General features: G+C 39.2%; 43 protein-coding genes, 20 tRNA genes, 1 pseudogene, 1 riboswitch and 1 other annotated feature (2 of these 66 cut by a window edge). Of the genes and pseudogenes, 57 read left to right on the forward strand and 7 right to left on the reverse strand.

The window, feature by feature from the left end; translation table 11 throughout:
- The 25 genes from IGI47_RS02460 to IGI47_RS02580 all read left to right on the forward strand — a co-directional run.
- Positions 1 to 55: transfer RNA gene (locus tag IGI47_RS02460), tRNA-Leu, on the forward strand; it begins 31 nt to the left of the window's first position.
- 10 nt (positions 56 to 65) lie between these two features.
- Positions 66 to 139 (forward strand) — tRNA-Arg (locus tag IGI47_RS02465).
- Between the two features lie 9 nt (positions 140 to 148).
- A tRNA-Pro gene (locus tag IGI47_RS02470) sits at positions 149 to 222 on the forward strand.
- A 19-nt stretch (positions 223 to 241) separates the two neighbouring features.
- Positions 242 to 314, forward strand: a tRNA-Ala gene (locus IGI47_RS02475).
- 27 nt (positions 315 to 341) lie between these two features.
- Positions 342 to 415, forward strand: a tRNA-Met gene (locus IGI47_RS02480).
- 13 nt (positions 416 to 428) lie between these two features.
- Positions 429 to 502: transfer RNA gene (locus tag IGI47_RS02485), tRNA-Ile, on the forward strand.
- A 24-nt stretch (positions 503 to 526) separates the two neighbouring features.
- A tRNA-Ser gene (locus tag IGI47_RS02490) sits at positions 527 to 616 on the forward strand.
- Positions 617 to 627: 11 nt separating this feature from the next.
- Positions 628 to 701: transfer RNA gene (locus tag IGI47_RS02495), tRNA-Met, on the forward strand.
- A gap of 43 nt (positions 702 to 744) precedes the next feature.
- Positions 745 to 821, forward strand: a tRNA-Asp gene (locus IGI47_RS02500).
- 1 nt (position 822) lies between these two features.
- Positions 823 to 893: transfer RNA gene (locus IGI47_RS02505), tRNA-Gly, on the forward strand.
- Positions 894 to 906: 13 nt separating this feature from the next.
- Positions 907 to 980, forward strand: a tRNA-Ile gene (locus IGI47_RS02510).
- Between the two features lie 24 nt (positions 981 to 1,004).
- Positions 1,005 to 1,092: transfer RNA gene (locus IGI47_RS02515), tRNA-Ser, on the forward strand.
- 17 nt (positions 1,093 to 1,109) lie between these two features.
- Positions 1,110 to 1,181 (forward strand) — tRNA-Glu (locus IGI47_RS02520).
- A 17-nt stretch (positions 1,182 to 1,198) separates the two neighbouring features.
- A tRNA-Ser gene (locus IGI47_RS02525) sits at positions 1,199 to 1,288 on the forward strand.
- 11 nt (positions 1,289 to 1,299) lie between these two features.
- Positions 1,300 to 1,373 (forward strand) — tRNA-Met (locus IGI47_RS02530).
- 18 nt (positions 1,374 to 1,391) lie between these two features.
- Positions 1,392 to 1,464 (forward strand) — tRNA-Asp (locus IGI47_RS02535).
- A gap of 3 nt (positions 1,465 to 1,467) precedes the next feature.
- Positions 1,468 to 1,540, forward strand: a tRNA-Phe gene (locus IGI47_RS02540).
- A 4-nt stretch (positions 1,541 to 1,544) separates the two neighbouring features.
- Positions 1,545 to 1,615: transfer RNA gene (locus IGI47_RS02545), tRNA-Gly, on the forward strand.
- A gap of 14 nt (positions 1,616 to 1,629) precedes the next feature.
- A tRNA-Ile gene (locus IGI47_RS02550) sits at positions 1,630 to 1,703 on the forward strand.
- 13 nt (positions 1,704 to 1,716) lie between these two features.
- Positions 1,717 to 1,788: transfer RNA gene (locus IGI47_RS02555), tRNA-Glu, on the forward strand.
- A gap of 718 nt (positions 1,789 to 2,506) precedes the next feature.
- Positions 2,507 to 2,586, forward strand: a riboswitch (SMK box riboswitch).
- Positions 2,584 to 3,777 (forward strand): methionine adenosyltransferase, encoded by a 1,194-nt coding sequence (metK, locus tag IGI47_RS02560; protein ID WP_005877990.1) that lies wholly within the window; start codon positions 2,584 to 2,586, stop codon positions 3,775 to 3,777. It overlaps the preceding riboswitch by 3 nt.
- Positions 3,778 to 3,944: 167 nt before the next feature.
- Positions 3,945 to 5,420 (forward strand): MDR family MFS transporter, encoded by a 1,476-nt coding sequence (locus IGI47_RS02565; protein ID WP_438783225.1) that lies wholly within the window; start codon positions 3,945 to 3,947, stop codon positions 5,418 to 5,420.
- 114 nt (positions 5,421 to 5,534) lie between these two features.
- The gene (locus IGI47_RS02570; RefSeq protein ID WP_438783226.1) at positions 5,535 to 6,329 is read left to right on the forward strand and encodes an alpha/beta hydrolase; all 795 of its coding nucleotides are present in this window, start codon (positions 5,535 to 5,537) and stop codon (positions 6,327 to 6,329) included.
- Positions 6,330 to 6,585: 256 nt separating this feature from the next.
- On the forward strand, positions 6,586 to 7,128 hold the full coding sequence (locus IGI47_RS02575; protein ID WP_311930905.1) for an acyl-CoA thioesterase: 543 nt from the start codon (positions 6,586 to 6,588) through the stop codon (positions 7,126 to 7,128).
- Between the two features lie 59 nt (positions 7,129 to 7,187).
- Positions 7,188 to 8,267, forward strand: a complete 1,080-nt coding sequence (locus tag IGI47_RS02580) for an FUSC family protein (protein ID WP_438783228.1) — start codon at positions 7,188 to 7,190, stop codon at positions 8,265 to 8,267.
- A gap of 107 nt (positions 8,268 to 8,374) precedes the next feature.
- Here the strand turns inward: IGI47_RS02580 and IGI47_RS02585 are convergent, their stop codons facing one another.
- On the reverse strand, positions 8,375 to 9,034 hold the full coding sequence (locus tag IGI47_RS02585) for a TetR family transcriptional regulator (RefSeq protein WP_438783229.1): 660 nt from the start codon (positions 9,032 to 9,034) through the stop codon (positions 8,375 to 8,377).
- A 116-nt stretch (positions 9,035 to 9,150) separates the two neighbouring features.
- On the opposite strand from IGI47_RS02585, the gene IGI47_RS02590 reads away from it, so the two are divergent.
- Positions 9,151 to 10,863 (forward strand): ABC transporter ATP-binding protein, encoded by a 1,713-nt coding sequence (locus IGI47_RS02590; RefSeq protein WP_005877999.1) that lies wholly within the window; start codon positions 9,151 to 9,153, stop codon positions 10,861 to 10,863.
- Between the two features lie 2 nt (positions 10,864 to 10,865).
- Positions 10,866 to 12,635: an ABC transporter ATP-binding protein gene (locus tag IGI47_RS02595; protein WP_311930901.1), complete on the forward strand. Its 1,770-nt coding sequence runs from the start codon at positions 10,866 to 10,868 to the stop codon at positions 12,633 to 12,635.
- A 401-nt stretch (positions 12,636 to 13,036) separates the two neighbouring features.
- On the opposite strand, the gene IGI47_RS02600 is transcribed toward IGI47_RS02595, so the two are convergent.
- From IGI47_RS02600 to IGI47_RS02610, 3 genes are all read right to left on the reverse strand, one after another.
- On the reverse strand, positions 13,037 to 13,606 hold the full coding sequence (locus IGI47_RS02600; RefSeq protein WP_438783231.1) for a class I SAM-dependent methyltransferase: 570 nt from the start codon (positions 13,604 to 13,606) through the stop codon (positions 13,037 to 13,039).
- Positions 13,606 to 14,562 (reverse strand): TIGR01212 family radical SAM protein, encoded by a 957-nt coding sequence (locus IGI47_RS02605; RefSeq protein WP_438783232.1) that lies wholly within the window; start codon positions 14,560 to 14,562, stop codon positions 13,606 to 13,608. The genes IGI47_RS02600 and IGI47_RS02605 overlap by 1 nt, the downstream gene beginning before the upstream one ends.
- A gap of 82 nt (positions 14,563 to 14,644) precedes the next feature.
- Positions 14,645 to 15,292: a phosphatase PAP2 family protein gene (locus tag IGI47_RS02610; RefSeq protein WP_311930899.1), complete on the reverse strand. Its 648-nt coding sequence runs from the start codon at positions 15,290 to 15,292 to the stop codon at positions 14,645 to 14,647.
- A gap of 377 nt (positions 15,293 to 15,669) precedes the next feature.
- On the opposite strand from IGI47_RS02610, the gene IGI47_RS02615 reads away from it, so the two are divergent.
- The 9 genes from IGI47_RS02615 (at position 15,670) to celB (ending at position 30,739) form a co-directional block, all read left to right on the forward strand.
- Complete coding sequence (locus IGI47_RS02615; protein ID WP_311930898.1) at positions 15,670 to 17,646, forward strand: muramidase family protein; 1,977 nt, start codon at positions 15,670 to 15,672, stop codon at positions 17,644 to 17,646.
- A gap of 70 nt (positions 17,647 to 17,716) precedes the next feature.
- Positions 17,717 to 17,924, forward strand: a binding site (T-box leader).
- Positions 17,925 to 18,051: 127 nt separating this feature from the next.
- The gene (gene leuS, locus IGI47_RS02620; protein ID WP_311930896.1) at positions 18,052 to 20,466 is read left to right on the forward strand and encodes a leucine--tRNA ligase; all 2,415 of its coding nucleotides are present in this window, start codon (positions 18,052 to 18,054) and stop codon (positions 20,464 to 20,466) included.
- A gap of 394 nt (positions 20,467 to 20,860) precedes the next feature.
- Positions 20,861 to 22,153: a hypothetical protein gene (locus IGI47_RS02625; RefSeq protein WP_438783233.1), complete on the forward strand. Its 1,293-nt coding sequence runs from the start codon at positions 20,861 to 20,863 to the stop codon at positions 22,151 to 22,153.
- A gap of 42 nt (positions 22,154 to 22,195) precedes the next feature.
- Complete coding sequence (locus IGI47_RS02630; RefSeq protein WP_438783234.1) at positions 22,196 to 26,035, forward strand: hypothetical protein; 3,840 nt, start codon at positions 22,196 to 22,198, stop codon at positions 26,033 to 26,035.
- Between the two features lie 176 nt (positions 26,036 to 26,211).
- On the forward strand, positions 26,212 to 26,526 hold the full coding sequence (locus IGI47_RS02635; RefSeq protein WP_005877971.1) for a PTS cellobiose transporter subunit IIB: 315 nt from the start codon (positions 26,212 to 26,214) through the stop codon (positions 26,524 to 26,526).
- A 16-nt stretch (positions 26,527 to 26,542) separates the two neighbouring features.
- Positions 26,543 to 28,522 carry a BglG family transcription antiterminator gene (locus IGI47_RS02640; RefSeq protein WP_438783236.1) on the forward strand — a complete coding sequence of 660 codons (1,980 nt, stop codon included), beginning with the start codon at positions 26,543 to 26,545 and terminating at the stop codon, positions 28,520 to 28,522.
- A 12-nt stretch (positions 28,523 to 28,534) separates the two neighbouring features.
- The gene (locus tag IGI47_RS02645) at positions 28,535 to 28,861 is read left to right on the forward strand and encodes a PTS cellobiose transporter subunit IIA (protein ID WP_311930894.1); all 327 of its coding nucleotides are present in this window, start codon (positions 28,535 to 28,537) and stop codon (positions 28,859 to 28,861) included.
- A gap of 13 nt (positions 28,862 to 28,874) precedes the next feature.
- Complete coding sequence (locus tag IGI47_RS02650; protein WP_311930893.1) at positions 28,875 to 29,393, forward strand: hypothetical protein; 519 nt, start codon at positions 28,875 to 28,877, stop codon at positions 29,391 to 29,393.
- Positions 29,393 to 30,739: a PTS cellobiose transporter subunit IIC gene (celB, locus tag IGI47_RS02655; RefSeq protein WP_053108618.1), complete on the forward strand. Its 1,347-nt coding sequence runs from the start codon at positions 29,393 to 29,395 to the stop codon at positions 30,737 to 30,739. Before IGI47_RS02650 ends, celB begins: the two co-directional genes overlap by 1 nt.
- Positions 30,740 to 31,069: 330 nt before the next feature.
- Here celB and IGI47_RS02660 read toward each other — a convergent pair whose 3' ends face one another.
- Positions 31,070 to 32,572 carry a UDP-N-acetylmuramoyl-L-alanyl-D-glutamate--L-lysine ligase gene (locus tag IGI47_RS02660; protein ID WP_311930892.1) on the reverse strand — a complete coding sequence of 501 codons (1,503 nt, stop codon included), beginning with the start codon at positions 32,570 to 32,572 and terminating at the stop codon, positions 31,070 to 31,072.
- A gap of 446 nt (positions 32,573 to 33,018) precedes the next feature.
- Between IGI47_RS02660 and IGI47_RS02665 the strand changes: the two genes are divergently transcribed.
- From IGI47_RS02665 to IGI47_RS02760, 20 genes and pseudogenes are all read left to right on the forward strand, one after another.
- Complete coding sequence (locus IGI47_RS02665) at positions 33,019 to 34,665, forward strand: putative polysaccharide biosynthesis protein (RefSeq protein WP_311930891.1); 1,647 nt, start codon at positions 33,019 to 33,021, stop codon at positions 34,663 to 34,665.
- A 75-nt stretch (positions 34,666 to 34,740) separates the two neighbouring features.
- Positions 34,741 to 35,466: a pseudouridine synthase gene (locus IGI47_RS02670; RefSeq protein WP_311930890.1), complete on the forward strand. Its 726-nt coding sequence runs from the start codon at positions 34,741 to 34,743 to the stop codon at positions 35,464 to 35,466.
- A 262-nt stretch (positions 35,467 to 35,728) separates the two neighbouring features.
- A complete protein-coding gene (locus IGI47_RS02675) occupies positions 35,729 to 36,676 on the forward strand; it encodes an ABC transporter permease (RefSeq protein WP_005877947.1) in 948 nt (315 codons plus the stop codon).
- An 11-nt stretch (positions 36,677 to 36,687) separates the two neighbouring features.
- Positions 36,688 to 37,608 (forward strand): carbohydrate ABC transporter permease, encoded by a 921-nt coding sequence (locus IGI47_RS02680; RefSeq protein WP_438783238.1) that lies wholly within the window; start codon positions 36,688 to 36,690, stop codon positions 37,606 to 37,608.
- 38 nt (positions 37,609 to 37,646) lie between these two features.
- Positions 37,647 to 39,101: an ABC transporter substrate-binding protein gene (locus IGI47_RS02685; RefSeq protein WP_438783239.1), complete on the forward strand. Its 1,455-nt coding sequence runs from the start codon at positions 37,647 to 37,649 to the stop codon at positions 39,099 to 39,101.
- Between the two features lie 216 nt (positions 39,102 to 39,317).
- Positions 39,318 to 39,932 (forward strand): YesL family protein, encoded by a 615-nt coding sequence (locus IGI47_RS02690; RefSeq protein ID WP_311930887.1) that lies wholly within the window; start codon positions 39,318 to 39,320, stop codon positions 39,930 to 39,932.
- Positions 39,925 to 41,682 carry a sensor histidine kinase gene (locus tag IGI47_RS02695; protein ID WP_311930886.1) on the forward strand — a complete coding sequence of 586 codons (1,758 nt, stop codon included), beginning with the start codon at positions 39,925 to 39,927 and terminating at the stop codon, positions 41,680 to 41,682. The genes IGI47_RS02690 and IGI47_RS02695 overlap by 8 nt, the downstream gene beginning before the upstream one ends.
- Entirely contained in the window at positions 41,657 to 43,096 is a 1,440-nt protein-coding gene (locus tag IGI47_RS02700) for a response regulator transcription factor (RefSeq protein WP_438783241.1), read from the forward strand. Before IGI47_RS02695 ends, IGI47_RS02700 begins: the two co-directional genes overlap by 26 nt.
- A 307-nt stretch (positions 43,097 to 43,403) precedes the next feature.
- Positions 43,404 to 44,039, forward strand: coding sequence for a DUF998 domain-containing protein (locus IGI47_RS02705; protein WP_311930884.1), 636 nt, complete (start codon positions 43,404 to 43,406; stop codon positions 44,037 to 44,039).
- 72 nt (positions 44,040 to 44,111) lie between these two features.
- Positions 44,112 to 44,852: pseudogene (gene truA / locus IGI47_RS02710) on the forward strand (tRNA pseudouridine(38-40) synthase TruA).
- Positions 44,853 to 45,370: 518 nt separating this feature from the next.
- Entirely contained in the window at positions 45,371 to 46,177 is an 807-nt protein-coding gene (locus IGI47_RS02715) for a gluconate 5-dehydrogenase (protein WP_438783242.1), read from the forward strand.
- Positions 46,178 to 46,316: 139 nt separating this feature from the next.
- Positions 46,317 to 47,699: a PTS galactitol transporter subunit IIC gene (locus tag IGI47_RS02720; protein WP_438783244.1), complete on the forward strand. Its 1,383-nt coding sequence runs from the start codon at positions 46,317 to 46,319 to the stop codon at positions 47,697 to 47,699.
- Positions 47,700 to 47,718: 19 nt separating this feature from the next.
- Positions 47,719 to 48,366: a bifunctional 4-hydroxy-2-oxoglutarate aldolase/2-dehydro-3-deoxy-phosphogluconate aldolase gene (locus IGI47_RS02725; protein ID WP_438783245.1), complete on the forward strand. Its 648-nt coding sequence runs from the start codon at positions 47,719 to 47,721 to the stop codon at positions 48,364 to 48,366.
- A gap of 30 nt (positions 48,367 to 48,396) precedes the next feature.
- Positions 48,397 to 49,389: a PfkB family carbohydrate kinase gene (locus IGI47_RS02730; RefSeq protein WP_438783246.1), complete on the forward strand. Its 993-nt coding sequence runs from the start codon at positions 48,397 to 48,399 to the stop codon at positions 49,387 to 49,389.
- Between the two features lie 210 nt (positions 49,390 to 49,599).
- Positions 49,600 to 50,394, forward strand: a complete 795-nt coding sequence (gene msrA, locus IGI47_RS02735; RefSeq protein WP_311930880.1) for a peptide-methionine (S)-S-oxide reductase MsrA — start codon at positions 49,600 to 49,602, stop codon at positions 50,392 to 50,394.
- A 406-nt stretch (positions 50,395 to 50,800) separates the two neighbouring features.
- Positions 50,801 to 51,790 (forward strand): aldo/keto reductase, encoded by a 990-nt coding sequence (locus tag IGI47_RS02740; protein WP_438783248.1) that lies wholly within the window; start codon positions 50,801 to 50,803, stop codon positions 51,788 to 51,790.
- Positions 51,791 to 52,356: 566 nt separating this feature from the next.
- On the forward strand, positions 52,357 to 52,677 hold the full coding sequence (locus IGI47_RS02745; protein WP_005877911.1) for a PTS sugar transporter subunit IIB: 321 nt from the start codon (positions 52,357 to 52,359) through the stop codon (positions 52,675 to 52,677).
- 20 nt (positions 52,678 to 52,697) lie between these two features.
- Positions 52,698 to 53,015 (forward strand): PTS lactose/cellobiose transporter subunit IIA, encoded by a 318-nt coding sequence (locus IGI47_RS02750; protein WP_311930878.1) that lies wholly within the window; start codon positions 52,698 to 52,700, stop codon positions 53,013 to 53,015.
- A gap of 34 nt (positions 53,016 to 53,049) precedes the next feature.
- Positions 53,050 to 54,303 (forward strand): PTS sugar transporter subunit IIC, encoded by a 1,254-nt coding sequence (locus IGI47_RS02755; RefSeq protein ID WP_438783249.1) that lies wholly within the window; start codon positions 53,050 to 53,052, stop codon positions 54,301 to 54,303.
- Positions 54,304 to 54,471: 168 nt separating this feature from the next.
- Positions 54,472 to 54,939: a GNAT family N-acetyltransferase gene (locus IGI47_RS02760; protein ID WP_311930877.1), complete on the forward strand. Its 468-nt coding sequence runs from the start codon at positions 54,472 to 54,474 to the stop codon at positions 54,937 to 54,939.
- 322 nt (positions 54,940 to 55,261) lie between these two features.
- Here IGI47_RS02760 and IGI47_RS02765 read toward each other — a convergent pair whose 3' ends face one another.
- Both IGI47_RS02765 and IGI47_RS02770 read right to left on the reverse strand, forming a co-directional pair.
- A complete protein-coding gene (locus tag IGI47_RS02765; RefSeq protein WP_005877900.1) occupies positions 55,262 to 55,576 on the reverse strand; it encodes a YrhK family protein in 315 nt (104 codons plus the stop codon).
- A 26-nt stretch (positions 55,577 to 55,602) separates the two neighbouring features.
- Positions 55,603 to 56,736 carry an alcohol dehydrogenase catalytic domain-containing protein gene (locus IGI47_RS02770; protein ID WP_438783250.1) on the reverse strand — a complete coding sequence of 378 codons (1,134 nt, stop codon included), beginning with the start codon at positions 56,734 to 56,736 and terminating at the stop codon, positions 55,603 to 55,605.
- A 249-nt stretch (positions 56,737 to 56,985) separates the two neighbouring features.
- On the opposite strand from IGI47_RS02770, the gene IGI47_RS02775 reads away from it, so the two are divergent.
- Positions 56,986 to 57,671: the 5' portion of a hypothetical protein gene (locus tag IGI47_RS02775; protein ID WP_438783251.1), read on the forward strand. The gene runs 166 nt beyond the window's last position; only the first 686 of its 852 coding nucleotides appear in the window; it begins with the start codon at positions 56,986 to 56,988; its stop codon lies off the right edge, out of view.

Raw genomic sequence — 57,671 nt, forward strand, 5'->3', positions numbered from 1 at the left:
ACTTAAAATCCTGCGGTGAGTGATCACCGTACCGGTTCGATTCCGGTCCTCGGCATTACAAATATGCGCCCATAGCTCAACTGGATAGAGTGTTTGACTACGGATCAAAAGGTTAGGGGTTCGACTCCTCTTGGGCGCGTTAGAACAACGGGAAGTAGCTCAGCTTGGTAGAGCACTTGGTTTGGGACCAAGGGGTCGCAGGTTCGAATCCTGTCTTCCCGATAATGAAATAAATCAACACGGGGCCTTAGCTCAGCTGGGAGAGCGCCTGCTTTGCACGCAGGAGGTCAGCGGTTCGATCCCGCTAGGCTCCATTTCATTTAAATAATGAATATCTTTTTCGCGGTGTAGCTCAGCTGGCTAGAGCGTCCGGTTCATACCCGGGAGGTCGGGGGTTCGATCCCCTCCGCCGCGATTTTTAAGAGCCTGGACCTTTAGCTCAGTTGGTTAGAGCAGACGGCTCATAACCGTCCGGTCGTAGGTTCGAGTCCTACAAGGTCCATAGTGGCGTTGTAAGTTTCATATTGGAGGATTACCCAAGTCCGGCTGAAGGGAACGGTCTTGAAAACCGTCAGGCGGGTAAAACCGTGCAAGGGTTCGAATCCCTTATCCTCCTTTTACTATTATCGCGGGATGGAGCAGTCTGGTAGCTCGTCGGGCTCATAACCCGAAGGTCGTAGGTTCAAATCCTGCTCCCGCAATTGACTTTATAAAATAAAGTCACAATTAAAAAACTAAAATCATGGTTTGGTAGTTCAGTTGGTTAGAATGCCTGCCTGTCACGCAGGAGGTCGCGGGTTCGAGTCCCGTCCAGACCGCCATGCGGGTGTAGTTTAGTGGTAAAACCACAGCCTTCCAAGCTGTTGTCGCGAGTTCGATTCTCGTCACCCGCTTTTAGTTTTTTATGGGCCTATAGCTCAGCTGGTTAGAGCGCACGCCTGATAAGCGTGAGGTCGATGGTTCGAGTCCATTTAGGCCCATTAGTACAAAATCTTATTGGTTTTGGGGAAGTACTCAAGTGGCTGAAGAGGCGCCCCTGCTAAGGGTGTAGGTCGGGAAACCGGCGCGAGGGTTCAAATCCCTCCTTCTCCGTTTCAATATTTTTACCTGGCCCGTTGGTCAAGCGGTTAAGACACCGCCCTTTCACGGCGGTAACACGGGTTCGAATCCCGTACGGGTCATGATACAGTTTCATATTGGAGGATTACCCAAGTCCGGCTGAAGGGAACGGTCTTGAAAACCGTCAGGCGGGTAAAACCGTGCAAGGGTTCGAATCCCTTATCCTCCTTTTACTATTATCGCGGGATGGAGCAGTCTGGTAGCTCGTCGGGCTCATAACCCGAAGGTCGTAGGTTCAAATCCTGCTCCCGCAATTAAAAACTAAAAACACTGGTTCCGTGGTGTAGGGGTTAACATGCCTGCCTGTCACGCAGGAGATCGCGGGTTCGATTCCCGTCGGAACCGTTTGGCTCGGTAGCTCAGTTGGTAGAGCAATGGATTGAAGCTCCATGTGTCGGCAGTTCGATTCTGTCCCGCGCCATACTGCGGGTGTAGTTTAGTGGTAAAACCACAGCCTTCCAAGCTGTTGTCGCGAGTTCGATTCTCGTCACCCGCTTTTAGTTTTTTTATGGGCCTATAGCTCAGCTGGTTAGAGCGCACGCCTGATAAGCGTGAGGTCGATGGTTCGAGTCCATTTAGGCCCATTAGTTTCATCCTGGCCCGTTGGTCAAGCGGTTAAGACACCGCCCTTTCACGGCGGTAACACGGGTTCGAATCCCGTACGGGTCATTTAAAGATACTTTTTCAAGTATCTTTTTCTTTTTGTCCGAATGAATGATTTCAAAAGGCTTAGCAGAGTTATCTTACTGGATAGTTGTGCTAAGTCTTTTTAGGTCGTGTTGATTTGTTCTGATTGTTTGGAAGGATAAAGTGAGACGAGCAGAGTATAAAAGAAGACGCTAAATAAATTAGTGTTGTTTTGAATTAAGTCGTAAAAGGGAGAAGTTTCGTATTGAGGTCGAGAGGTTGGGACAGAAGTGTTTAACTCCGAGAAATAAGAAGGAGTTGCTTCTGCTCCCACCGTTTATCCGTTTTTAAAGAATGAGACAAAAGTGTTTCTTACTTCTGTCCCAGCCTCGTTTTTGAAATTTCCGAGAGACCTGATTTTTGGACGCCGTTTATTCGAGAGTCTGTAGCAAAACTGAATTTTAGATTTATTCCACACTCGTTGGCATTTCTACTTTTAAGAGTAACAACATCAAATATTATAGAATCTAAAAGAAAATCAGGTGTTTTTCTATCTGGACTGTTTAGTGAGGAGCGGGCGTTTTTATAAAAAAACTATTCCTATCATAACAGTGATTTACAGCTGTGGATTGAAGCACGCTGTAAATTCCAATAGTATCAAAGTTAGCATGTAAGAAGCGTTTTATATGAAATGAAAATCATTTTTTTATTTAAAAGCGACAAAAAAACGAGCAGAAATCTATTTTATCTGCTATACTGGGTTCGTTGCAAGTTCCCGAGAGGATCCGTACGATACGGAGATGCCTTGTAACCGAATTTAACTAGGGGGAATCACTTATGGGAGAAAGACATTTATTTACCTCAGAATCTGTTTCTGAAGGACATCCAGATAAAATTGCTGACCAAATCAGCGATGCCATCTTGGATGCAATCTTGGCACAAGACCCAACAGCAAGAGTTGCATGTGAAACATCTGTAACGACTGGTCTTGTATTAGTATTTGGAGAAATTTCTACAACAGCTTATGTAGATATCCAAAAGGTTGTTCGCCAAACGATCAAGGAAATTGGTTATACACGTGCCAAATTCGGATTTGATGGAGATACGGTAGCTGTATTAGCTGCAATCGATGAACAATCTCCTGATATTGCTCAAGGTGTGGATGAAGCACTAGAAATCCGAGATGAAGATAAAAAAGACGTATTAGATGAAATCGGTGCAGGTGACCAAGGGTTGATGTTTGGTTTCGCGGTTGATGAAACACCAGAATTGATGCCTTTACCAATCGCATTGAGTCACCGTTTAGTCCGTCGCTTAGCAGATTTGCGTAAATCAAATGAATTGACTTATTTACGCCCAGATGCAAAATCACAAGTAACAGTAGAATATGATGATAATGGACAACCAGAACGTGTTGATACGATCGTTATTTCTACTCAACATGATGACGCAATCGATAATGAAACAATTCATCGTGATGTCATCGAAAAAGTAATAAAAGAAGTTATTCCAGCTGAATTACTAGATGATAAAACAAAATACTATATCAATCCTACTGGCCGTTTCGTGATTGGCGGACCTCAAGGTGATGCTGGTCTAACAGGCAGAAAAATCATCGTTGATACTTATGGCGGCTATGCACGTCATGGTGGTGGTGCCTTTTCTGGTAAAGATGCAACAAAAGTTGACCGTTCAGCAAGTTATGCCGCACGCTATATTGCTAAAAATATCGTAGCAGCTGGTCTTGCACATAAAGTAGAAGTTCAACTCGCTTATGCGATCGGTGTTGCACAACCTGTCTCTATTTCAATCAATACTTTTGGTACTTCTACAGTTCCAGAAGAAGACTTGATTGCAGCGGTTAGAGAAAACTTTGATCTACGACCAGCAGGTATCATCGAAATGCTTGACTTACGTCGCCCAATCTACCGCCAAACAGCAGCTTATGGTCACTTTGGCCGTACAGATGTTGATCTGCCTTGGGAACATACTGACAAAGTAGATGCATTAAAAGCAAGTTTAGGTAAGTAGAGTTTTGTTGCTGGAATGATTGCCTTTAGGGCGATTGTTCCAGTTTTTTTATGGTAAAAATCAACTGTAAACTAGCGATTACTTTTAGCTGGTATTTTCTGATAAATTATTTAGCTTATTTTTTTTGGCTCAAAATGATTCTTGTAAAAATAAAAAGGAGGAATAAGATGAAAAGAGAAACAAATGTCAAACTCGTAACGATCAGTGTGTTTATCGCGACTTTTATGACAGCAATCGAGGGAACGATCGTTACAACGGCGATGCCTACGATTGTGGGTTCACTTCATGGAATGGAAATCATGAACTGGGTATTTTCTATTTATTTACTGACAAATGCGATGCTGACACCTATCTATGGAAAGTTAGCTGACAAAATTGGACGTAAACCGATTTTTATTTTTGGTACGCTATTATTTATTATCGGTTCACTATTTTGCGGTCTTTCTCAAACAATGATTGGTTTGATTGTAGCTCGAGCTGTTCAGGGAATGGGGGCAGGAGCGATGATGCCTGTTGCATTAACGATCATCGGTGATCTGTATTCAATCGAAAAAAGAGCAAAGGTATTAGGACTCAACAGTTCAGCTTGGGGGATCGCTAGTGTGTTTGGACCGTTAGCGGGTGGATTTATTGTTGAAACGATCAGCTGGCACTGGATCTTTTTTATCAATGTTCCGATTGGGCTCTTATTGATGATCTTGATTTGGTTGTACTTGAATGAACCGAAAGTACAACATGAATCAAAACCAATGGATCTTTTTGGTAGTTTTAGTTTGATGGCGATGCTAGTTGCCTTGTTATTAGGATTTCAATTGTTGGGAGATCAAGGGTTTACGCCTGTAGTAATCAGTCTGCTTGTAGGGAGTGTGGCTTTACTAGGACTGTTCATCTTTGCAGAAAAAAGAGCAAAAGACCCTGTTATCATGTTGCATCTGTTTTCTAACCCGCTATTTGTAGTCGTGAATTTAGCTGCTGCTTTAGCCAGTGGATTTTTGATGGGAATCGATGTATATATCCCAATGTGGATGCAAGGGGTATTAGGATTGAATGCCGCAGTGGGCGGATTAGTATTGGCTCCACTTTCACTTGTTTGGATGGTTGGTTCTTTCTTAGTAAGTAAATGGATGACACAAATGGCAACAAATTGGGTCTTACGGATCGGCTTGTTTATTGCGGCTGTCGGGGGCGCATGGCTTTGGTTGATGCCATTTCACAGTAATTTTCTATGGTTTTTTGCTATTTCAACAGTTATTGGTGTGGGGTTAGGGATAACGATGACGACCTCAACAGTTAGTGCGCAAAATAGTGTACCACGAGAACAGTTAGGTGTTGCTACATCATTTAATACATTGGTTCGAACAATTGGTCAAACAGTAATGGTGGCGATATTCGGGTTATTGATCAACGGCATTACACAAAGCGAACTAGCAGCAAGGAATCTAACGGATGATCCAGATATCATGAACAAGCTTGTTAATCCGCAAACAGCGAAAGAAATCGAAGCGGGATTGCTTACACCATTACGTGGAATATTGTATGATGGGTTACATCAAGTTTATTTTGTAGGATTGCTCTTAGTAGTACTTGCTTTTGCCTTAACGTTTTTTGTTCGAGATAAAAGTGATAGAATAAGAGAGTATTGAAATGAGACAGTGAAAGAACTATTGGCGTAAGGTAATCATGTAATTATATTGAAGAGAGAAACACTCGCATAGGAAACAAGATTACATTCACAGCCTTAGAAAGGAAGTTTCAACATGGCGTTTATTCAAGCAAATATTTATTCGAATGTCTTAGAGATGGAGGTCAATCTAAATGTGATCCTTCCGCAAAAGACAAAAAAAGTGATCGGTACGAGTTCAGAACAGGAAACAATGGATGTGCCAGTTTTATACCTTCTTCATGGAATGGGAGGAAATCACAGTGTCTGGGAACGAAGAACGTCGATAGAAAGATATGTAGCAGACCATGGCTTAGCAGTCATCATGCCTTCTACTGATCTTGGCTGGTACACAGATACGGCTTATGACATGAATTATTGGACATTTATAGCAGAAGAACTTCCTGAAATCTGTCATGAGTTATTTCCACAGTTGACGACAAAAAGAGAAAAAACGTATGCTGCTGGGTTATCAATGGGTGGTTACGGTGCATTGAAACTTGGCTTAGCAAAACCGGAAAATTTTGCTGCAATCATTTCTCTATCTGGAGCAATCTCTGTTGGAAACCGTATGGATGATCTTTTAATGGTCCGTAAAGCAAAATTCTGGGAAGGCATTTTTGGTCCATTAGAACAAATCAAAGGTTCTGTTAATGATCCTCAGTATCTGTTGGAACAATTAGTAAAAAGTGGAAAAAACGCACCTCGTATGTATCTAGCTTGCGGCGAGTCTGATTTTCTGTATGATGTCAATCAGGAAATGGTGGATTCAATGAAACAAAATGGCATTGGTGTCACTTTTGAACATGGACCAGGAGACCACAATTGGATTTTCTGGGATCACTGGATCCAACGGGCCCTTGACTGGCTTTTTGAAGAAGATAAAAATTAATTGAAACGGCTGACTTCGGGTTGCCAAAGGCTTAATTTTGGCACCGTTTATGGTCAGTCGTTTGTTATCTTATAATTGAATTTGAGCGTTGGAAAATGAGAGTCGTATGTAGTGAAGTGTTTACTTCGTTACACATGGCTTTGTTTTTTGTAGTCATTTTAAATGAACGATATCTATTTGCTTTCCTGATGATTTATGGTATATTCCTCTACGCAAACAATACAAAAAATAGAAATAATTTTATGAGGTGAATTTTTTGGAAGAAACGAAGTATTGTAAAGAGTCAATGGTGATCCAGACGCATCGGATTTTTCCTTTTGATCTGAACCCGTTTGGTTTTTTGTTTGGGGGAAAGCTGATGACGATGATCGATGATGCTGCATCAATTTCAGTGACGAGGCATTGTCGAAGAGGAGCAGTTACGGCTTCTTTAGATAGCTTGAATTTTTTGAAACCATTACATGAAAATCATTCCGTATGTGTGGAATCCTATGTATCTGGTACGCACCACAAATCAATGGAAGTTTTCGTCAAAATTATTGGTGAGAATCTGACAACAGGCGAACGTTATCTTGCGGCCACGTGCTTCACTACCTTTGTCGCAGTTCCTTCTCACATGAATGAAGAAGTGGAATTCACTGTTCCTAAAGTCCTTCCCAGCAGTACGGAAGAAGCAATGGTTTGTTCAGGGTATGAAAAAAGAAGAAGTCAGAGGTTACATGAACGAGACGAGTATAAAGAATTTGCCAAGCGATTGTCGCTGGAGCTTCCTTGGAACGAGTCAGAAAAAGAAAGCTAGAGGTAGAAAAATTTTTCATTTGAATGAGAAAAGCAATTGTTTTAAAGGAGGAGAGACCCTTGGGCTTTTATCAGTCTTTACAGTTAGACCCGATTATTTTGAAACAAAAGATAAATGAGGTGAAAACAAAGAAAGAAAAAAGAAGATGGCTGGCTTCATTAATCAGCCGTTCCTGCTTGATTGTGGCTTTTGCGGTCCTGATGATCTCTGTTGTCACGGCGATATTTGGTATAGAAGCAAAGGCGGAGGCTGTCGTATTCTTTTGTATGCTGTTAAGTCTGCGATTTGTTGATTTTGGTTACACTATCACGCATTCTATCTGGGGCTTAGCTGGTGTGATGGGAGCTTTTTTTATTTTACCTGACATACAGTGGATTCCTTCGGCTATGCTTCGTTTAGTTGTGTATTTTGGACTGTTGACGATCATTTTGCTGGTAACTGCTAGTGAGCCGAAAATGGGAAATGCAGGATTATATGGCTTTGCTTACATCTTTATTGTGTATTCTATCTGGGGAGAAAAATTAGCCCCGCAGCAATGGCTCAATCGAAGTATCCTGTTTCTTCTCTTTTTTGGGATATTTGCAGCGATATTATACAAAAAACATCGAACAAAAAACAAAACGACTTCATTTTTAGCTGTATGGAGAAATGGAAAAAGACGACAACTAGTGTGGCTATTTAGTTATTCTCTAAGTATTTCTATTTTGATTGTGCTAAGTCGCTATAGTTCTTTTCAGCGTTTCATGTGGATTGGATTTGCTTTTTCTTCTTTATATTCCAGTTATGGATTTTTAGGAATCACTTTCAAAGAGCGGGCAATTGATCGAATCCTTGGAACTATATTAGGGAGCACCTTGTTTATAGTCGCAAGTTCCTTGTTACCAAGCGGTTTACTGAGTCTTAGCGGCGGGTTTATATTGGGCTTCTGTTCGACTTATCGCTATAAGACAGTTTTTAACTGCTTTGGGGCATTGACTGTCGCAAGTAGTTTGTTTGGATTAACAGAAGCAACAATGATGAGAGTAATAGATAACATGATTGGTGTGGGAGTGGCACTCTTATTCATCTGGCTTACTCAATGGTATAGTAAAAAAATGGAGTGGTATAAAAACAGAAGAGAACATTCACTTCTTGAATGATAAAAAGAACTCTTGATAAAACGCAATGCTTGAATGATTTCGAGCTGCGATTTTATCGAGGATTCTTTTTTAGTGAGTCAAAAAGTGTGGGAGAGGGATGACATAGCTTAACCTTTGAAGTTAACGTGTTTCAATCCTTCAATATATATAGAAATACTTGAAAGGAAAAGCTGTTTTTCACTCTCCGCGTGTTGATGTGCAGTGATACTGGCTTTTAGGCCAGTTAATTCATTTTCTTCGACATAATTTTTCATTGTCAGGATCGCGTTTTTTAGGGAAGGGTTGCCTGCAATGATTTTTTGACGAAGCTGTTGTTCATGTTGATGGTCCATCAGCTGGCCAATCAAAAGATTATGGAGAGAGGAAACAGCTTGCCGACTTTGGGTGACCGAAAAGCCCGCTTGCATAAGGGTTTGGATCATCATTTCTAAATGTTCTAATCGACTAGAGTAGGCTGGAATGGTATTGATCTCAAGTTCAGTACCGCAAGGGAACGTAGTGTAAAGATCATAGTAATTTTCCATAAATTGAAAAAGTCGTTCTTCCCAAGATAGCTGGATAGCAGGAATAACAAGCTGATCTTCCATGGATTCTGCCATTTTTTGCAGTAATTCTTGTTTATTTTTAAAGTACCAGTAAATTGCAGGTGCTTTGACATTTGCTTTAAACGCTAGATTACGCATGGATAATTTTGAAAGTTCCTGTGTTTCTGCCAGAATCGCAAAGGCAGTTTGGATAATTATTTCTTGAGAAAGCTTTGTTTCCAATTTAATCAACCTCTTGTATTGCATTATTTTTTTATACATGGTAAATTGTTAGTCGGTCTAATTTTACAGTGTTAAATAAGGCCTGTCAATTTTGAAAAAAAGGGGTGTAACGACCAATGAACTTAATTTTAAGACATGCAAAAAAATATAAGAGTGCTGTCTTCATTTCATTGTTGTCTGTGGCTATCATGGTCGCTGCCACACTTTGGCAACCAAAACTGCTGCAGCAAGTACTTGAAGCAATCATTACAGAAGATAACGACGAAATGAAAACAATCGGGGTCTATTTGATCAGTTTGGCTTTGTTAGGTCTAGCGGCTGGGGTGACGAATACGATTTTTTCTGCAAAGGTTGCCCAAGGTGTCAGTGCAGACATCCGTGAAGAAGCTTTCCGAAAAATCCAAACCTTTTCATTTGGAAATATCGAACAATTTTCTGCAGGAAACTTGGTTGTACGTTTGACCAATGATATTACGCAGATCCAGAACTTAGTCATGATCTCGTTGCAATCATTATTTAGAATCCCATTTCTATTTATTGGGGCATTTATTCTAGCAATGTTGACTATGCCACAATTATGGTGGATCATCGTAGCGTTGATCGTGGCAGTATTTTTGATCACGGCGTTATCCTTTACACGAATGGGAAAACATTTTATGATCATCCAAAAATTGATCGATAAAGTGAACAGTATCGCAAAAGAAAACCTCATGGGGATTCGAGTAGTGAAATCTTTCGTTCAAGAAGAAAACCAATTAAAGAATTTTAGTAAAGTAAGTGAAGACTTAACAAAACACAATATCATCGTAGGAACCTTATTTTCTGTGATGATTCCTTCGTTTATGTTAGCGGCCAATCTAGCAGTCGTTGGCGCAATTTTCTTTGTTAGTGATATAGCCAAAGATGATCCAACATTGATCGGTGGGATTGCTTCATTCATGAATTATCTGATGCAGATCATGATGGCGATCATCATTGGTGGAATGATGATGATGATGACGTCAAGAGCAGCAGTTTCCTTAAAACGAATCAAAGAAATTTTAGATACAGAACCAGATTTGACTTATCCAGATGTTCCAGAACAGGAATTGTCAGGCTCCGTTACGTTCGATCATGTCTCTTTCCGCTATCCTGGGGACGATGAAGATACATTAAAAGATATCAGTTTTTCGATCCAAGCAGGGGAAATGGTTGGTATCGTTGGAGCAACAGGTGCAGGTAAATCGACTTTAGCACAGTTGATCCCAAGATTATTCGACCCAACAACAGGAAAAGTCGAAGTAGGTGGTGTCGATTTACGCCAAGTAAATGAAAAAAGCTTGCGCCATACCGTTGCATTTGTCCTACAAAAAGCTATTTTATTCTCTGGTACTATCGCACAAAACTTACGTCAAGGAAAGAAAGATGCTTCGGAAAAAGATATGGAGCATGCTTCTGGCATCGCTCAAGCCAAGGAATTTATCGAAAAACTGGCTGACCGCTACGAAGCACCAGTAGAAGAACGCAGCAGTAATTTCTCTGGCGGTCAGAAACAACGGTTGTCGATTACTCGTGGAGTGATCGGTGATCCTAAGATCTTGATCTTAGATGACAGTACAAGTGCGTTAGATGCACGTTCAGAAAAATTAGTGCGAGAAGCACTCAATAAAGAATTGAAAGATACAACAACCATCGTGATTGCGCAAAAGATTGCTTCGGTTGTGAAAGCAGATCGTATCTTGGTTTTAGATGAGGGTAGACTTGTTGGTGAAGGCACACATGAAGAATTAGCTGCAACAAACCGCATCTATCAAGAGATTTTTGAAACTCAAAAAGGAACGGAGGAGTAACCATGACTGATTTGATCAAAGCAAGTAAGTTTTTCTATCATTATTTGAAACGTTATAAGGTCTCCTTTTTCTTTATCTTTGTTACAGTTATCATTGCGACGTATCTCCAGGTCAAAGCACCTCAGTATATTGGTGAAGCCTTCCAAGAATTAGCAAACTATATTGGTGCCTTGATGCAAGGGGTAGATGATAAAAGTAGTTTTCTTTCTATTATCTGGAAGCTGTTGATTTTCTATGTGTTGGCGAGTGCAGCGAATTTTATTTACAGTATCTTGTTTACACAAGTTGTTGGCAAGTCAACCAACCGCATGCGTATCGGGCTATTCAATAAGTTGGAAAAATTAACGATCCGCTTTTTTGACTCTCATCAAGATGGTGAAATTTTAAGTCGCTTTACCAGTGATTTGGATAACATCCAAAACAGTTTAAATCAAGCTTTGCTTCAAGTAATTACCAATATTGTGTTACTTTTTGGTATCTTGATCATGATGTTTCGTCAAAATGTCGAATTAGCATGGGCAACGATTGCGTCCACCCCAGTTGCTATTTTAATCGCAGTACTGGTTATTCGAAAAGCAAGAAAATACGTTGATCTACAACAAGACGAAGTCGGTAAACTGAATGGATATATGGATGAAAAAATCAGTGGACAGCGTGTGATCATCACCAATGGACTGCAAGAAGAAACGATTGACGGCTTTTTGGAACATAACGAAACTGTTCGAAAAGCAACATTCAAAGGACAAGCTTATTCTGGTTTACTCTTTCCGATGATGCAAGGAATGTCACTAGTGAATACTGCAATCGTCATTTTCTTTGGCGGTTGGTTAGCCTTGAATGGGGATCTGGAACGTTCAGTGGCTTTGGGATTAGTCGTTACATTTGTTCAATACTCCCAACAATATTACCAGCCATTGATGCAGATTTCTTCTGGTTACAGCATGATCCAATTAGCGATCACTGGAGCAAGAAGATTAAATGAAATGTTTGCTGAAAAAGATGAAGTGAAACCAGAACATGGACAACCATTTGACGGCATTGAGAAAGGGTTAGCGTTGAATCATGTAGATTTTGGTTACAGTCCTGATAAAATGGTGCTAAATGATGTATCGATCAATGTAGACAAAGGGGAAATGGTTGCCTTAGTGGGGCCAACTGGTTCAGGTAAAACGACCATCATGAATTTGCTCAATCGCTTTTACGATGTCAATAGCGGGTCAGTTACGATTGATGGGACGGATATCCGCGAATACGATCTAGATGCTTTACGTAAACATGTTGGGATCGTTTTACAAGAATCTGTCTTGTTCTCTGGAACGATTCGTGACAATATCGTATTCGGAAAACCAGATGCGACAGATGAAGAGGTCATCAATGCAGCCCAACAAGCAAATATCCATGATTTCATCATGAATTTAGATAAAGGATATGAAACGGAAGTATCTGAAGAAAATAATCTATTTAGCACGGGGCAAAAACAGTTGATCAGTATTGCTCGGACAATCATCACAAATCCCTCTTTACTGATCTTAGATGAAGCAACTAGTAACGTAGATACTGTGACAGAAGCTAGAATCCAGAAGGCAATGGACGAAGCCATCAAAGGACGGACAAGTTTTGTGATTGCTCACCGTTTGAAGACGATTTTAAATGCTGATCGAATCGTTGTATTACGAGATGGTAAAGTTATTGAAGAAGGAAATCATCATCAGTTATTAGCAGAAGACGGTTTTTACGCAGAGTTATACCACAACCAATTTGTATTTGAATAATAGAAGAAAAAACGTACGAGGGAAGATTTTGGTGATCTTTCCATCGTACGTTTTTTTATCGACAAGGTGCTGCTCATTCTTATTGTTTGATGCAGGTCATCTTTTTTCCAAACTTATCAAAGAGCTGACCTTCAGCAATAAGTCAAAAAATCTCAAAATATAGAAAGCTATTTCGAGATTTTCCTCCTTATCGCTCAGGTCAAAGCGCTCTTTTCACAACCTAATCCACGGTATTCAAAAGCCAACTCCTTGAAATAAGAATGGATTTTTCACAACCTTATCTACGGTGTTCAAGAAGCAACTCCTCAGCAATAAGTTCTAGATTTCCAAAATATGAGAAGCTATTTTAGAAATCTAGTTCTTATTTGCTCGGAGCTGTACGCTTCTTACACAACCTCTTTTCAAAACCTCTTTTTTTCCACGCAATACAAAATCGGTGGGTTGTTTTTTTGATTGATGAATTGGTATTTTAGGACATTGTATTTTTCTTGTGGTAGTGATTGGCAATAGTCTTGCACCATATCTAATTCTTTTTCGCCGCCTTCATGACCGTAATAGACGACCATGATCATCCGACCTCTTGACACGAGGCGTTTGAGGATTTCTTCCATTGCTGTACGAGTGGTTTCAGGTAGGGTGATGACTGATTTATCGCTTTTTGGTAAATAGCCTAGATTAAAGATGCCTGCTTTGATGGGTTGTGCTTCATCGACTACTGTACCTAGTGTTTCATGACCTTGTAAAAACAAAGAGGTACGGTCGAGTAAATCTTGTTCGGTAAGCTTACTTTTAGTAGAAAGCAAGGCCTCTTTTTGAATATCAAAACTATAGACATGTCCAGTTTTGCCAATTTTTTCAGCCATGAAGACTGTGTCATACCCATTTCCCATGGTGGCATCGATGACGTGGTCACCAGGCTGGAGGATTTCTTCTAATAAAGAGTGGCTAAAGTGCAATGCCGTCTGTAACATCAGCTGAGTACTCCTTCTCTTATATTGAATTTTCCTTGGTAGCTATCGCGACGAATAAGTTCATCATCTATTGCGTTCAAGACTTCCCATTTTTTTAGACTCCACATAGGACCAATCAGTGAATTCCACGGTGCGTCACCTGTTAAACGGTGGATAATGATTTCTTTAGGGATCATCTCTAATTGATCGCAAATAACGTTGACATAATCGGGGCGACTCATCAATTGCAATCGTCCTTCATGATAGTCACGCAACATTTTTGTTTTACGCATCAAGTGCATCAAGTGAAGTTTGATTCCTTGGATATCCGAATCTAAAATCGTTCGGCGAACATTCTCCCGCATCATGTCCAATGTTTCCCCAGGTAACCCATTGATCAAGTGGGTGCAGACACGAATATCATGTTTGCGTAACTTCGCCACACCATCTAAATAGGTCTGATAGTCATGGGCACGATTGATCAGAGTGGAGGTTTCTTCGAAGGTTGTTTGTAAGCCTAATTCTACCCACAAATAAAGACGTTGATTTAGCTCTGCTAAATAATCCACCACTTCATCTGGCAAACAATCAGGGCGGGTCCCAATGGATAATCCAACAACACCAGGTAAATTGATTACTTGTTCAAATCGTTCTCGGATCACTTCGACAGGAGCGTGCGTATTGGTGAAATTTTGGAAATAAACGATATATTGTTCCACACCAGGCCATTTTTTATGCATCATATCGATTTCTTTGTGAAACTGGATAGGTAATGGATCTTCTGGAGCGACGATCATATCTCCTGAACCAGAAACACTACAAAAAGTACAGCCACCATGAGCGACTGTGCCATCACGATTCGGACAATCGAAACCGCCGTCTATCGGTACTTTAAAAATCTTGCCACCAAACTCATTTCTTAAAGCATAGTTCCATGAATGGTAACGTTTGTTTCCATCTGAATAAGGAAAGTCCATAAAAATCCTTCTTTCTAAAGGTCACGAGAAGTCTTCTCGTACCCCTTTAAATATCTAAAAAATAATTGTTGAAATGTTAATGTTAATCTATCGTTTGCAGTTCAATCTGTTCCTTTTTTTCTCTATAGGTTGGATAAGTGAGAAAGAGCCAACTTAGGCTAAGCAAATATCCACCTAAAACATCACTTGGGAAATGGACACCTAGATATATTCGGCTTGCACCAACACTTACTATAATAAACACCAACAGAAGTTGAAGCAATGTGGCAATTCCCTTTTTCTTGATCAAGGTAGGGAGTAAAAATAAAAGTGTCCCGTATAAAATCATACTTGCAGCAGAATGCCCACTAGGAAAGCTGTAACTGTGTTCAACAACTAAGTGAGGAAGAGTAGGACGTAACCGCATTACGAATAATTTGATCAATGGATTGATGATTCCGGCTATCACGACAAAATTAGTCGCAAACCAAATCAGTTCAATGTGTTTTTTCTTCCACCACAAAAATGCCAGAACAAGTAAAAATACAACAATCACAGTCTGTGCATTTCCGAATGTTGTGATAAATAGCTGGTAGTGGTTCCAATCAGGATAAGGGGTGCGTATGATTTCAGTTATTGTTTGATCAAATCCTGATAATAAGTTGATCCGATATTTAACAATGTAGCCTAATATGAAAAATAGGAATAAAAAAAGAGTGCCGACTACATGAAAAGTTGTTTTTTGTTTCATAAGTTTCCTCCTTTTCAGCAATAATTCATTATAGCATTCTTAGACTTATAAAAAACTTTCATATCTGTTATGTGAGTTAAAAATATACGCAAAAAACAGCATTTCTATTTGGCAATAGGCCAATGTAATCACTTAGACATTTTCAGGTAATATAACCGACATACTTATTTTCATAAAAGACAGCGATGCGTTTAGCTGAAAACACGCAGTCTAGTCATACCAACGTTTTATTTTTTCCTACATATGGAAAATTACGAAAAATTACAGTCTGGTTACAATAAGGATAATGAGTCTTAAATAACTTTTAATAAAGTTTAAGAGAAGTTATAATTGTTATAATAGTAGAGAAATGGTAAAAAGAATTTGGAGGATAGAAGATGGAAAACATTGCAAGAAAGGAACGCAGACGTTTAGAAGAGACCAAGCGATTCCGCAAAGTAAAACGTAGTGCCGCGCTAGTCGGTACTGCAATGGTAGGCTGTTCTGTAGCGGCACCTTTGATACAACCAGTGCCAGTAAATGCTGATCAAACGCCAACTCAGTTTGGTGCAAGAATCAATACTGCAGCATTTATTACGGAAATCGCGACTTATGCTCAACCAATTGCACAAGCCAATGATTTATACGCCTCCGTGATGATCGCCCAAGCGGTCGTTGAAAGTGGTTGGGGTAGTAGCGCGTTGTCCCAAGCACCGTATCACAATTTATTTGGTATCAAGGGTAGCTACCAAGGACAAACCGTTTATATGGATACACTTGAATACTTGAACAATCAGTGGGTGACTAAGAAAGAACCATTCCGTCAATACCCTTCTTTTGCGGAGTCATTCAGTGATAACGCCTATGTTTTACGTAATACTTCATTTGGTAATGGCTATTATTATGCAGGTACTTGGAAAAGCAATACGAAATCCTATACAGATGCAACAGCTTACTTGACTGGACGCTATGCAACAGACCCAAGTTATGCTGGAAAATTGAACAATATCATTTTAACTTACGGCTTAACAAAATATGATACACCAGCAAGCGGTAATGCTGGCGGTGGTGCGACGACTGGTGGCAACACAAATACTGGAAATACGGGTAGTAACGCCAATACAGGGAGTACCGGAACTACTTCAACAACCTATACAGTCAAATCGGGTGACTCTGTCTGGGGAATCTCTAATTCATTTGGCATCAGTATGTCACAGTTGATCGAATGGAACAATATCAAAAATAATTTTATTTATCCAGGACAAAAGTTAACGATCAAAGGTGGTCAAACGACTGGTTCTTCAACAAATAACTCTGGAAATAATACCAATTCTTCTGGAAACAGTAATACTTCTGCAGGTACTGGTCAAACTTCTGGTGCAAAATATACAGTCAAATCAGGCGATTCTGTTTGGAAGATCGCAAATGACCACGGTATCTCAATGAATCAACTGATCCAATGGAACAATATCAAAAATAATTTTGTTTATCCAGGGCAACAATTGATTGTGTCAAATGGGGGAAGTTCTTCTTCCACTACGACGAATACTGGGAACGCATCAAGTAATTCAAATAATGCAGGGAGCGCGGCAGTTTCTGGTACCAAATATACGGTCCAATCAGGTGATTCCGTCTGGAGCGTGTCCAATAAATATGGTATCTCAATGAATCAGCTGATCCAGTGGAACAACATCAAAAATAATTTTATTTATCCAGGACAACAATTAGTCGTTTCGAATGGTTCTTCAAGCAGTTCAGCGACGACCGACCAAACTGCGACAAATAATACCAATACGAATACAGGTGCAACAACGAATACAGGAAGTACCTATACAGTCAAAGCGGGTGAGTCTGTCTGGAGTGTTGCGAATAAAAATGGTATTTCGATGGATCAATTGATCCAATGGAACAATATCAAAAACAATTTCATTTATCCAGGGCAACAGTTGATCGTTAAAGGTGGAAATGCCGCAACTAGCACGAACACTTCTTCAACTACAGCAGCAACAACGCCAAGCACGCCGAATACCTCGAATACGACAAGTACTGCATCAACTGGCGATACGATTTATACAGTCAAAGCAGGAGAGTCTGTTTGGGGCGTTGCGAATAAGCACAATATCACGATGGATCAATTGATCCAATGGAACAATATCAAGAATAATTTCATTTACCCAGGGCAACAAGTAATCGTCAAAAAAGGGACTACTCAATCTGCACCAACGACTGGGCAAAAAACATATACGGTCAAAGCGGGAGAATCTGTCTGGGGAGTCGCAGATAGCCATGGCATCACGATGAACCAACTGATTGAATGGAACAATATCAAGAACAATTTCATTTATCCAGGCCAACAATTGATCGTAGCAAAATAAATGCTTGAACCACTCAAATAATAATTGAACTTATGTCATTTATTTGTTACTATGAACCTACACTTTTAATAAACCAACGTTTGAAAAGGAAGTAGTAAAAAGACGAAAGTTTTAGAGAGCACATGGCTGGTGGAAATGTGTACGGACTCTTTTGAACTCGCCTTTGAGTTGCATCTGCTGAAAATAGAAGTAAGCAGAGGCGGTGACGACCGTTACAACGTTCGAGGCCTTTTCAAAAAGGCAAAGTTAGGTGGTACCACGTAGTTTACGTCCTATAAAAAGAGCAATCTTTTTATAGGATTTTTTTGTTTTCTTTGATTAGAAAACAGGCGAATGGATTGCTCGTGCAAAGACATTCGTTGTATTCATCTTTATAAGATGAAAAATAGAGCAGGGGGATAGAAAATGAGTTATAACCATAAAGAAGTTGAAAAGAAATGGCAAAAATATTGGGCAAAAAACAATACCTTCAATACCCATGACGATCATGAAAAACCTAAATTCTATGCATTGGATATGTTCCCATATCCATCTGGACAAGGTTTGCACGTAGGACATCCAGAAGGCTATACAGCAACAGATATCCTTTCTCGTTTCAAACGAAGCCAAGGGTTCAATGTATTACATCCAATGGGGTGGGATGCGTTTGGTCTTCCCGCAGAACAATATGCGTTGGATACTGGAAATGATCCTGCTGAATTTACCCAAAAAAATATTGAAACATTCCGACGTCAAATTAATTCTTTAGGGTTTAGTTATGACTGGAACCGTGAAGTCAATACAACTGATCCAGAATATTATAAATGGACACAATGGATCTTTACAAAATTATATGAAAAAGGCTTAGCGTATGAAGCAGAAGTAGCTGTGAACTGGGTGCCAGAGCTGGGAACAGTTATCTCAAACGAAGAAGTTATCGACGGAAAAAGCGAACGTGGGGGCTACGATGTCGTACGCAAACCAATGCGCCAATGGATGTTGAAAATCACAGCTTACGCAGATCGCCTTTTAGATGATTTAGAGTTAGTTGATTGGCCAGAAAGCATCAAAGAAATGCAAAGAAATTGGATCGGTCGCTCAGTCGGAGCAAACGTAGAATTTAAAGTAGCTGGTACAGACAAAACGTATACGGTCTTTACGACACGTCCCGACACGTTATTTGGCGCAACTTATTCTGTGTTAGCACCAGAACTTGACTTAGTGCGAGAAATCACAACGCCTGAACAAAAAGAAGCAGTCGAAGCTTATATTGAAGAAACAGCTAAAAAATCGGATCTTAAAAGAACAGATCTAGCGAAAGAAAAGACGGGTGTATTTACTGGAGCGTACGCTATCAACCCTGTCAACGGGAAAGAAATCCCAATTTGGATCGCAGATTATGTGTTAGCTTCTTATGGTACAGGCGCAATCATGGCAGTACCTGCGCATGATGAGCGTGATTATGAATTTGCTAGAAAATTTGATTTAGAAATCATGCCAGTAATTGAGGGCGGAGATATCTCAGAAGCTGCGTATACAGAAGATGGTGCGCATATCAATTCTGATTTCGTAGATGGAATGAACAAACAAGAAGCAATCGAAAAAATGAACATGTGGTTGGAAGAACATGGTGTAGGTAAAAAAGAAATCAGCTATCGTTTACGTGACTGGTTGTTTTCACGTCAACGTTACTGGGGTGAACCAATTCCGATCATCCATTGGGAAGATGGAACAGTCACTGCTTTACCAGAAGAAGAACTACCTTTACGCTTACCTAAAACGGAAAACATCAAGCCTAGTGGAACAGGGGAGTCACCACTTGCGAACATTGATGAATGGGTCAATGTGACCGATCCTGTAACAGGTAAAAAAGGACGTCGTGAAACCAATACGATGCCACAATGGGCAGGCAGTTCATGGTATTACTTGCGTTATATCGATCCACACAACAAAAAAGAACTAGCCAATTACGAAAAATTAGAACGTTGGTTACCAGTAGATATCTATATCGGTGGAGCAGAACATGCGGTACTTCATTTGTTGTATGCACGTTTCTGGCATAAATTCTTATATGATATCGGTGTCGTTCCAACAAAAGAACCATTCCAAAAACTATATAACCAAGGAATGATCCTAGGCGAAAACAATGAAAAAATGTCTAAATCTCGTGGGAACGTAGTGAATCCTGACGATGTTGTAGCTAAATATGGTGCGGATACATTACGTTTGTATGAAATGTTCATGGGCCCATTAGATGCATCGATTGCCTGGAGTGAAAATGGTTTAGAAGGTAGCCGTAAATTCTTAGATCGTGTTTGGCGCTTGATCGTAGACGAAAACAACAAAATGCGTGATCGTATCACTACTTTGAACGATGGCAAATTAGATAAAGTGTATAACCAAACAGTGAAGAAAGTAACGGAAGATTATGAAACACTGCATTTCAACACGGCAATCTCTCAATTGATGGTCTTTGTTAATGAAGCCTATAAAGTAGATGCTCTTCCTTACGAATATATTGAAGGTTTCGTTCAGTTGCTTGCACCAATCGCACCACATATGGGAGAAGAACTATGGGCGATCCTAGGCAATGAAGGTGGTATTTCTTATGCTAAGTGGCCAACATATGATGAAGCTGCTTTAGTGGAAGATGAAATCGAAGTCGTTTTCCAAGTCAACGGAAAAGTTCGTGCAAAAGCCAATGTTACTCGTGACCTAGCAAAAGAAGATTTGGAAAAACTAGCCTTAGAAAATGAGTTGATCAAAGAAAATATCGAAGGAAAAACAGTGCGTAAAGTGATCGTGGTGCCAAATAAATTGGTCAATATTGTAGCAAACTAAGAAATTCGGCAATACAGCTAGAAAAAAGTAACTATATTAGCATTAGCAGAATCAAGGGATAAAAATTAAAAAAAGACGATATCCCGCCATTTAGAGCCGGAAAAAGTATTCATACTTTTTCCGGCTCTTTTTTGCTTCACAAGGTATTATTTTACCAATCTGTCGGTAAAAAAAGATTTTCTTATAATGATAGAATCATGGATAATTTTAGTGTGGGGATTTTATGACGTTTGGGGGGATGTACGAAAAATAAGAGAACCGTTGATTTTTGTAAGTCATCGTTTCGGTGAGTAGCTATACTTGAATGAATAAGAAAAAACAATGCTTTAAGAATAAGATGATTTTAGATAGGCTCATGATGTTCGAACTAGAAAGGGGGACAGAACATTTGCAAATGAAAAATTTTAGAACAATAGCCACTTCGCTCTTATTATTCCAACACTGTCTTTTTCCAGTCACCATTTTTGCAGAAGAGGTACCAGTTGAAATTGACACGGAATTGGTTCAGCGTTTACAAGAGCAAAATGAACTACCAGCGATCGAAAGTAGCCCTCCAACGACGGAAGCGACCACGGAAGAACCTGTACATACGGAACCTGCTGAAGTACCAACTACAGAGGAGTCGAATCCAGAACAACCGGAACAATCTGAACAACCGAAACAACCAGAAACGGTAGAGACTACGGAACCACCTATACCGGAAACATCTGAAGAAACAGTAGAGACGCCCACTCCTTCTGCAGAAGACTGTAAAGAAAGTAGTGAAGAAAATGGACTACCTTCGCCAGTTTTGCCAAAAAAGGAGGAGACAGAACAGCTGATGGTCTTGCCAGAAGCGATGCGGATGAGCACTTACTCGTTACCTAACCTTAACACGTATCGCCCTTATTTAGTCAATAATGGAAAAAGTGCTTATATTGAGGATAAGATGCAGAAAGCTACAAATAGAAAATTGACTTTAGGAGCAGAAGCAGGAGCAGTTCAAAGATTTACAGTCACTTTTGACACGTATGCGATGGTGCAAGGCGTGGGGAACGATTGGATTTCTTGGATCGCTAGTAATTTGAGCACAGCACCTGATTATTATTTTAAGCAGATGTACTATGGAAATCATCCATCTTTCTCAAATCCATATACGTTGAATAATCTGAGGTGGTCCGGTGTGCCGTCTTATTTGTCTGTTACGGCAACACCAACTATTAGTGGTCGTCAAGTGACAATCAATGTGCTGGTGACAAGGCTAGAAGCCACTAATAGTAATACGAATGAAAAGGATACTATACGCCTTTTAGGAAATTTAACAATGGGGACAACTGCTGTTGCACCAGAGGTCAATAACTACTCCAAAAAAATCGCAGATGTGAATTATTCTGATGCAGTTATCGGAGAGATAATCGTGAATAATCCAAAACCATCTGTCGTGATCAAAGACAGCGTTGATGTAGAAGCTACTAGGAACGCTTTGTCTCAAGATACGATCAAATCCTGGTTTACTACACTGCCGTCAAATTCGAATGACTACACGTTTTCCGCAACAGGTCCAGCTAGTTGGGCACCTGGTGCAACAGGAACTGCTACAGTGGTTATGAAACATAATTCGAATGGTACGACACAAACATTCACTACTCGGTATACTGTTAGAGATACGCAAAAGCCGACAGCTACAGTCAAAACTCAAGGAGTTTAAATTGAAGCCCGCAGAAGTGGAGATTGGACACGAGCAGATTTAATGAAATTCATTGATGGCGATTTACAGGATAACTGGAGCTTGCCAGAAAATATTCGAATCGAAGCAACAGATAACAATGGGATTTATCCGCTTGCAGGAAGAGCACCTGGTAATACTTGGGCTTACCTTGATATATATGATGAAGCTAAAAATAAAAATGGCAACTATGCAGAATTCAAAATTGTAGACACCCAAGCACCAACAGGAACTGTAAAAAGTGAAGTTGAGATTGAAGCCCGCAGAACTGGAGAACTGAGCCAGGCAGAATTACGGGGATTCATGGCGACACTAAGTGACAATTGGACGTTACCAGAGAATATAAAAATCCATTTAGTCGATGGAAACGGAACAGCAGCAACAGTTGCCGGTAAGGCACCAGGGACCCACGCTTTTTATCTTCAACTAGAAGACGAAGCAGGGAATAAATCTTCTCGGATGGCGGTACGGATACGGATTGTAGATACGCAACGTCCGACAGGAACTGTAAAAAGTGGAACAATCGACATTGAAGCTCGTAGAAGTGGAGAACTTAGCCAAGCGGAATTACGGGGATTTTTTACAACGATGAGCGACAACTGGACATTACCAGAGAACTTGAAAATTCATTTAGTCGATCCTTCTGGTACCCCATTATCCATTGCCGGTAAGGCACCACTTTCTACTTTCTTGGGCTATATACGTTTGGAGGATGAAGCAGGGAATACGTCATTAAATCCTAGCACAACGATACGTATTGTAGACACCCAAGCACCAACAGGAACATTGAACACTGTGGTACCAGCTTTTGAGTATCGTACTCAAGGAGATTGGAGTAGAGAAGAACTGTTGACTTTCTTTACTGGGGAACTCTCTGATAATTGGTCAGAGCATAAAAATATCACGGCTACGATGGATCGATCAATCATTGATTTCTCGCCAAGTATTAATTTACAACAGGCAACATTGACTTTGACCGATGAGGCAGGCAACAAACGATCGTATCCTGTCCAATTCTTATTGACTTCCTTTGTGATTCAACCCAACGTGGTTATCCAAGCACAACGGATGCCTGAACTATCTAAAGAGACGATCAAATCGTGGTTCCAAGGTTTACCTAGTATGGTAGATGAGCACTATGATTTCTCGACACCTGAATCAGCAAATGGATGGGAACCTGGAAAATCAGGACAAGCAAATGTTACGATCCGTAACAAAGTAACCAATACGACCCAACTGCAAACAACAAACTATACAGTCGTTGATACAGAGGCACCTAAAGGAACAGTAAAATATAGACATACAATCGAAGCAAATCGATCACGGGATTTCACGCAAGAAGAATTACGTCAGATTTTTCAAAGTTTGTCGGATAATTGGAGCCTTCCTGAAAATATTACATTGAAAACAAGTAACTTAGCTGGATTAAGCCCCAATGTTTCAGGATACCATTATCTATTGAAAATTACTGCGGCTGACGAAGAGAAGAATAGTCGGGTTTTTGAGAATGTTGCCGTTGTGATTAAAGATACGCAAGCGCCAACAGCAACAATCAAAGGCGAAACAATCGCTGTCGAAGCTCGCAGAACTGGTGGATTGACACGTGAAGAACTTCTTCGATTTGTAGATGGTGGTCTTTCCGATAACTGGTCACTGCCTGCTGATATTTCATTGTCAGTAGTCGTACCTCAAGGAGCTGGGTATGTTGCGATGGACGTCAATCAAAAACCAGGAACAGTCATTACAGGACATTTATTATTGACGGATGAATTCGGAAATCAGACGATCCCTGGTCCTAAGAATCAAGTAAGCTTGAACATTCGTGACACGCAAGTACCAACAGGGACTGTCAGACAGGATGTGAGCGTTGAAGCCCGCAGAAGTGGGGATCTTAGCGAAACAGAATTACATGGATTTATGGCAACGATGAGCGACAATTGGACATTAGCAGAGAATATGAAAGTATATTTAGTTGATGCGGGCGGTATGGTGACGACAGTTGCGGGGAAGGCACCAGGTACGCATACTTTTTATCTTCAACTGGAAGATGAAGCGGGGAATAAGTCCGCTCGAATGAGTGTACAGATACGTATTGTGGACACCCAAGCACCAGCAGGAACTGTAAGATCGAGTGTTGATGTCGAAGCTCGGAGATCTGGTGAACTAAGTCAAGAAGAATTAAACAGAATCGTTATAACGAAGGACGATAATTGGACGTTAGCTGAGAATATAAAAATACGTTTAGTTGAACTCAATGGGTCAGCATTTCCAATTGCAGGATATTCTCCTGGAGCCATCGTCAATGCTTATATTCAACTGGAGGATGAAGCAGGAAATAAGTCTAATCTGATGAATCTAGTAATAAACATCGTGGATAGGCAAGCACCAACAGGAACTGTAAAAAGTGAAACAATCGATGTGGAAGCTCGTAGGACTGGTGAATTAAGCCAATTAGAACTACAGCAATTTTTCACAATGATGAACGACAGTTGGACATTACCTGAGAACTTGAAAGCTCATTTAGTCAATGTTACTGGAGCAGAGGTATCGATTGCGGGTTATAAACCGGGTACAATAGTTCCTAGTTTCAACTCCTACATCCAGTTGGAAGATGAAGTAGGGAATAAGTCGATGTTGATGCCAATCACACTACGCATCGTGGATACACAATCTCCAGAAGGAAGAGTTAAAACAGCCAGAGTGACGATGGAAGCAGATCGATCGAGGAATTTCACACAAGAAGAATTGCGTCAATTTTTTGAAGAGTTATCAGATAACTGGAGCTATCTCGAAGATATCACTTTGAAGAGCTCAGGTAGTTTATCTTCACTAGGTCCAAATACTGAAAATAACCATTATGTATTAGCAATCACAGCAACGGATGAAGAGAAAAATAGCAAACGTTTTGAAAGAGCCTTGATTCGGATAAACGACACGCAAGCGCCAACGGGAACTGTAAAAAATGAGCATATGGATATCGAAGCTCGTAGAACTGGCAATTTAAGCCAAGCTGAACTTCGTCAATTTTTTACGTCTGTAAATGACAACTGGACGTTATCTAAGGATATAAAATTCCATTTAGTCAATGCAGACGGATCAGCAACATCTATTGCAGGGATGAATCCAGGAACTTCGCTTGATGCGTATATCCAACTGGAGGACGAAGCAGGCAACAAGTCCTCGCCAATGAAGATATCCGCAAATATTGTGGACACAACAGGACCACAAGGAAAACTGAAAGAAAATTTAGCCTTCCAAAAAGGGAGTACAGAACTAAATGCAAGAGATTATTTAGATGGGGAACCTTCCGATAACTGGACGGCACCAGAAGCAATCAAAGTAACGGTAGTCTATGAAAATAATACACAATTCACCGATTTAACTGTAGGAACACACAAGTTTGTCCTTACTTTAGCGGATGAATATGGGAATACAACAGATATTTCAGGTGAATTAGAGATCAAAATGAATATGAAAGGGTATGTCGATGTGACGATCCCAGCGCGTATTTCTTTTGCTGAAAGTAAAGAAAGTGGTGGAATCGTATCACCAAAATATCAAATCCAAAACAACTCTAATGAAGAACTGACTGTGTCAGTGGCGTCTATGACGAGTCAGTCTCAAACAGAGAAGCTAACAGACATTGATCTTTTAATGTCTAATAACTACAACGATTCTACGATTCCTTTGATTGAGAACGGTCAAAATCTATCACAGAAAACAGAGTTAGTGACTTTACCGAAAAAAACAAGTTCCTTTGCTTTTTCACTTTACGGTACAGTAGGCCAAAACTTTGATTTTGATAGTTTGACTGATCCGTTGAAGCCGCAGTATGCTTTACAATTCAATTTTGCGATAAACTAACATTGTTAAAAGGTGTGTGATCACTTGTGGTCACACGCTTTTTTTGTACATTCATTTGTACGTTCAAGAGAATGTAATTCCTTTCCTTAATGATACGGAAGTTTTTATTTTGAAAAGCAAGCGCTTACTCTGTAAACTCTTAGATAGAAAAAATAAAACATAAGGAGTGGAGAACAATGAAAAAAGCATTGATTATTTGCGCAGCAGGGATGTCATCTTCTATGATGGCGTCAAAGGCAACAGAACTATTTAAAGACAAAGGCGAAGACATTATGGTAGATGCTGTTTCTGCTACCGAAGGTGATAAAATGATCAAGAACAGTGACTTTGATTTATTCTTGATCAGCCCTCAAACCACAATGTTTCTGGATAAATTTGTTAAACTAGGTAAAACGGTGGATAAACCAGTAGTAAGCATTCCATTTCAAGCTTATGTACCCATTCCATCCGGCATCCAAAATTTGGCAGGGCTAATTGAGGAGAATATTTAATTAGGAGTGGATAAAGATGAAACAGATAGAAAAATTGTTATTGAGACAGTTGATCGACCATCAAGGAGAATATGTCACCAGTCGAAGTCTCGCATCTGAATTGTCTTTATCTGATCGAACGATCCGTAATTACATGAAAGTGATCAAAGATGAATTGGAAGAGCATGGCGGAAAACTATCTGCAAAACAGGGACAGGGCTACCAACTAGAAATCTTTGATCACTTGGAATTTTCTCGTTTTTTGAAGAAAAGGGAAGTCGCTTTTCGTAGTGATCTGCAAGTCACAGAATTTTTTGAATCAGAAGATCGGCAAAAGTATCTTTTGAATAAGTTGTTGTTGGAAGATGAAGCCATCTTCATTGAAGATTTAGAAGATGAATTATTTATCAGTCGCTCAAGTCTAGTCAATGATATTCATGAAATCAAGAAAAAATTACTGCCCTATGCACTGAGAATCAATTCGAAACCGCATCAGGGAATGTGGATCGAGGGGCACGAGCAAGACAAACGTCATTTTATCATGGATATATTTTTTGGGAATCATTATACCAATTCACTCAAAGAATATTTAGGAACGAGTCACTTTTTTAAAGAAATCAACATTGAAGAGTTAGTGATCATCATTTTGGATGAGATAAGAGAAGTGAATCTAAAAGTATCGGATTTTATCATCCAAAATTTGACGCTACATTTAGCATTAGCGATTAAGCGTGTCAGAGAAGGGTTTCACATCGAGGGAATCCCATTGACCGAAGATATTGCGAGTCGCTTGGAATTTCAGGTATCGAAAAATATAATGGAGCGAATCGAACGAGTAATGCAAGTAGTATTTCCGGAAGAAGAGGTGTTTTATCTAGCGCTACATTTGATGGCAAAATCGAATCGAGAGGAAAAGGTGACCGATCAAGAACTTCTTGCGGAATTAACCGTTACATTGAATCAATTCGCTCAATTTTTTCATCGTCCATTGAATGAAGACCATCAACTGAAAAACGGCTTGTTGAATCACTTGGCACCCATGCTCATCCGACTAGAACGAGGAATCACGCTAGAAAATCCGTTGAAAGAAGAAATAATGAAAGAAGATCGGCAAGCTTTTGAACAAACAAAACAGCTTTTTAGCCAAATGCCGTTACTAAGGAATTATGAAATCAATGACGATGAGTGGGCATATCTAACGCTGCATATCATGGCAGCCTTGGAAAAAATCAAATCCACGCATAAAATCCATGCATTGATCATTTGTGCAACTGGCTACGGCAGTGCCCAATTACTCAAAAATCGAGTGTTGTCCGAATTTGGTGAAACGATTGTTGTAACGAATGTAAAAGGATATTACGAAATCAATGAAGCTGCATTAAAAGAAGCTGATATGATCATCTCTTCGATTGATTTATCTACCATGTTTTTCAAAATACCAGTTTTGCATGTTAGCGTCTTTTTGAATAGCCAAGATATTCAGAAAATTCGTGAAACGATTGCTGAATGTCTGCCTTGTCAGAGTATAAAGAATAAAAGCATCAGTTTACCAGCTGAGAAAAAGCAACACTACTATCAACAGTTGCTTTCGGAAAAATGGTTCACTGTCTATGCACAACAACCAACAAAAGAAGAAGTGATCCAAGAATTGCTCCAACTTTTAGGACAAGAAGAAGCTAATGAATACCTTTTTGAAATGACGGAACAAATAAAGAGACGGGAGAAGATGGGGCAGATCATCTTTAGTGAGAATATCGTCGTTCCTCATCCTGCGATTCCTATCGGAGCAACTACGAAAATCGCAGTTGCCCTCATTCCAGGAGGTATGACTTGGGATGAACATGAAGGTATCCAGTTTGTATTTTTAGTTTCACCTTCTTTTATTGAAAACGAAGGGATTACTGTAGTGACCAAAGCAATCGTCCGATTTATCGATCGGGCTGATTTACAGCACCATATTTTAGAGACACCTACATTTCACAATTTTAATGATCAATTTAGCCAAATGGTCGAGTAAGGGGGAGAAAAAATGTCTGAAACTATCAATAGTGAAGAGTTGCAAGTAACCGCTTTCGATATCATTCTTCATAGCGGAAATGCAAGAACGCTGATTCATGAAGGGTTCAAAGACATGCGTCAGGGAAAATTTGAAGAGGCAGATGAACAGCTGACCAAAGCTAATGAGGAGATTTTACAGGCGCATAAAGCACAAACAAACTTATTGAAGGAATATGCCAGTGGGCAAAAAATCGAAATGGAGATCATCATGGTTCATGCACAAGACCATTTGATGACAACGATGACCTTACTGGAAGTGGCAGCTGAGATGGCGTATCTGTATCAAAAACATTCATAAAGGGGTAAGTAAGATGGGAGATGCAGAAAAAAAACAATTGGACATAGAGAAAAAACAGTTTAGTTTGAAAATCATGTATTTCAATCGTTATCTGATCATTCGTTATCTAACAGCGGGTTTCTTTTTTATGAATCTTTACTGGTTGATTATTCTATTAGTCAGCAAAAGTATTTTTCTGATTGTTCCGATTGGACTAATCGGTTTGATCTTACCTGCTGTGGGTGAACAAATCCGGCTTTATCGACAACATCAAAACACTGTACCACGAACAAAACGGTACTTTAAGTGGCAAGGGATCATGAACTGGCTACTCTGCGGTCTATTATTTACGCCGTTTTATACTTCGATGTTTCCGTTTATGGTCGATAATCTATATGGAAAATTAGGGATGATCGTATTTTTAGGGAGTGGATGCCTGATTTGTGCTCTGTGTCATAAACGTTTGGAAAGCATCCAGGTAAATAAAGATCGTCAGTATCAAAGGATCAAAACATTTGAACAAGCAGCGTATTTAGGAAAGGAGAGTAACTAATGTTTAATTTTTTGCAGAAGTACTTAATGGGTCCAATGGGAAAAATCGCTCAGTTTAAAATCGTTCGTGCTGTCATGGCGGCTGGGATGGCGTCTATCCCATTCACGATCGTAGGTTCCATGTTTTTGGTTTTGAATATTTTACCATTACCATTTCCGTTTCTTGAAGGTTTTTTCAATAGTACCTTTTTCAAAGTCAGTGATTTATATATGATCGTTAATACAATGACGATGGGGATCTTATCCATTTATTTTGCTATTGTTTTTGCTTATGAACTGACTTCGATTGAAAAAGAAGAACAAGGGTTGAATGTCAATCCGCTGACAGGTGCACTCTTATCCGTCTTCGCCTTCTTCATGTGTATTCCTGAAATGGGTTTGAGCGACGGAAAAGTTCGCTTGCTTGCAAGTGTGACAGATACTGAAACTGTAGTCAGTGGTATCCGGATGGGCACATTTGTTGAACGTTTAGGCACTTCAGGTATCTTTACAGCGATCATTATGTCGATCATTGCTGTTGAACTTTATTGTATGTGTGTCAAACGTAATTGGGTCATCAAGATGCCCGATGTTGTTCCGCCAGGTGTATCTCGTTCATTTACTGCATTGATTCCTACTTTTGTCATTGCATTTGCTGTAATGATCGTTAACGGCCTTTTGATTGTATTAGGCACAGATATCTTTAAAATGATCTCGATCCCATTTGGTTTTGTTACGCAGTTGACAAATACTTGGCTAGGGATCATGGTCATCTATTTCTTGATCCATGCGTTATGGATCGTGGGGATCCATGGGGCAAATATCATCACTTCTTTCTTGACCCCAATCGTGTTAGCGAATATGGCAGCGAATGCACAAGGTGCTAACTTCCCACTAGCCGGAGAATTCAACAACTCTTATGTAACAGTCGGCGGTTCAGGAGCGACATTAGGATTGATCATTTTCATTGCTTTCTTAGCAAAATCCGATCAATTAAAAGTGTTAGGGAAAGCTTCACTTGTACCAGGAATCTTTAATATCAACGAACCGATTATTTTCGGGATGCCAATCGTTTATAACCCATATTTAGCTGTTCCATTTTTCTTAGCACCGATGGCGTCTGCTTCACTTGCTTATTTCGCAATCAAATTTGAGATCGTAAAACCAATGTTAGCACAAATGCCTTGGCCTTCACCAGTTGGTATCGGAGCCTTCGTTGGTAGTGGTGGTGACTGGAAAGCGGCTGTGTTAGCTGTACTATGCGCAATCCTTGCCTTCTTTATCTGGTTGCCATTTATCAAATTCTACGACAACAAATTGTTGACAGAAGAAAGAGAAAAAGCAGCTGAATTAGCAGCAGCTGAATAACAAATTTTGTAAAAAAGAGGTCGAGACAAATCTAACAATCAGTTTTGCTACAGACTCTCGAATAATCGGCGTCTAAAAGTCAGGTTTTTCGGAATTTTCAAAAAAGAGGTTGGGACAGAAGTGTTTAACTCCGAGAAATAAGAAGAAATCAACGAAAATTGCTTTTCAAATTTTTGTGAATTTCGGCTTATTTAAGAAGGAGTTGCTTCTGCTCCGACCGTTTATTCGTTTTTAAAGAACATGGGACAAAAGGTTTCTTACTTTTGTCCCATGTTCTTTTCTCTCCAATATCTCAAACCTAAACGATTTTTGTCTCGACCTCTTTTTTGTTTATTCTTCAAGCAATCGTTTGACGACCTCGTAATCTCCTTCATAAGGAACATCGACCCCATTGATTTTTTGATAGGGATCAACACCTTTCCCAGCAATGACAACTGAATCTGCGGAGGTACTTTTCGCTAGGGCTTTTTTGATTGCTGTTGGGCGGTCCATTTCATAATGGACGTCTAAATCAGGATTAGTGATTGCTTCATTGATTTCTTCTGCAATCTTTTGTGGATCTTCAAATGCAGGGTCATCTGCAGTCAAGAAGACGATATCTGCTGTTTCAGATAGAACTTTTCCAAAATCATGCCGGCGAGAAATGGCTTTATTGCCTGGACTTCCCAGTACGACAATGACGTTCCCTTTAGGATGTTCCTTTTTAGCAAATTCGAGCAAGGTTTTCAAACTTAGATAGTTATGGGCGTAGTCTACATAAACATGGGCGCCGTTTTTTTGTACAAGTTGATCCATTCGTCCAGGAACACGGGCTTCTTTTAGACCTTGTTGCGCATCTGTGGCAGAGGCACCAGTCAATGCTGCCGCAATGATCGCGCTAGTCGCATTCTCTTGATTGAAATCACCAGCTAATTTGATCGTGTAAGTCGTATCGATCGCTAAGTTACCATAATGATTGATTACTTGGAAGGCATGGCTCCCGTCGTTTAAACTTTTGACTTCGTAATCTGCTTGTGTGGAACGACCATAAACAATGGCAGGAATACCATAGACAGTAGCTGTCTCTTTCAGCAAATCAAAATAATCACTTTCATGGTTCAAGATCACTTGCTTTGAATTTAAGATCAACTGACGTTTGCAATAAAAATAATCATCAAATGTCGGATGTTCGATTGGACTGATATGGTCAGGTGAAATATTCAAAAAGATCCCTACATCTAAAGTCAGTCCATAAACACGTTGTGTCTTGTAAGCTTGAGAAGAAACCTCCATCACCAAATGGGTCATCCCATTATTTACAGCTTCGGCCATCATACGATATAGATCTAAGGATTCCGGCGTTGTTAAATGAGATTTGAAATATGTTTTTCCATCCAGTGTTGTATTCATCGTGGAAAGCAACGCTGTTTTGTTCGCTGTTGTATGGTCTAGGATCGCTTTAGTAAAGTAGGCAGCAGTGGTTTTGCCTTTTGTCCCAGTATAGCCGATCACCTGCAGATCATTTTGTGGATAGCCGTAGAACGCCATAGAAAGGATCGCCATTGCTTTCCGGATATCGGTCACGATGATGCCAACTGCCGACTGTTCGTAAGGTTGTTCTGCTACATAATACAGCAACCCTTGTGAAACGGCACCTGTTAGATACTCTTCTTTAAAGTTTAATCCTTTACAGAAAAATAAAGTCTCGGCATCGACTTGCCGGGAATCATAGCTTAATTTTCTAAAGGTAAACTGATCAGGGGCGTCTAAATGCCACCCTTTTTCAGAAACAAATTCTTTTAATAGGTTTTCTTTTAATAATAAGTTGCGGACATCTTCTAAAGAGAAGTTCACTGGATCATCCCTCACTTCATTTTCGTTGGATTTCTTGATTCATTATAGCACATTCAAGGCAACTTGCTAGAATGACGAAAGGCAGGTAGGAAAATTCACTGGATGTAGCGAATAGCGAACGGTAACCGCAAGAAAAAACAAGTGAGTTTCACTAGATAGATGAGAAACGGCAGGGGAGGGAGGTACTAGTCACTTGTATCTCCTGCTAAATCAAGTGAGATTTGAAGTATTTTCAGGAAAGCAGCGAGAGTTCTCAAAATTTTGCAAGATGATTTTTCGGATGTTCCATTTTATCTCCTTCATATAAAAATAAAAAAGCGGCGATATGAGAAAACGCTATCTATTTTTAAAGGTGCTGTCAGGAAATCCATACAAAAAAGATTGCTAGTTTTGCTTTTTGCAATTAAAATAGTGGTAATGCTTTGTAGAAAGTTGGAATCGAATCGATGAATACTCAACGAAAATCAGCAACTGAAGATTTGTCCCTACAAGAGAAGATGGCAAGAGGTTCTGCTTGGATGACTGCCAGCAATATCATTTCTCGCTTGCTTGGGGCTGTGTATATTATTCCATGGTATGCCTGGATGGGCGAAAATGCGAAAGCGGCCAATGGATTATTCAATATGGGCTACAATATCTATGCATTGTTCTTACTGATTTCTACGGCTGGAATACCGGCTGCAATCGCCAAACAAACGGCTCGTTACAACTCGTTGAATGAATATGGTACTTCTCGGAAGTTGTTTATTCGAGCGTTACAGATGATGGGTGTCTTAGGTATCCTATTTTCCGTATTTATGTATGTGGCTTCTCCTTGGTTGGCACATGCTTCTGGCGGTGGAGAAGATCTGATTCCGACGATGCGTTCGCTCAGTATCGCTATCCTCGTCTTTCCTTGTATGAGTGTGATCCGTGGATATTTCCAAGGTAATCAAGAAATGATGCCGTATGCGCTCTCACAAATCGTTGAACAAGTGGCGCGGATCTTTTATTTGTTACTCACGACGTTTATCATTATGAAGGTCATGAAGGGGGATTATGTCACTGCAGTTACGCAATCGACATTTGCCGCATTTATCGGAATGGTGGCAAGTATCCTCGTCCTGCTTTATTTTTTGAAAAAACACCAACGCTATTCCTCTGCCCGTGTGCAGTACAGCAATAATCAAGTAAATATTGCAACGAAAGAATTGTTGGTAGATACGATCAAAGAAGCGATCCCATTTATCATCGTGGGTTCTGGTGTAACGATTTTCAAACTAGTGGACCAGTTTACGTTTATTAAAATCATGTCTGCCACTACCGAGTACTCTAAAGCACAGTTGTTGGATCTTTTTTCGATCTTTAGTGCAAACCCTGATAAGCTGACAATGGTCGTGATCGCATTAGCGACATCGATTGCATCTACCGGATTACCATTGATCACAGAAGCGGTGACATTGAAAGACCACCGAGGACTGGCCAAACTAACGAGTGGGAATCTCCAACTCTTCTCTTTCTTTATGTTTCCCGCGACGTTTGGGGTAATGCTTTTATCTTACCCGCTGAATACTTTGTTTTATACACCAGATCAATTAGGCAGTCATGTATTGATCCAAGCAAGTTTTGCCGGTCTGTTCTTAGGACTTTATATGCTTGTTTCCAATATGTTACAAGGAATGTTTGAAAATGCGGCTGCTATCCGTTACTTGGCGATCGGCTTTGTCGTAAAACTGGTCTTGCAGTACCCAATGATTCGTCTATTCGAAGTCTATGGTCCTTTATTTGCAACGATGATCGGCTTTGCCGTATCATGTACGTTGATTTTGAAAAAAATCCACCAAGTCGCTCATTTTAAACCAGGTTTCGTTTGGCGAAGAACCTTACTGATCTTTATCCTGACAATGATGATGTTACTTGTAGCGTGGCTCACAAAACTGTTTTTCAGCCTCTTCTTGAGCCAAGAAAGCAAGTTTCAATCCCTGTTGTTGATCTTGCTGGTTGCAGGAGTAGGTGGCTATGTCTATGTCTACCTCGCCCTTAAACTTCGATTAGCAGAACGCTTATTAGGACCAAGCATGATCCGGTTACGTCATCGTTTAAGAATCAAATAAACAATCAAAGGAGTTAAAGATCATGCGTGTCATTATCGTTAACTCCTTTTTCAATGAAAGAATGGAAGTGAGTCTATGCGTTTAGATAAATTTTTAGCAGAAGTCGGCATCGGCAGTCGTAAAGAAGTAAAAGTGCTTATCAAAAAAGGACAAATAAAAGTCAATGGAGAAGTCATCAAAAGTGATAAATTCCAAGTGAAGGAATTTGACGATCACATTACTTATCTGGATGAACCGCTAGTCTATCAAAAAGATTTTTATTATGTATTGAACAAGCCCGCAGGTGTCATTTCAGCGACACAAGACAACTATGAACAAACAGTGATGGATCTATTAAGTGATGAGGATTATCGAGACGATCTTTTTCCTGTAGGACGTTTGGATAAAGATACCGAAGGATTATTGATCCTCACCAATGATGGAAAATTGGCCCATCAGTTGCTCTCTCCTAAAAAACATGTAGAGAAAGAATACTTTGCGAAGATCAAAGGTGTAATGACAAAAGAAGATATCGACAATTTCGCACGTGGACTAGTTATTGACAAAGGGGAGCAAACATTACCCGCACAATTATTGATTGATTCTGTCGATCAGGAAGAAGAAACGTCAACGATCCGCTTGATCCTTCATGAAGGCAAGTTCCATCAAGTGAAGCGAATGGTACAAGCAGTCGGAAAAGAAGTGACATACCTAAAACGCCTTCGCATGGGTGGCTTCATCTTACCGGAGACATTAGATAACGGCGAATATCGAGAACTGACAGAAGCTGAATTGCTCCAGTTGCAAGAACAGAATAAATAAAGTGAGAAAAGCAGGACATCAGCGCCATCGTTGATGTTCTGTTTTTTTTACCATCACCTTTGCCATGTTGTCGCATCCATCGGTTTTAGCAAGCATTCGTTCAGCAGTAATGCCCATAAATCCCTTCTTATTCCTCAGAGTGAAACACGTCTATCCGACAGCTTCTCTATAATTTGTTTCATTTTATCTATAGTTTGTTTATTTATTCTTGTTTTTGTAAGCGCTATAATTGCGTTGTGAATGACATGAAAGGAGTTTTAAGATGAAAAAGAGAAAGGGGTTAAATCATTTTTTTGCTAATTTATGGAGATATAAAGCATTAGTTTTTATGGCGATCCCGGGTATGCTCTGGATGATTTTTTTCTTTTATATCCCCGTATTAGCTAATGTGGTAGCTTTCAAGAACTTCCATATTTCAGCTGACGGATTTTTAGCTAGTTTACGAGAGAGTCCATGGGTCGGTTGGGACAATTTCAAATTTTTATTCTCTTCGGATCAAGCTTTCTTGATTACTAAAAACACCGTTCTATATAATGTGACATTTATTCTATTAAACTTATTGATTTCCGTTGTATTTGCTATCATCATGAGTGAGTTGAGAAATAAACGTTTAGTAAAAGTCTATCAAACGATGTCGTTACTTCCATATTTCTTATCGTGGGTCATTATCAGCTATTTTGTTTACGCTTTCTTGAGCCCAGATAAAGGGATCTTCAACCAATGGATCACAGGACATGGTGGAGAAGCAATCAATTGGTATAACGAACCGAAGTATTGGCCATTCATCTTAGTCTTTATTGGAACATGGAAAGGGATTGGCTATAATAGTATCATTTACTTTGCTTCAGTAATGGGGATCGATCCAACTTACTATGAAGCAGCGATGGTCGATGGCGCAAGCAAATGGCAGCAGATCAAGCATGTGACACTACCTCAATTAGTACCGCTAATGACGATCCTGACGATCTTAGCTGTCGGAAACATTTTCCGTGCAGACTTTGGTTTGTTCTACAATATTCCGAGAAATTCGGGGGCACTTTATGATGTAACGCAAGTGTTGGATACTTATATTTATAATGGCTTGACCTCTACAGGTGACTTTGGGATGACTGCCGCAGCTGGCCTGTATCAATCGGTTGTAGGGTTTGTCTTATTGATGATCACAAATACGATTGCACGTCGCTTTGATAGCGAATCTGCATTGTTCTAAGGGGGAGAAAAATGAAAAAAAAGAAAGTTGAACGAGTCCAAATTCGCTCATTTAATAAAACAGCGAATTTCTTCTCCAATATATTGATTGCAATTTTTGCTCTTTCTTGTATCTTGCCGTTTTTGTTTGTTATTGCCATTTCTCTTACAGAAGAATCGGCACTATCTACAAATGGATATAGCTTCTGGCCAGAAAAATTCAGTACATTTGGGTATACTTATCTTTTTGGGCAAATGCAAGATAAGATTTTCCAAGCCTTGTTCGTGACGATTCTCGTAACGGTACTAGGAACGTTGATCAACAGTACCGCAACTTCTTTATACGCATATGCGATTTCACGATCGAACTTTCCATTCCGTCGCTTCTTTACCGTTTTTTGTTTGATCACCATGCTGTTTTCACCAGGGATGGTAGCGAACTACTTGGTCATGACGAACCTTTTACAATTAAAAGATACCATCTGGGCATTGATTTTACCGATGGCGGTCAGCCCATTCAATATCATTGTGATGCGTACCTTCTTCAAGCGTTCAGTCTCTGATTCGATCATTGAATCAGCTAGGATCGATGGGGCGACTGAATTACGGATTTTCGTTCAGATTGTTTTACCTTTAGCGATTCCAGGGATTGCGACCATTAGTTTATTCGCAGCCTTAGGGTATTGGAACGACTGGTTTAATGCCTTGCTTTACATCCAAGATGATAAATTAGTTCCTTTACAGTATTTATTGATGAAGATCCAAAGTAATATCCAATATTTGACACAAAATTCAGGAGCGGGGAGTCAATTATCAGGCGGACTTGCTTCTGTTCCGGGAGAATCTGCGCGAATGGCTATCGTCGTTATCTCAACATTGCCGATTGCAATCAGCTATCCATTCTTCCAGAAACATTTTGTTAAGGGTTTAACGATTGGTGGAGTAAAAGAATAATGAAACAAAAAATAAAAACTTATTTAGGAGGAAGAAAAATGAAGTTATGGAAGAAACTAGCCTTTACAGGGGTTTCCGCACTGATGGTAGGAACATTGGCAGCTTGCGGATCAGGTTCAAAAGATAAGGCCGATGCAAGTGACTCAACCACGCTGCAAATGTATCAAATTGGGGACAAACCAGATAATTTTGATCAATTGATGGATGTCGCAAATAAGAGAATTGAAGATAAAATCGGTGTGAAAGTGAATATCAACTATATTGGCTGGGGCGATTACGAGAAAAAAATGAACGTCATCATCTCGTCAGGTGAAAATTATGATATCGCTTATGCCAATAACTATGTATCAAATGCTCAAAAAGGTGCTTTTACAGATTTAACAGATTTAGCACCAAAATATGCAAAAGAAGCGTATGACTCTTTAGATGAAGCGTATATAAAAGGAAACTTAGTTAACGGAAAATTATATGCCATGCCAGTTAATGGAAATGTCTTTGCACAACAAGTATTGACATTCAACAAACCGTTGCTTGATAAGTACAACTTATCCATCGATGGAATCGAAACATATGCTGATGCAGAAAAAGTCTTGAAAGAATTCCACGAAAAAGAACCAAACACAGCAGCATTTGCGATTGGACAAGGGTTCAGAGTCCAAGGAGATTTTGATTATCCATTAGGAAATGTAGCCCCGTTTGCTATTGATTTGAACGGAGATAAAACAAAAATCATCAATCAATATGAGAATGAATCATTTGTTGAAATGTTGCGCACGATGCACAGCTGGTACAAACAAGGATTGATCCCAAGTGATGCTGCGACAAGCAACAAAGATTATCCTTTAGAAGGAAACACTTGGTTGATGCGTGGAGAAACACAAGGGCCTTACGATTATGGTGATACGATCTTAACGAATGCAGCAAAACAGGAATTGGTTTCAAAAGCAATCACTGTACCATTGAAATCAACAGCGCAAGCACAAATGGCAAACTTCGTTGTCTCTAATACCTCTAAAAACAAAGAAAAATCAGTTGAATTTTTGGGATTGCTAAACAGTGATCCAGAACTATTGAATGGCTTAGTATGGGGAATTGAAGGCGATGCATGGGAGAAAGATGGCAATGATAAGATCAAATTGCTAGATGGCTATCAACCAAATATGCATATGTCTGCTTGGAATACAGGAAACAACAAGATCCTTTACACACAAGACACGATCACAGATGAAATGATCGCTAAAAGAGACCAATCGATTGCTGATGCAGAAGTATCACCAATCTTAGGTTTCAGCTTCAATACGGATAATGTAAAAACAGAAATGAGTAACATTTCAAATGTCATGAACCAATATTTAGATGGCTTGAATACAGGAACAGTTGATCCAGATGAAACATTACCTAAATTGATGGATGCTTTAGATAAAGCAGGTTATGACAAAGTATTGACGGAAATGCAAAAACAATACGATGCATTTCAAAAAGAAAGTAAATAAATAAGAAGCTAAGTCAAAGTGCTAAGCTCCTAAAGATAAGCAGAATTTTTCCGAAAATTGCACTTCAGATTTTTGGTTGATTCTGCTTATTTTTTAGTAAAGTAAACGTTTATAAAAAGAAAAATAAATTAGGGCATTGTAGAAAAAGTGTGGTTTACTTATACGTTGCTCTTGTATAATGAAAAGGAATACAAGTCGTTCTTGGAGGGGATAGTTATGTTAGGGAAAGCATTGGAAACATTATTTATCAGAGTCTGGGTCGTTATGAAACTGACGTTATATTTTTGGGCATACACAGTACTTGGAGGGATCGTTCTAGGGATTGGTCCAGCATGCAAGGCTGTGAATGAACTATTTTATACGTACGAGTTTGAATATAAAGAAATTACGTTTAAGCGGGGATGGAAAATTTTCAAGCAATCGTTTAAGCGAGGAAATCTGTTATTTGGTTTATTTTTAGTCGTTGCACTTTTGCTTGGTTATAATTTGTATCTATCCGTTCAAATCAAGGGAATCTTGTTTTTAGTGATCGATTTTGTACTTATTTTTGCCTTACTTTATGCTTATGCAACGTATCAATATAGTTTGATCTTAGATAGCGAATATGAAATCTCGCTACCTAATTTACTAAAATTAAGTTTTGTCTCTAGTTTTTCTAGTTTTTCCGCATTTTTAAAATTATTGATCGGCGGGGGCATTATTTTCTGGATCACTTGGAATTATAAGGGATTGATTCTTTTCGGTTTGATCGGACTGCTCACCGTTTGGAACGGCTTGGTGACCAAACAGTGGCGTGAAAAATTAGACACGCAATTGGAAAGCTATGAGTAAGCTACGTATCTTATTTGCGAAGGGGACATTGTTGAATCGGTTGCTGAGAAAGTATGCGCTGGTCATGATCTTATTGACGATGTTAGCGACAGGGATCATTAGTGTCCATACTTGGATGCAAACACAAGCACAAGCAGAACAAATGACGAATGAAGCACTGCAAAGCACAAGTCGGACACTTAATGACAAAACTACCCTAAGTAAAATCATCAAAGATCAGTTATTCGGAAATTCAGAAAAAATCGAGAATGCGACCACTTACTTGACCAAACCCATCGATCAGTATTTGATGTATGCCTATGACCAACAGCAAAACATAGCAGATTTTCAATCCTTTCCCAATCAAATGCGGGATATCTATGTGAATTATGAAGAAGTCAGTACTTTGTATGTCGTCTTTAGCCAACTGCCTGAATACTTTGAATCATCAAGGGAGAACAAAGGAGGCACTATTCACAGTGGTACGCCAAAGCTTTCAGATGCATTTTATATTAAACTGTCCATCACACAAGGTGGAAGTGAAGTAGGGAGTATCTTTGTTGGCTTTGATAAACAAGAACTGGACGCTACCTTGGAGAGCCTGAATTCTTTCAACGGGTTGTCGCTATATATGATTTCAGGAACGACGAATCGGCTCTATACTTTCCATGACAAGGGTATGCCTAAAACAGTATTGACGATGCAAGAGCAGACGATTCTAAAGAGCCTCCAAAAAAATTCTACATTGCCGATCAAAGAGTTAAATCAGCGCAACTTTGTCCGCCATCAGCGATTGCCAGATGATTATCGAGTATTAGCTACTTTGGATCGCCAGTCCGTTCGGCAGGCAATTGCCAGAAATCTTGCACCTTTAGTGATTGGAGTGATCATTTTAGATGTCGTTTTGCTTTACTTTTTGTACCGCACGTTCAAACGTTATTCGCAACAAGTGGATATCGTCATGTCCGCAATGGACGAAACTGCGAAAGGAAATCTGGATACACGAATCAATACTACTTTGACAGAATATGAATTAAAGGATCTGTCGATCGGAATCAATGAAATGCTAGATAGTATCAATCAGTTTGTGGAAGACATCTATAAATTGGAAATCAAACAACAAGATGCGCATATGCGTGCATTGCAAGCGCAGATCAACCCGCATTTTTTATATAATACGCTGGAATATATCCGAATGTATGCCCTAAGTGAAGGAAGCGAAGAACTAGCCGATGTAGTTTATGCATTTTCGGCATTGTTACGGAACAATACAAACCAGGAAAAAACGATCAGCTTAAAAGAAGAGCTGGATTTTTGTGAAAAGTATGTCTATCTATATCAAATGCGTTATCCGAACCGCATTGCCTATCATTTTTCTCTTGCTCCTGAGCTAGAAAAAATCGAAGTACCCAAATTTGTGATCCAACCTTTGATCGAAAATTATTTCAAACACGGGATCGACTTTACTCGTTTCGATAATGCATTGAGTGTCAAAGTCTTTCATGAAGGGCAGCGAGTAATGATCGTCGTCAAAGACAACGGTAAAGGGATCACACCAGAACGCATCGAAGAGATCGAAGCTAGACTGGCACAACCCAAAGTCGAACTTTATCAGTCGATTGGCTTGCAAAATGTCAATGAACGGTTGCGTGCTAGCTTTGGCAGCAGTTATCAAATGAGATTGACAAAAAATAAAGAAGGAGGTCTAACGGTTACTATCACATTCAAGGAAAAGGGGAAGAAAGATGTATCGAGTGTTATTAGTAGATGATGAATATATGATTTTGACTGGACTAAAAAAGATCATTGACTGGCCAAGTTTAGGATTTCAAGTGGTAGCAACTGCCGAAAATGCTATGCAAGGACTATCAATACTAGAAAACCAGAAAATCGATTTAGTCATAACAGATGTGACGATGCCTGAGATGAATGGTCTTGAATTTATCGAAGCGGCACAAAAAGAACACCATACATTTGAATTTATGATACTTTCTGGTTACCAGGAATTTGATTATCTAAAGAGTGGGATGCAACTAGGTGCAGTCAATTACCTGATGAAGCCAGTCAATAAAGCAGAACTAAGTGACAGCCTGAAAAAAGTGAAGCAACGGTTAGATCAACAAAATGAGCAAAAAAACCAGCAAGAGATTTATCAAGAAGTCCTTTTTAGTCAATGGCTCAATGAGGAACTTGATGAATCAAGCGAAGAAGAGCTGTTAGCAAAAATCGGGGGCGAGCAAAGACGTATTTTATTGGCCCAGCTTCCACGGACAATGGAAAAACCAGTCTATGAGTGGCTGATAAATCAGCAAGAATCCTTTTATTCACAACGAAATTTCGGTGAAATGCTTCTATTTACACTGTTGCTGAATGAAACAGCTATTTCAAGATTTTGTCGTTTTATCCAAAATCAGTGTACCGATCAAGAGTGGTTCATCAGTATAGGGGATGAAACAGCAGATTTAGATAAGATCCCTGAAAGCTATCAACATGCAAAGGATAATCTACAGTTGCACCAGTTTTATGGGGAGAAAGACCAGCAAATCTTTTTTGCAGAGCAAGCTGCAGCGGAAGAACAGACCATTGACTTTTCTTTGTTTAGCCGCTCACTTCAAAGTGGTCAATTGGACGTAGCACAACAGATGGTGACTGATTTTTTTGAGCAGTTTCAGACAGCCGTCATGACGCCAGAAGATATCCGGCATTTTAGTTTCTTACTGTTCATGGATATCCAAAGAGAATTGATCAGTTTAGAAGATGATGAATACTTCAAAGGGATACAGTACATCAATCAGGCTAAAACAGTGCAAGAACTCCATGAATTATTGCTGTCTCTGATCAAAGCTCAACAAAAACAAAAGAAATATAGTGAGAACGTTGAGCGAGTGATCTCGATTTTACATGAACAGTTCAAAGAACCATTGACCTTGAAAGATGTCTCCGAGAACTTGCATTTGAATGTCATGTATCTTGGACAATTATTCAAGAAAGAAACGAAAAAAAGTTTTTCCGCCTATCTCAATCATTTGCGTATCGAACAGGCAAAGTGGCTGCTCCTCCACAGCAATCAGAATATCAATGAGATATCTGCTGAGATAGGTTACAATAACACGACTTATTTTTCTAAACTATTCAAGAAGATCGTAGGCAAATCTCCAAAAGATTACCGAGAAGAACGAGGTTGAACAACTCCATGAATTAGATTGAGACAAAAGTGTTTCTTACTTTTGTCCCACGCCCGTTTTTTTGAAATTTTCAAAAAAACTGACTTTTGGAAGCCGTTTATTCGAGAGTCTGTAGCAAAACTGATTTTTAGATTTGTCCCATATTCTTTTTTTCGAAATAAGTGCAAGAAAAAATGCAACCAAAAGCGAATATAGTGAAACTTGTCTAATTTTCCATAGTTAGATACAATTTCCATAGAGTAAAGTAAGGCAATTCTTAAATGAACTGGTTGAGATTGTTTTTCTTAGATACGAGAAGAGGGAGAATATGGAATTTTTACGTAGATATGGTTTTTATTTTTTATTAGCGGGTGTCGTGAGTGATTTTTTGACACCATATATTTTAGGTTTTTTCTATCCTCAATTAAATCAAATGACCACAGTGATCAGTGTTTTTGGCGATGTGAGCAGTCCTGTTAGAAGAGCTTTTTTGTTTTGGTCAGTTGTTTCAGGCTGTTTCTTTGTTCTAGCACTCCCTGCTGTGTATCAGAATTTTGTAGCGGCATCAAGGCCATTGGCTTTTCTCCTAGCTGCAGCTATTGGTTTTTATGGGGTATGCGACTGTATTTTTACTGGATTATTCAGTGTGGATACGAACGAATCCTCATGGAATCTGTCAACTTGGGTCCATAATATAGGTTCAGGGATCGGTTATGCTGGTTTCCTACTCTTTCCTTTAATTGTTTTTCTCATTTATCGTACAATGGGAAATACGCAATTCAGTCAGCTTTTTTTGGGGTTGACGATCATTAGCTTTTTAGTTGCTAGTGGGTACGGTTTAGCTAGGATACCTGGGGTGAATCGGTTGCCACTGTTGAATCAATTAGGTTTCTGGCAACGACTTAGTTTCTTCTTCAATTATTTGCCGATTGGAATATTAAGTATCTTGCAAATAAAACCTTGATTTTGAGTTTCAAAATGATAAGATGAATCGACTAAGGCATAAAAAATTCCATGAGGGAGCTTATAAATTTAGATGAGAAACATAAAATTAACGATCGAATATGATGGTAAACGATATTCTGGTTGGCAACGGCTAGGTGATGACGATAAAACGATCCAAGGAAAAATTGAAGCAACGCTAGCAAAGATGACTGGTGAAATAATCGAAATCATTGGTTCTGGCAGAACAGATGCTGGAACACATGCGAGGGGATAAGTAGCAAACTTTAAAACTTCCTCGGAGATGGCACTACAGGAAATGCTTGCTTTTTTGAATCGCTATCTGCCAAGAGATATCGTGGTGAAACAAATCGAAGAAATGCCTGAACGTTTCCATGCACGCTACAACGCAAAAGGTAAGAAATATAGTTATTATGTCTGGAATGAGACAACCCCAACAGTTTTTGAACGTAATCATAGTTTTTATTTTCCCCAAACGTTAGATCTTGCTAAAATGAAGGAAGCTTGCCAAAAATTAGAGGGCACACATGATTTTATTGGTTTTTCGGCATTGAAAAAGACGAAAAAATCAACGGTTCGGACGATTCAAGAACTATCGATCGAACAAGAAGGACAAATGTTGCACTTTACATTTGTAGGTGATGGTTTCTTGTACAAGATGGTGCGGATCATCATGGGAACTTTGCTGGATATTGGAACAGGCAAAATGCAAGTTACAGAAATCGATGAGATTTTTGAAAACAAAATACGAAAGCAAGCGGGTGAAACAGTGCCTGCGCAAGGACTATTTCTAGATGAAGTGTATTATCAATAAATATACAAGTGCGCTTGTAAAAAATATAGGTCGAAAAGTCAATGGGGACCTCCCGAAAGTAGTGATCGCTATTTTTGGGAGGTTCTATTTTATTGGATAAAAAATAAATTTGTGTTTGCAGCTTTTTTGTAAGGCCCTCCGCACGAAAGAACATAGTGCATTGATAAGCTTTGATTCTATGGAAATTAAGTAGAGTCAAGTTTTATTTCGTGTATCTTTTTAAGGGAAGATAAAGTATCGGTTCTTTTTTAAGATTGTGGATATATTTGCTTTTTACTACTATGGGGAACAAATAATAAGTATTTAATAATATCGGTTATTTTATATTTTTTTTGGATTGGAGAAACATAATAAAGATACTGTTTTCATGTGAAAAACAAATCAAAAAAATAACAATAAGAATTATTTAAATGAAAAGCGCTTGCAAAAGGGGGGAGCCTAGTCCTATAATAAACACATGATTTCCTGATAGGTAATTGCAATTTCTTTATAAGAAATTATTTGAAAGGAGAATTTTTATGTCAAGTTTTTCGTTAGATTCATTTAGCTTAAAAGGGAAGATAGCGTTAGTCACTGGTGCTTCATATGGTATTGGTTTTGCGATCGCTTCGGCTTTTGCAAAAGCAGGTGCAACCATTGTGTTCAACGATATCAAACAAGAATTAGTGAACAAGGGAATTGCTGCGTATAAAGAAAAAGGGATCGTTGCAAAAGGATATGTTTGTGATGTGACGGATGAAGAATCAGTTACTGATTTCATCAAGAAAGTAGAAGATGAGGTTGGTTTGATTGATATTTTAGTGAATAATGCTGGCATCATCAAACGAATTCCAATGTTAGAAATGAGTGCCAAAGATTTCCGACAAGTAATCGATGTAGATTTAAATGCGCCTTTTATTGTCTCTAAAGCGGTCATCCCAGGAATGATCAAAAATGGGCACGGAAAAATCATAAATATTTGTTCGATGATGAGTGAGTTAGGACGCGAAACAGTAAGTGCATATGCTGCTGCAAAAGGTGGATTGAAGATGCTGACTCGTAACATCTGTTCTGAATATGGGGATGCGAATATCCAATGTAACGGAATTGGCCCTGGTTATATTGCTACACCGCAAACTGCACCATTAAGAGAACTCCAAGCTGATGGCTCTCGTCATCCATTCGATCAATTTATTATCTCTAAAACACCAGCTGCGCGTTGGGGAAACACAGATGACTTACAAGGTCCTGCAGTCTTCCTTGCTTCAGATGCTTCTAATTTTGTTAACGGTCACATTTTGTACGTTGATGGTGGTATTTTAGCTTGTATTGGCAAACAACCATAGACAAAAAACTATGAATAAAAAATAGAGCAGTAAGTCTTAATCTTTCAAGGTAGCAAGAGTTGTTTTGGAAGCTTAAGGCTTAGTGTTAAAAGTTATTTGTGAATAAGTGAATAAAGATTATTTTTTAAGGAGAAAAATTATGATTGTTATTAATTATATTATGAGCTTAGGGGCAAGTGTGATGATGCCAATCATCTTTACGGTTTTTGGGATCTTACTAGGATTAGGCGTGTCTAAGTCTTTACGTTCTGGTATTTCAGTTGGGATCGGATTTGTTGGCTTGAGTGTGGTAACTAAATTATTAGCTGATAACTTGGGGCCTGCAGTCAATCGAATGGTGGAATTGTATGGGTTGGATTTAAAGGTGCTAGATATTGGGTGGCCAGCCGCTGCGGCAGTGGCCTACGGGACAGAGGTCGGCGCAATCGTGATTCCGTTAGGATTACTTGTAAACGTCATCATGTTGCTGACTAAGACAACGAATACCGTCAATATCGATTTATGGAATTACTGGTATTTTGCCTTTATTGGTTCCATTGTCTCCATTGCAACCAATAGTTTTCTTTGGGGTCTGTTCAGTGTAGTGATTGCAGTGGCCATCACACTTGTTGGCGCGGATCGCTCACAAAAACAGGTAGAACATTTCTATGGTGAAAAAATGAAAGGGATTTCGATTCCGCAAGCCTTTTGTGTCGGGTTTATTCCTTTTGCCGTGATCACAAATTGGGTAATCGAAAAAATACCTGGCTTGAATAAAGTAGATTTAGATGCAAAAAAAATGCAAGAAAAATTTGGGATTGTGGGCGAGCCGCTTTTTCTTGGTGTGATTGTCGGGATTTTATTAGGTGTGATTGCTCAATATTCGATTGCAGAGATGTTGAGTTTAGGCATCACGATGTCGGCAGTCATGGTATTGATCCCAAAAATCACGGGACAATTTATTGGAGGATTGAATCCGATATCTAAACGCTCGCAAGAATTGATCGGCTCCAAATTGAAAGGTGGACGTCAACTAAACATTGGGATGACACCAGCTTTGGTTATTGGACATCCAGTGACATTAGTTTGTTCTTTATTATTAGTACCTCTCATCTTATTCTTGTCTGTCATTATTCCTGGTAATAAATTTTTACCTTTAGCTTCATTATCAGGCTTAATCTATATTTTTCCATTGGTCTTGCCTTATACCAAGGGAAATGTTTTGAGATCTCTATTAACCGGTATTTTGACTTTAGTAAGTGGTGTCTGGTTTGCCACTTCGTTAGCACCAATCTTTACAAAAGCAGTGCAAGTTGTGAATGCATCACTGATACCAAAAGGAACAAGTGCGGTTGCCTCTATCGATTTTGCAGCTAGTCCATTTTCATGGATCGTTTATCAATTAACGGTCAACATTGGTGTTACAGGAGCAATCATCTTAGGTATTGTCACTTTAGCCCTTGCATTCTTTAATCATAAAAAAATCACACAGGAATTGCATACAACGGAAAAACATTTTCCAAATGTCCATACGCATGCGTAAATAGAAAGAAGAGAAAATGATGAAAAAAACAGCTAGTTTAAATAAATTAGAAAATGCCGGAGTGATCGCAGTTGTTCGTGGGGAAACTGTGGAAGAAGCAATCAAAGCAAGCCATGCAATTGTCAAAGGTGGAATCACTGGGATCGAATTAACATTTACAGTTCCGAATGCTGACCAGGCGATTGCAGAATTAACTACAAATTATAAAAAAGATCCCACGATCGTTATTGGTGCAGGTACTGTACTTGATGCAGTAACTGCGCGATTAGCTATCATGGCGGGGGCAGAATTTATTGTTAGCCCTTGTTTTGACAAAGAAACAGCTAAAATTTGTAACTTATATCAAATCCCATATTTACCAGGTTGTATGACCATTACGGAAATGAAAACAGCACTCACTTATGGTGCAGATATCGTCAAACTATTTCCAGGTAGTGCTTTTGGTCCTAGCATCGTCAAAGCATTTAAAGCACCACTTCCTCACTTGAATATCATGCCAACTGGTGGAGTCAGCCTTGCAAATATGCAGGATTGGTTTGCTGCGGGTGTGGTTGCTATAGGTGTTGGTGGCAATCTACTAGCACCGGCTGCTGTAGGCGATTTCGAAAAAGTGACTGAAGTAGCCACACAATATGCTTATAAATTGAAAAGCATTCGTAAGGCATAACTTATAAAAAAGCGAGAAGGTGGATGAAAGATGAAAATATTAACTTTTGGGGAAATGATGTTACGCCTGAAACCGCCGACCAATGAACGAATTTTGCAAGCACAAAATTTTGAAGCAACATACGGAGGGGCGGAAGCAAATGTAGCTGTTTCCTTGGCGTTGTTAGGAAATAAAGTGGAATACTTATCTAAATTCCCTGAAAATCTTTTAGGAGAGAGCGCTATAAATACGTTGAGAAAATATGGAGTAGATACAGCAAAATGTTTGCGAGGCGGTGACCGCTTAGGGATCTATTTCTTTGAAAAAGGTGCAAGTATCCGTTCAACGAATGTTGTCTATGATCGGGCTTATAGTTCGTTTGCACAGGTCAAAGCAACGGAATTTGACTGGCCAGCGATTTTTAAAGATGTCGATTACTTTTACTTCTCAGGGATTACTCCGGCAATTTCTAAAGAGTTGGAACAAATCGTCTTGGAATCTTGTCAATATTGTCAAGATCATGGGATTGAGATTATTTCTGACTTGAACTACCGTCGTAAGATGTGGGAGCCAGAACAAGCACAAGTAACGATTTCCAAAATCATGGAGTATGTCACTGTTTGTATTGCACATGATGAAGATTTTGAAGCAACTTTAGGTATCAAGGCATTTGATGGAGATGATTCTCGCGGCATTGATCAAAAAGAAACCTTTAAAAAAGCGATGATGCAAGTGACGGAAAAATTCCCAAACTGTAAGAAAGTTGCAAGTATTTTAAGAAACATCTATTCAGTGGAAGATAGCCAATGGACGGCACTATTGTTGTCAGAAGGGGAATTTTACGAAACCACGACTTACAACATGCATGTCATGGAAGGCGTAGCAGCCGGTGATGCATTTGGCGCTGGCTTGATCCATGGACTTGTTCGCGGATTTGATGAAGCAAAAATGATCCAATTTGCTTTAGCAGCCAGCGTCTTGAAATTGACGATCACTGGAGATTTGAATTTAGTTTCAGAAGCAGAAATCAATCGAGTTGCCTGAAATGGAAATGGTGCACGATTATCTAGATAAGACATTCATTCTATATATAAAAAAGACTTTGCTGATATTTCCTGAATGGATATCGACAAAGTCTTTTTTCATGATCTCAATAAAAATCAACTATTCGCGTAAACTTGTTCTTTATGATAAATTTCAATAAAATCATTTCAAAAAAGCGATAAAGCATATAACAGAAATGGGGAGTGAATGATGTTGGATGAAGAAGAAGTAATTGCAACTATTTATAATTTGATCTTGAACCCTAACACGCGGGAATGGGAAAGGACGCTACTTCGCCAGACAAAAGAACGGCTAGTGGGGAAAACTTCAATCAAACAAGAAGTAGAAAAACTAGAGGCTGATTTGCGTCCTTTAGCCATTCGTAGAAACTTAACCCCTGATGTCATGGATTTTTATACGGAAATTACGGGAGAACAAGACGAAGAAACGATCTATGATTTTTCTAAACACCAGCTCACCGATCCAACATATCAAGAAAGAGCCATCTTTGCTGGAGGTTGTTTTTGGTGTATGGTCGAACCTTTTGAAACGAAAGAAGGAATCCTTTCTGTTTTATCGGGCTATACGGGTGGAGAGGTTGAACATCCTAGTTATGATCAGGTCAGCGGAGGCTACACAGGGCATGTTGAAGCGGTGGAAATCCTGTTTGATACACGAAAGATCAGCTATACTGAATTACTAGACAGCTACTGGCAAATTTCAGACCCAACAGATGCGTTTGGACAATTTCAGGATCGTGGCAAACAATACCGTTCGATTATTTTTGTTGAAAATGAAAAACAACGTGCTGAAGCAGAAGAATCAAAAAGACGATTGAGCCAATCAGGACGATTCAATCAACCAATCATTACTGAGATTCGCAAGGCGAAAACTTTTTGGCCTGCTGAAAACTACCATCAACGTTTCTATCTTAAACAGCCTAAACGCTACAAAAAGATGAAGCATTCTCATGAACTCTATCTTTTCTTTAAACGGAAAAAATGAGATACAGGAGGGGAAGGAATTAAAGTCACTAATTTCTATTATAAATCTGCTTCTTCATTTGAAAAGCACCAATCAAGTATTACCTACCTACTTAAATTCTGGAATTTTTTAAAGAATCCTACTATATATAGTGACTAATGGAGTGTTGCTAGAAAGTCAGGGTGTGGAAAAAGTTTTTCAGCAGATAGCAAGCATACAAGATGATAGTTGCTGTAAAAATTAGTAATGCTTGGTTCCAAAGGGTATAATTAACTGTAACAGTTGAACTAGAATCACTCAGTCTATATAGGAGGGTGATGAACGCTGTTTGACAGAGGTGCCATTGGGAAATCGAAAACCGATGAACAAATAAAATGATAGCGCTTTTTTAAAGTGACTATGCTAAAAAGATAAAGGAGAGATAGCAATGTATGTAGCAAAACAGGATCGTTACGAAAAAATGACGTATCGAAGAACGGGAAAATCTGGATTGAAGCTACCACTATTGTCCTTAGGGCTATGGCAAAATTTTGGGGACCATGATCCAATCAGTAATCAACGTGAGATTTTAAGAGGTGCATTCGACATGGGGATCACTCATTTTGATTTAGCAAATAATTATGGTGGACCGGCTGGAGCTGCAGAAAAGAACTTTGGTCGGATCTTCAAAGAAGATTTTACTGCTTACCGTGATGAAATGATCATCTCAAGTAAAGCAGGGTACCATATGTGGGAAGGTCCTTACGGTGAGTGGGGCTCACGTAAATCCATCATTGCAAGTTGTGACCAAAGCTTGCAACGAATGGAGCTTGATTATGTGGACATCTTTTACCACCATCGTCCAGATCCTGAAACACCTTTGGAAGAGACTGCAGAAGCATTGATGCAACTGGTTCGCCAAGGAAAAGCGCTGTATGTTGGGATCTCTAACTATAATGGAGAAGATACGCAGAAAATGACAGAGATTCTTCGAAAAAAAGAGGCGCCTTTCATCATCCACCAAATGCGTTATAACATGTTTTCAAGAGAATTACTAGAGGATGATCTAGCCCCTGTACTTGAAGAAAATGGCCTTGGAGCGATCACTTTTAGCCCATTAGCTCAAGGTCTGCTGACAAAACGTTACTTGAATGGGATTCCTGAAGATTCTCGTGCGCATCGCAAAGAGATCCCATTTCTTTCAGAAAATCAAGTAACGCCTACTTTGCATAAAATCACTTTGTTGCAAGAATTAGCTGAGACAAGAAATCAGTCTCTTGCGCAGATGGCATTAGCTTGGAATTTAAGGCAAGAGTCAGTGACGAGCGTGCTTGTGGGAGCAAGTCGTCTAAGTCAATTACAAGAAAGTGTTCGAATGATGGACAATCTCCATTTTTCACCAGAAGAAGAGGATAAAATCGAAACGATTTTACAATAGGACTAAAATAGTCAGTTTGAGTGTGGGACAAAAGTAAGAAACACTTTTGTCTCATTCTTTAAAAACGAATAAACGGTGGGAGCAAAAGCAACTCCTTCTTAAATAAGCCGAAATCCACAAAAATTTGAAAAGCAATTTTCGTGAATTTCTTCTTATTTCTCGTAGTTAAACACTTCTGTCCCAGCCTTTTTTTGTCATGATTATGAAGTGGGATTTAAAAAACGTCGAGGCGTAGTTTATTTCATTTAACGTGCTGTATGAATTAGCGATATTTTTTTGCGGGAGTACTATCATAGAGTACTGATTTTGTGAGTATAGAAAGAAAAACATCACTAGAACACACACGTAGCTGTAAAACATTGATAGATAGTGTTAGGAGATTAGCGCAAAAAGAGGCTAAATCTCTTTTTTTGCACACTATTTTTAGTGTGTAAAAGAAAAACTGATGTGGACGTACACTCTAAAATATTGAAAACGCTATTATATCAAGGGTGAAGCGCTTTAAAAGTTGGCACGATACTTGCTTTATATAAAAGTGTAAGAAACAAGAAAGGGAAGTGTTCCATATGGAAAAGAAAACAATTATGTTAGTATGTTCAGCAGGAATGAGTACTAGTCTACTCGTAACAAAAATGCAAAAAGCAGCCGAAGAAAAAGGAGTCGAAGCAGATATCTTTGCTGTATCAGCATCCGATGCAGATAATCAATTAGAATCAAAAAATGTAGACGTTTTATTATTAGGTCCACAAGTACGATTCATGCAAAATCAATTTGCTGAAAAACTTGCACCTAAAGGTATTCCTTTGGATGTTATCAATATGCAAGATTATGGAATGATGAATGGTGCAAAAGTATTGGAACAAGCAGAATCGTTAATCAATAAATAAGAAGGATTGGAGGCATCACAATGGAGGATCAAAAAAATCTTGAAGCCATCATGGGATTGATCATGTTTGGCGGAAATGCAAAAAGCGATGCAATGGAAGCGATTGCCGCTGCAAAAAAAGGCGATTTTGAATTAGCCGATGCAAAAATCAAAGATGCAGAAGAATCATTAGTACAAGCGCATCATTCTCAAACAGAAATGCTGACACAAGAAGCTCAAGGGAATCATGTGGAAGTAACATTATTGACTGTTCATAGTCAAGATCACCTGATGACTTCGATTGCTTTTACTGATTTAGCAAAAGAAATTATCGATCTATACCGTCGCTTAGACGTATAAATCGAAATGGTAAAATAGAAAAGAGGAAAGAAACATGGATAAATTTGTTGCATTTATGGAGAAACATTTTATACCTGTCGCATCTAAAATTGGGGCACAGCGACATTTAGTTGCGATTCGTGACTCATTTATGGTTAGTATGCCATTAATGATCTTGGGTGCTTTGGCGGTAATGATCAATAATTTACCGATTCCAGGATTCCAAGAATTGATGAATTCCATCTTTGGTGGAGAAGCTTGGAAAGGATTCGGAACATCAGCTTGGAACGGAACTTTTGCGATCCTTTCAGTTTTGATTGCTTTCTTACTCGCTTATCATTTAGCAAACGGTTATCGTAAAGACGGCGTATCTGCCGGCGTTATTTCTTTAGGATCATTCTTCGCTCTAGGCGGAGCTTTGGGTATGAGCTCAAATGGTTTATTTATTGCTATTATTGTTGGGATTATTTCAACAGAAATCTTTGTTCGTTTAAGTGGAAATGAAAAATTGATCATCAAAATGCCTGATGGTGTACCACCAGCAGTTGCGAAAGCTTTTGCTTCACTATTACCAGCAATGATCACGATCTCATTCTTTGCATTGGTTGCTGCAATCTTTGCTGCATTCGGCGTGGCTGATATCGTTGGTGCATTCTATACACTTGTTCAAGAACCATTCATGGGATTAGCAAACTCTTACCCATCTGCACTACTTTTAGCTTTCATCACACCATTCTTATGGTTCTTTGGTTTACATGGTGCAAATATGGTCGATCCATTGATGCAAACAATCAACGCACCAGCAATTGAAGCAAATGTGAATGCAATTGCCGCAGGACACAGCGCACCATTCATCGTTAACAAACCTTTCTTTGACAGCTTTGTTAACTTAGGTGGTACAGGAGCTACTTTAGGTCTTCTATTAGCGATTTACTTAGTTGGCCGCAGAAACAAACCATACATGGTCGTGACGAATTTGTCGATCGCACCAGGTATCTTCAACATTAATGAACCAACAATGTTTGGTTTGCCGATCGTATTGAACCCGATCATGTTCATTCCGTTCATCTTGACACCGATGGTTTTAGTATCTGTAGCTTACTTTGCTACTTCTACTGGTCTAGTTCCAGCAGCTACAGTAATGCCACCATGGGTAACACCACCAATCATTGGCGGGGTCTTAGCAACGAAAAGTATTTCTGGCGGTATCTTAGCCGTAGTCAACTTGCTATTGTCAGTCTTGATCTATCTACCGTTCGTTAAAGTAGCGACGATCCAAGAAAGACGAAAAGAAGAATTAAGCGCTTAATAATTGATTATCGAGTATAAGGATAATTCAGTTTATATGAAGATGAGATAAAAGTGATCTTTACTTTTATCTCATCTTCTTTGCTGTTTGGAAGGAAAAAGCAACAGGGGAGTTGTTCACGAATAAGCATGCTATAATAGGGCAAATGTGAATGGGAGTGGGAGAAATATGAAAGGATACCAACTAATAAAGTTAAGGGAACGACCCGAATGGAAAAAGCAGGCAGCGGAATGGTTTTCTTCTAAATGGCATCTGCCCTATTCAGTATATGAAGAAAGTATTGATGAAGCCATCTCAAAAGTACAACCAGTTCCTCAGTGGTATATCGTATTAAATGAAGACGAAGAAATCATCGCTGGTGCGGGGATCATCGACAATGATTTTCATGATCGTCCGGATTTAACGCCTAATCTGTGTGCTTTATTTGTAGAAAAAGAGTATCGGAATCAGGGGATTGCACAAGAAATTTTAATATTAGCTAGAAAAGACATGAAAAATATGGGGATCGAACGGTTGTATCTCGTGACGGATCACACTGATTTTTATGAAAGATATGATTGGGAGTTTTTAGCAATGGTTCAAGATAACGAAGGAATACCAGTGCGTATGTATCAAATCGATACTGCCGAAGACTAAAGAAGTATAGCAAAGCTCAGCCTAAAAAACGCGTAGGGCGTGGGACAAAAGTAAGAAACACTTTTATCTCATTCTTTAAAAACGAATAAACGGTGGGAGTAGAAGCAACTCCTTCTTAAATAAGCCGAAATCCACAAAAATTTGAAAAGCAATTTTCGTGGATTTCGGCTTATTTCTCGGAGTTAAACACTTCTGTCCCAGCCTCTTTCGAGATTACACGGTTACTTGTTTATAAAGGAAAGAAGTGTTTTTTTGAAACAAGAGAACGATAGCTATCCATTTTGGATAGGTGTGACACATAACTTTTCTCTCTAATAAAAACTTAGGTTTTATTTTGCTGAAGTTTTTCTTTCTTTTTTTCATCGTAGATAAAGACATTACGGATGATTTTTAAGATAGGGCGTGCTGTCAAAAAGACTGCTCCTGCAAGATAGCAGTAGGTGCTGTAACGATCGGGTATCTTTGTCAGAAGAGCAACACTTCCAAAAATATAGAAGATTCCTGTCAAAAAATCGACTGCGAGTGAAAGCAAAGTATAACGATTTTGAAAATAAAGACGGAATCGTTGACCGCGTATCTCGATATCTTCTTCTTTTCCAATATCTATTTCGTGCGTATTTCGTTTGATTTCTGGCATTTAACTCACCTAACTATTGATTAAAACTAAGGTTTCAAAACAACTTTGATATTTTTATCTTCTTTTTTGTCAAAGATTTCATATGCGCGTGCGGCATCTGCTAAGGGCATTGAATGTGTGATGATTTGTGCTGGGTCAAACAGGTTATCAGTAATCATCTCGTAGATTTTTGGCATCAAGTGAACGACTGGCGCTTGACCGTGTTTCACAGTAATATCTCGCATAAAAAATTCTTGTAAAGGATACGATGAAGCAGGAGTCATGTAAACGCCTATGATTTGGACAGTTCCAAATTTTTTCGCTGCTTTTGCAGCAATCTGAATCGGTGAAATCGTTCCGCTTTGTAAGCTAACTAGATTTTTCGCCTTTTCTTTGACTGGTTCTAATCCATCCATTCCCACACAATCTATAATGACATCCGCACCGCCTTTTGTTAATTCATAGAGGTCAGTACCTGCATTTTGAACATCCTCTAAGAGAAATGTTTCTACATTGTTGTATCTTCCTGCTTTATCGATTCGATGTTGCACAGGGTCCACTGCGATCACGCGAGAAGCGCCTGCCATCGTTGCAAATTTTTGTGCAAATAATCCGACAGGTCCTGACCCTAAGACGATCACTGTATCGCCTTGTCTCACACCCGCATTTTGAACACTCCAATAAGCTGTAGGAAGAATATCAGATAAGAAAAGAACTTTTTCATCTGCTAGGTCGTTGTCTGGTACGATAAAAGAAGTGGTGTCTGCAAAAGGTACTCTAAGATATTCTGCTTGTCCACCCCAATGGTTGCCATTCAGACTCCCAAAGCCAAATAATCCACCATATAGTTGATCAGAGTTCGAACGGTCGCATTGACTTTCCATTTCATTCAGACAAAAGTGGCAATGACCACAACTGATGTTAAAGGGGATGACCACACGTTGGCCCTTTTTTAACTTGGTAACAGCAGAACCAACTTCTTCAACGATGCCCATCGGTTCATGACCTACGACATATCCTTTTTCCAAAACAGCTTCACCATGATGATAAAGATGCAGATCGGAGCCACAAATTGCTGTAGCGGTGATACGGATAATCGCATCGGTTGGTTCTAAAATTTTGGGATCCTCAACATTTCGAATCTCCATTTTTTGTTTGCCTTGCCAAGTAACAGCTTTCATAAAAAAATCTCCTCTCATCAAGAACAGGTAGCAACCAATCATTATTTCTAGGTGTAATCTACTTTCATTCTAAAGGAGGCTTGACCATATTGATAATAAAATGCTTGTTCAAAATAGAAAGTGACAATTAAAATAACTTTGTTATGATTGAGATAACAAAGTTATGCTAGTATAATAGTAAGATAGATGTATTCGTTTTATTAAAATAACGTTTATGATCAAATGTATATCCATAAAAGGAGGGAATCAATGGAAGAAGAGAAAACATCCCGCATCAGGTTAGGGGTTTTATTACTGATTTGTACGGTTTCTTTATTAGGAACGATTTCTTTAGGAATTGTCAAAGGAACTTTTTTTAATCAGTCTTTTTTACTCGAACAAACGAAAAAAATAGAGTACAGTCAACTTGTTGCAAATGAAATCAGTCAAAATTTTCGAGAAGATAATTTGGAAGAAAGCGAATATGCAAAAGTCATCGCTACTTCGATCCCAAAAGCGTTTATCGAACAGTCAATCAAAGTATTCATCCATGATACATATACAGGGAGCAAACGTAAGGTAAGTGAAACAACGGAGGTAACAGAGAAAATAGACAGTGTGCTTCAATCATACATACAAGAGCATCAATTGACGTTGGATGAGACGGAAAAAAATAAGATCGAAACAATGAAAGTGACCTTGGTGAATCAATTTCAGCGAACAGCAGGGAGTTATTATCTCTTTTACTTTATTCATAATATGATCGAAACGAGGGAGAAAGGCGATTTTCTTTTTCTGATTATGCTTAGTATCTTTCTTGTCTTCCAACTCATTATCATTCTTTTATCAAGAAAAAATATTGGTCGTTTCATACGGTATACTTCTTTGCAACTGGGGGTCGTAGGCGGTGTGCTACTCATAGTTGCTGGTGCTCTTTACATGAGTCATTTGTCGCA

The organism is Enterococcus sp. AZ191 (genome assembly GCF_051713845.1).
GTDB lineage: Bacteria > Bacillota > Bacilli > Lactobacillales > Enterococcaceae > Enterococcus_B > Enterococcus_B durans.

Bases quoted from the DNA above. Each gene is read 5' to 3' on its own strand.
- metK (WP_005877990.1), top strand. From the start codon at position 2,584: ATGGGAGAAAGACATTTATTTACCTCAGAATCTGTTTCTGAAGGACAT.
- IGI47_RS02565 (WP_438783225.1), top strand. From the start codon at position 3,945: ATGAAAAGAGAAACAAATGTCAAACTCGTAACGATCAGTGTGTTTATC.
- IGI47_RS02570 (WP_438783226.1), top strand. From the start codon at position 5,535: ATGGCGTTTATTCAAGCAAATATTTATTCGAATGTCTTAGAGATGGAG.
- IGI47_RS02590 (WP_005877999.1), top strand. From the start codon at position 9,151: ATGAACTTAATTTTAAGACATGCAAAAAAATATAAGAGTGCTGTCTTC.
- IGI47_RS02595 (WP_311930901.1), top strand. From the start codon at position 10,866: ATGACTGATTTGATCAAAGCAAGTAAGTTTTTCTATCATTATTTGAAA.
- IGI47_RS02600 (WP_438783231.1), bottom strand. From the start codon at position 13,606: ATGTTACAGACGGCATTGCACTTTAGCCACTCTTTATTAGAAGAAATC.
- IGI47_RS02605 (WP_438783232.1), bottom strand. From the start codon at position 14,562: ATGGACTTTCCTTATTCAGATGGAAACAAACGTTACCATTCATGGAAC.
- IGI47_RS02610 (WP_311930899.1), bottom strand. From the start codon at position 15,292: ATGAAACAAAAAACAACTTTTCATGTAGTCGGCACTCTTTTTTTATTC.
- IGI47_RS02615 (WP_311930898.1), top strand. From the start codon at position 15,670: ATGGAAAACATTGCAAGAAAGGAACGCAGACGTTTAGAAGAGACCAAG.
- leuS (WP_311930896.1), top strand. From the start codon at position 18,052: ATGAGTTATAACCATAAAGAAGTTGAAAAGAAATGGCAAAAATATTGG.
- IGI47_RS02625 (WP_438783233.1), top strand. From the start codon at position 20,861: ATGAAAAATTTTAGAACAATAGCCACTTCGCTCTTATTATTCCAACAC.
- IGI47_RS02630 (WP_438783234.1), top strand. From the start codon at position 22,196: ATGAAATTCATTGATGGCGATTTACAGGATAACTGGAGCTTGCCAGAA.
- IGI47_RS02635 (WP_005877971.1), top strand. From the start codon at position 26,212: ATGAAAAAAGCATTGATTATTTGCGCAGCAGGGATGTCATCTTCTATG.
- IGI47_RS02640 (WP_438783236.1), top strand. From the start codon at position 26,543: ATGAAACAGATAGAAAAATTGTTATTGAGACAGTTGATCGACCATCAA.
- IGI47_RS02645 (WP_311930894.1), top strand. From the start codon at position 28,535: ATGTCTGAAACTATCAATAGTGAAGAGTTGCAAGTAACCGCTTTCGAT.
- IGI47_RS02650 (WP_311930893.1), top strand. From the start codon at position 28,875: ATGGGAGATGCAGAAAAAAAACAATTGGACATAGAGAAAAAACAGTTT.
- celB (WP_053108618.1), top strand. From the start codon at position 29,393: ATGTTTAATTTTTTGCAGAAGTACTTAATGGGTCCAATGGGAAAAATC.
- IGI47_RS02665 (WP_311930891.1), top strand. From the start codon at position 33,019: ATGAATACTCAACGAAAATCAGCAACTGAAGATTTGTCCCTACAAGAG.
- IGI47_RS02670 (WP_311930890.1), top strand. From the start codon at position 34,741: ATGCGTTTAGATAAATTTTTAGCAGAAGTCGGCATCGGCAGTCGTAAA.
- IGI47_RS02675 (WP_005877947.1), top strand. From the start codon at position 35,729: ATGAAAAAGAGAAAGGGGTTAAATCATTTTTTTGCTAATTTATGGAGA.
- IGI47_RS02680 (WP_438783238.1), top strand. From the start codon at position 36,688: ATGAAAAAAAAGAAAGTTGAACGAGTCCAAATTCGCTCATTTAATAAA.
- IGI47_RS02685 (WP_438783239.1), top strand. From the start codon at position 37,647: ATGAAGTTATGGAAGAAACTAGCCTTTACAGGGGTTTCCGCACTGATG.
- IGI47_RS02690 (WP_311930887.1), top strand. From the start codon at position 39,318: ATGTTAGGGAAAGCATTGGAAACATTATTTATCAGAGTCTGGGTCGTT.
- IGI47_RS02695 (WP_311930886.1), top strand. From the start codon at position 39,925: ATGAGTAAGCTACGTATCTTATTTGCGAAGGGGACATTGTTGAATCGG.
- IGI47_RS02700 (WP_438783241.1), top strand. From the start codon at position 41,657: ATGTATCGAGTGTTATTAGTAGATGATGAATATATGATTTTGACTGGA.
- IGI47_RS02705 (WP_311930884.1), top strand. From the start codon at position 43,404: ATGGAATTTTTACGTAGATATGGTTTTTATTTTTTATTAGCGGGTGTC.
- IGI47_RS02715 (WP_438783242.1), top strand. From the start codon at position 45,371: ATGTCAAGTTTTTCGTTAGATTCATTTAGCTTAAAAGGGAAGATAGCG.
- IGI47_RS02720 (WP_438783244.1), top strand. From the start codon at position 46,317: ATGATTGTTATTAATTATATTATGAGCTTAGGGGCAAGTGTGATGATG.
- IGI47_RS02725 (WP_438783245.1), top strand. From the start codon at position 47,719: ATGAAAAAAACAGCTAGTTTAAATAAATTAGAAAATGCCGGAGTGATC.
- IGI47_RS02730 (WP_438783246.1), top strand. From the start codon at position 48,397: ATGAAAATATTAACTTTTGGGGAAATGATGTTACGCCTGAAACCGCCG.
- msrA (WP_311930880.1), top strand. From the start codon at position 49,600: ATGTTGGATGAAGAAGAAGTAATTGCAACTATTTATAATTTGATCTTG.
- IGI47_RS02740 (WP_438783248.1), top strand. From the start codon at position 50,801: ATGTATGTAGCAAAACAGGATCGTTACGAAAAAATGACGTATCGAAGA.
- IGI47_RS02745 (WP_005877911.1), top strand. From the start codon at position 52,357: ATGGAAAAGAAAACAATTATGTTAGTATGTTCAGCAGGAATGAGTACT.
- IGI47_RS02750 (WP_311930878.1), top strand. From the start codon at position 52,698: ATGGAGGATCAAAAAAATCTTGAAGCCATCATGGGATTGATCATGTTT.
- IGI47_RS02755 (WP_438783249.1), top strand. From the start codon at position 53,050: ATGGATAAATTTGTTGCATTTATGGAGAAACATTTTATACCTGTCGCA.
- IGI47_RS02760 (WP_311930877.1), top strand. From the start codon at position 54,472: ATGAAAGGATACCAACTAATAAAGTTAAGGGAACGACCCGAATGGAAA.
- IGI47_RS02765 (WP_005877900.1), bottom strand. From the start codon at position 55,576: ATGCCAGAAATCAAACGAAATACGCACGAAATAGATATTGGAAAAGAA.
- IGI47_RS02770 (WP_438783250.1), bottom strand. From the start codon at position 56,736: ATGAAAGCTGTTACTTGGCAAGGCAAACAAAAAATGGAGATTCGAAAT.